Annotated in this window: 50 protein-coding genes and 1 tRNA gene (2 of these 51 cut by a window edge); 13 read left to right on the top strand and 38 right to left on the bottom strand. The window is 70.2% G+C overall.

From position 1 onward, the window contains the following. From EOE66_RS15400 to rpsB, 6 genes are all read right to left on the bottom strand, one after another. Nucleotides 1–149 carry the 5' portion of a phosphatidate cytidylyltransferase gene (locus EOE66_RS15400; protein WP_128229587.1) on the bottom strand. Its footprint begins 700 nt before the window's first position, so the window shows 149 of its 849 coding nt (coding positions 1–149); its start codon is at nucleotides 147–149; the stop codon falls past the left edge of the window. Between the two features lie 7 nt (nucleotides 150–156). Continuing rightward, nucleotides 157–927: a polyprenyl diphosphate synthase gene (gene uppS / locus EOE66_RS15395; protein ID WP_128229586.1), complete on the bottom strand. Its 771-nt coding sequence runs from the start codon at nucleotides 925–927 to the stop codon at nucleotides 157–159. A gap of 34 nt (nucleotides 928–961) precedes the next feature. Further along, nucleotides 962–1,522, bottom strand: coding sequence for a ribosome recycling factor (frr, locus tag EOE66_RS15390; protein ID WP_128229585.1), 561 nt, complete (start codon nucleotides 1,520–1,522; stop codon nucleotides 962–964). Between the two features lie 13 nt (nucleotides 1,523–1,535). Beyond that, a complete protein-coding gene (gene pyrH, locus EOE66_RS15385) occupies nucleotides 1,536–2,246 on the bottom strand; it encodes a UMP kinase (protein WP_128229584.1) in 711 nt (236 codons plus the stop codon). 118 nt (nucleotides 2,247–2,364) lie between these two features. Further along, nucleotides 2,365–3,261, bottom strand: coding sequence for a translation elongation factor Ts (gene tsf, locus EOE66_RS15380; RefSeq protein ID WP_128229583.1), 897 nt, complete (start codon nucleotides 3,259–3,261; stop codon nucleotides 2,365–2,367). A 100-nt stretch (nucleotides 3,262–3,361) separates the two neighbouring features. Beyond that, nucleotides 3,362–4,108 (bottom strand): 30S ribosomal protein S2, encoded by a 747-nt coding sequence (rpsB, locus tag EOE66_RS15375; RefSeq protein ID WP_128229582.1) that lies wholly within the window; start codon nucleotides 4,106–4,108, stop codon nucleotides 3,362–3,364. 354 nt (nucleotides 4,109–4,462) lie between these two features. On the opposite strand from rpsB, the gene EOE66_RS15370 reads away from it, so the two are divergent. Beyond that, nucleotides 4,463–5,689, top strand: coding sequence for an FAD-dependent oxidoreductase (locus EOE66_RS15370; RefSeq protein WP_128229581.1), 1,227 nt, complete (start codon nucleotides 4,463–4,465; stop codon nucleotides 5,687–5,689). A gap of 55 nt (nucleotides 5,690–5,744) precedes the next feature. Beyond that, on the top strand, nucleotides 5,745–7,304 hold the full coding sequence (locus EOE66_RS15365; RefSeq protein ID WP_128229580.1) for an NAD(P)H-hydrate dehydratase: 1,560 nt from the start codon (nucleotides 5,745–5,747) through the stop codon (nucleotides 7,302–7,304). Here the strand turns inward: EOE66_RS15365 and EOE66_RS15360 are convergent, their stop codons facing one another. After that, entirely contained in the window at nucleotides 7,305–7,793 is a 489-nt protein-coding gene (locus tag EOE66_RS15360; protein WP_128229579.1) for a MarR family winged helix-turn-helix transcriptional regulator, read from the bottom strand. Nucleotides 7,794–7,947: 154 nt separating this feature from the next. Here EOE66_RS15360 and EOE66_RS15355 point away from each other — a divergent pair, with 154 nt between their 5' ends. Further along, a complete protein-coding gene (locus EOE66_RS15355; RefSeq protein WP_128229578.1) occupies nucleotides 7,948–9,834 on the top strand; it encodes a feruloyl-CoA synthase in 1,887 nt (628 codons plus the stop codon). Between the two features lie 43 nt (nucleotides 9,835–9,877). Further along, nucleotides 9,878–10,645, top strand: coding sequence for an SDR family NAD(P)-dependent oxidoreductase (locus EOE66_RS15350; RefSeq protein ID WP_128229577.1), 768 nt, complete (start codon nucleotides 9,878–9,880; stop codon nucleotides 10,643–10,645). 22 nt (nucleotides 10,646–10,667) lie between these two features. Here EOE66_RS15350 and EOE66_RS15345 read toward each other — a convergent pair whose 3' ends face one another. Beyond that, the gene (locus tag EOE66_RS15345; protein ID WP_128229576.1) at nucleotides 10,668–12,473 is read right to left on the bottom strand and encodes a sigma-54-dependent Fis family transcriptional regulator; all 1,806 of its coding nucleotides are present in this window, start codon (nucleotides 12,471–12,473) and stop codon (nucleotides 10,668–10,670) included. Between the two features lie 219 nt (nucleotides 12,474–12,692). On the opposite strand from EOE66_RS15345, the gene EOE66_RS15340 reads away from it, so the two are divergent. Together EOE66_RS15340 and EOE66_RS15335 are read left to right on the top strand one after the other, a co-directional pair. Then, the gene (locus EOE66_RS15340) at nucleotides 12,693–13,490 is read left to right on the top strand and encodes a crotonase/enoyl-CoA hydratase family protein (protein ID WP_205702708.1); all 798 of its coding nucleotides are present in this window, start codon (nucleotides 12,693–12,695) and stop codon (nucleotides 13,488–13,490) included. Continuing rightward, on the top strand, nucleotides 13,480–15,384 hold the full coding sequence (locus EOE66_RS15335; RefSeq protein WP_128229575.1) for a feruloyl-CoA synthase: 1,905 nt from the start codon (nucleotides 13,480–13,482) through the stop codon (nucleotides 15,382–15,384). Before EOE66_RS15340 ends, EOE66_RS15335 begins: the two co-directional genes overlap by 11 nt. A gap of 37 nt (nucleotides 15,385–15,421) precedes the next feature. Here EOE66_RS15335 and EOE66_RS15330 read toward each other — a convergent pair whose 3' ends face one another. Beyond that, entirely contained in the window at nucleotides 15,422–16,393 is a 972-nt protein-coding gene (locus EOE66_RS15330; protein ID WP_128229574.1) for a PDR/VanB family oxidoreductase, read from the bottom strand. Continuing rightward, the gene (locus tag EOE66_RS15325) at nucleotides 16,390–17,463 is read right to left on the bottom strand and encodes a Rieske 2Fe-2S domain-containing protein (protein ID WP_128229573.1); all 1,074 of its coding nucleotides are present in this window, start codon (nucleotides 17,461–17,463) and stop codon (nucleotides 16,390–16,392) included. The genes EOE66_RS15330 and EOE66_RS15325 overlap by 4 nt, the downstream gene beginning before the upstream one ends. Before the next feature lie 106 nt (nucleotides 17,464–17,569). On the opposite strand from EOE66_RS15325, the gene EOE66_RS15320 reads away from it, so the two are divergent. Beyond that, nucleotides 17,570–18,298, top strand: a complete 729-nt coding sequence (locus tag EOE66_RS15320) for a GntR family transcriptional regulator (RefSeq protein WP_128229572.1) — start codon at nucleotides 17,570–17,572, stop codon at nucleotides 18,296–18,298. Between the two features lie 54 nt (nucleotides 18,299–18,352). Here EOE66_RS15320 and EOE66_RS15315 read toward each other — a convergent pair whose 3' ends face one another. The 6 genes from EOE66_RS15315 to EOE66_RS15290 form a co-directional block, all read right to left on the bottom strand. Further along, entirely contained in the window at nucleotides 18,353–20,764 is a 2,412-nt protein-coding gene (locus EOE66_RS15315; protein ID WP_245479055.1) for an efflux RND transporter permease subunit, read from the bottom strand. Between the two features lie 35 nt (nucleotides 20,765–20,799). Then, a complete protein-coding gene (locus EOE66_RS15310; protein WP_128229571.1) occupies nucleotides 20,800–21,846 on the bottom strand; it encodes a WD40/YVTN/BNR-like repeat-containing protein in 1,047 nt (348 codons plus the stop codon). After that, nucleotides 21,843–23,228 (bottom strand): DUF1329 domain-containing protein, encoded by a 1,386-nt coding sequence (locus EOE66_RS15305; RefSeq protein WP_164885122.1) that lies wholly within the window; start codon nucleotides 23,226–23,228, stop codon nucleotides 21,843–21,845. The genes EOE66_RS15310 and EOE66_RS15305 overlap by 4 nt, the downstream gene beginning before the upstream one ends. Before the next feature lie 17 nt (nucleotides 23,229–23,245). Then, nucleotides 23,246–24,991, bottom strand: a complete 1,746-nt coding sequence (locus EOE66_RS15300) for a DUF1302 domain-containing protein (RefSeq protein WP_245479054.1) — start codon at nucleotides 24,989–24,991, stop codon at nucleotides 23,246–23,248. 83 nt (nucleotides 24,992–25,074) lie between these two features. Next, nucleotides 25,075–25,842, bottom strand: a complete 768-nt coding sequence (locus EOE66_RS15295; RefSeq protein WP_128229569.1) for a coniferyl-alcohol dehydrogenase — start codon at nucleotides 25,840–25,842, stop codon at nucleotides 25,075–25,077. 40 nt (nucleotides 25,843–25,882) lie between these two features. Continuing rightward, entirely contained in the window at nucleotides 25,883–27,346 is a 1,464-nt protein-coding gene (locus tag EOE66_RS15290; RefSeq protein ID WP_128229744.1) for a benzaldehyde dehydrogenase, read from the bottom strand. 414 nt (nucleotides 27,347–27,760) lie between these two features. Here EOE66_RS15290 and EOE66_RS15285 point away from each other — a divergent pair, with 414 nt between their 5' ends. Genes EOE66_RS15285 through EOE66_RS15275 form a run of 3 tightly spaced genes read left to right on the top strand, consistent with a single transcriptional unit; the run spans nucleotide 27,761 to nucleotide 29,469 of the window. Beyond that, on the top strand, nucleotides 27,761–28,489 hold the full coding sequence (locus tag EOE66_RS15285; RefSeq protein WP_128229568.1) for an alpha/beta fold hydrolase: 729 nt from the start codon (nucleotides 27,761–27,763) through the stop codon (nucleotides 28,487–28,489). Then, nucleotides 28,486–28,983 (top strand): nuclear transport factor 2 family protein, encoded by a 498-nt coding sequence (locus tag EOE66_RS15280; protein WP_128229567.1) that lies wholly within the window; start codon nucleotides 28,486–28,488, stop codon nucleotides 28,981–28,983. The genes EOE66_RS15285 and EOE66_RS15280 overlap by 4 nt, the downstream gene beginning before the upstream one ends. Continuing rightward, the gene (locus EOE66_RS15275) at nucleotides 28,984–29,469 is read left to right on the top strand and encodes a MarR family winged helix-turn-helix transcriptional regulator (RefSeq protein WP_128229566.1); all 486 of its coding nucleotides are present in this window, start codon (nucleotides 28,984–28,986) and stop codon (nucleotides 29,467–29,469) included. Between the two features lie 27 nt (nucleotides 29,470–29,496). Here the strand turns inward: EOE66_RS15275 and rnr are convergent, their stop codons facing one another. Further along, the gene (rnr, locus tag EOE66_RS15270) at nucleotides 29,497–31,815 is read right to left on the bottom strand and encodes a ribonuclease R (protein ID WP_128229565.1); all 2,319 of its coding nucleotides are present in this window, start codon (nucleotides 31,813–31,815) and stop codon (nucleotides 29,497–29,499) included. A gap of 62 nt (nucleotides 31,816–31,877) precedes the next feature. Between rnr and EOE66_RS15265 the strand changes: the two genes are divergently transcribed. Beyond that, a tRNA-Leu gene (locus EOE66_RS15265) sits at nucleotides 31,878–31,962 on the top strand. Nucleotides 31,963–32,138: 176 nt separating this feature from the next. On the opposite strand, the gene EOE66_RS15260 is transcribed toward EOE66_RS15265, so the two are convergent. The 19 genes from EOE66_RS15260 to EOE66_RS15170 form a co-directional block, all read right to left on the bottom strand. After that, nucleotides 32,139–32,660, bottom strand: a complete 522-nt coding sequence (locus EOE66_RS15260; protein ID WP_128229564.1) for a phosphoribosyltransferase — start codon at nucleotides 32,658–32,660, stop codon at nucleotides 32,139–32,141. 44 nt (nucleotides 32,661–32,704) lie between these two features. Continuing rightward, nucleotides 32,705–34,036 (bottom strand): adenylosuccinate synthase, encoded by a 1,332-nt coding sequence (locus EOE66_RS15255; protein WP_128229563.1) that lies wholly within the window; start codon nucleotides 34,034–34,036, stop codon nucleotides 32,705–32,707. 35 nt (nucleotides 34,037–34,071) lie between these two features. Then, nucleotides 34,072–35,241, bottom strand: coding sequence for an ATP phosphoribosyltransferase regulatory subunit (locus EOE66_RS15250; RefSeq protein WP_128229562.1), 1,170 nt, complete (start codon nucleotides 35,239–35,241; stop codon nucleotides 34,072–34,074). A gap of 60 nt (nucleotides 35,242–35,301) precedes the next feature. Continuing rightward, nucleotides 35,302–36,189: a protease modulator HflC gene (gene hflC / locus EOE66_RS15245; protein ID WP_128229561.1), complete on the bottom strand. Its 888-nt coding sequence runs from the start codon at nucleotides 36,187–36,189 to the stop codon at nucleotides 35,302–35,304. 14 nt (nucleotides 36,190–36,203) lie between these two features. Beyond that, nucleotides 36,204–37,532, bottom strand: coding sequence for an FtsH protease activity modulator HflK (hflK, locus tag EOE66_RS15240; protein ID WP_128229560.1), 1,329 nt, complete (start codon nucleotides 37,530–37,532; stop codon nucleotides 36,204–36,206). Between the two features lie 22 nt (nucleotides 37,533–37,554). Next, a complete protein-coding gene (hflX, locus tag EOE66_RS15235; protein WP_245479053.1) occupies nucleotides 37,555–38,790 on the bottom strand; it encodes a GTPase HflX in 1,236 nt (411 codons plus the stop codon). A 26-nt stretch (nucleotides 38,791–38,816) separates the two neighbouring features. Beyond that, nucleotides 38,817–39,059, bottom strand: coding sequence for an RNA chaperone Hfq (hfq, locus tag EOE66_RS15230; RefSeq protein WP_054138840.1), 243 nt, complete (start codon nucleotides 39,057–39,059; stop codon nucleotides 38,817–38,819). A 104-nt stretch (nucleotides 39,060–39,163) separates the two neighbouring features. Further along, on the bottom strand, nucleotides 39,164–40,507 hold the full coding sequence (der, locus tag EOE66_RS15225) for a ribosome biogenesis GTPase Der (protein WP_128229559.1): 1,344 nt from the start codon (nucleotides 40,505–40,507) through the stop codon (nucleotides 39,164–39,166). Nucleotides 40,508–40,517: 10 nt separating this feature from the next. Beyond that, nucleotides 40,518–41,633 carry an outer membrane protein assembly factor BamB gene (gene bamB, locus EOE66_RS15220; RefSeq protein WP_128229558.1) on the bottom strand — a complete coding sequence of 372 codons (1,116 nt, stop codon included), beginning with the start codon at nucleotides 41,631–41,633 and terminating at the stop codon, nucleotides 40,518–40,520. Between the two features lie 8 nt (nucleotides 41,634–41,641). Next, the gene (locus tag EOE66_RS15215; protein WP_128229557.1) at nucleotides 41,642–42,331 is read right to left on the bottom strand and encodes a YfgM family protein; all 690 of its coding nucleotides are present in this window, start codon (nucleotides 42,329–42,331) and stop codon (nucleotides 41,642–41,644) included. Nucleotides 42,332–42,374: 43 nt separating this feature from the next. Further along, nucleotides 42,375–43,658: a histidine--tRNA ligase gene (gene hisS / locus EOE66_RS15210; RefSeq protein WP_128229556.1), complete on the bottom strand. Its 1,284-nt coding sequence runs from the start codon at nucleotides 43,656–43,658 to the stop codon at nucleotides 42,375–42,377. Nucleotides 43,659–43,724: 66 nt separating this feature from the next. Continuing rightward, complete coding sequence (gene ispG / locus EOE66_RS15205) at nucleotides 43,725–45,002, bottom strand: flavodoxin-dependent (E)-4-hydroxy-3-methylbut-2-enyl-diphosphate synthase (protein ID WP_128229555.1); 1,278 nt, start codon at nucleotides 45,000–45,002, stop codon at nucleotides 43,725–43,727. Between the two features lie 48 nt (nucleotides 45,003–45,050). Further along, nucleotides 45,051–45,995, bottom strand: coding sequence for a helix-turn-helix domain-containing protein (locus tag EOE66_RS15200; protein ID WP_128229554.1), 945 nt, complete (start codon nucleotides 45,993–45,995; stop codon nucleotides 45,051–45,053). After that, complete coding sequence (gene pilW, locus EOE66_RS15195) at nucleotides 45,988–46,803, bottom strand: type IV pilus biogenesis/stability protein PilW (RefSeq protein WP_164885121.1); 816 nt, start codon at nucleotides 46,801–46,803, stop codon at nucleotides 45,988–45,990. Before pilW ends, EOE66_RS15200 begins: the two co-directional genes overlap by 8 nt. Further along, nucleotides 46,800–47,924, bottom strand: a complete 1,125-nt coding sequence (gene rlmN / locus EOE66_RS15190) for a dual-specificity RNA methyltransferase RlmN (RefSeq protein WP_128229553.1) — start codon at nucleotides 47,922–47,924, stop codon at nucleotides 46,800–46,802. The genes pilW and rlmN overlap by 4 nt, the downstream gene beginning before the upstream one ends. A 7-nt stretch (nucleotides 47,925–47,931) precedes the next feature. Beyond that, on the bottom strand, nucleotides 47,932–48,357 hold the full coding sequence (gene ndk / locus EOE66_RS15185) for a nucleoside-diphosphate kinase (protein ID WP_128229552.1): 426 nt from the start codon (nucleotides 48,355–48,357) through the stop codon (nucleotides 47,932–47,934). A 108-nt stretch (nucleotides 48,358–48,465) separates the two neighbouring features. Next, the gene (locus EOE66_RS15180; protein ID WP_128229551.1) at nucleotides 48,466–50,703 is read right to left on the bottom strand and encodes a pseudouridine synthase; all 2,238 of its coding nucleotides are present in this window, start codon (nucleotides 50,701–50,703) and stop codon (nucleotides 48,466–48,468) included. After that, complete coding sequence (gene scpB / locus EOE66_RS15175) at nucleotides 50,700–51,467, bottom strand: SMC-Scp complex subunit ScpB (protein ID WP_128229550.1); 768 nt, start codon at nucleotides 51,465–51,467, stop codon at nucleotides 50,700–50,702. The genes EOE66_RS15180 and scpB overlap by 4 nt, the downstream gene beginning before the upstream one ends. Nucleotides 51,468–51,690: 223 nt before the next feature. Next, nucleotides 51,691–52,713, bottom strand: coding sequence for an RluA family pseudouridine synthase (locus tag EOE66_RS15170; RefSeq protein WP_128229549.1), 1,023 nt, complete (start codon nucleotides 52,711–52,713; stop codon nucleotides 51,691–51,693). Between the two features lie 50 nt (nucleotides 52,714–52,763). Between EOE66_RS15170 and EOE66_RS15165 the strand changes: the two genes are divergently transcribed. After that, complete coding sequence (locus EOE66_RS15165) at nucleotides 52,764–53,582, top strand: outer membrane protein assembly factor BamD (RefSeq protein ID WP_375137481.1); 819 nt, start codon at nucleotides 52,764–52,766, stop codon at nucleotides 53,580–53,582. A 42-nt stretch (nucleotides 53,583–53,624) separates the two neighbouring features. Here the strand turns inward: EOE66_RS15165 and yoaA are convergent, their stop codons facing one another. Then, a complete protein-coding gene (yoaA, locus tag EOE66_RS15160) occupies nucleotides 53,625–55,598 on the bottom strand; it encodes a DNA repair helicase YoaA (RefSeq protein ID WP_245479052.1) in 1,974 nt (657 codons plus the stop codon). After that, entirely contained in the window at nucleotides 55,595–55,798 is a 204-nt protein-coding gene (locus EOE66_RS15155) for a YdcH family protein (RefSeq protein WP_128229548.1), read from the bottom strand. The genes yoaA and EOE66_RS15155 overlap by 4 nt, the downstream gene beginning before the upstream one ends. Nucleotides 55,799–55,839: 41 nt before the next feature. Between EOE66_RS15155 and EOE66_RS15150 the strand changes: the two genes are divergently transcribed. Further along, nucleotides 55,840–56,302, top strand: partial view of a PP2C family protein-serine/threonine phosphatase gene (locus EOE66_RS15150; protein WP_128229547.1) — the 5' portion only. It continues 305 nt past the right edge of the window; the window shows 463 of its 768 coding nt (coding positions 1–463); its start codon is at nucleotides 55,840–55,842; its stop codon lies off the right edge, out of view.

Here is a 56,302-nt window from a genome sequence, read left to right as displayed (position 1 = left end):
CCGGCTTGGTTCAGGCGGCCCCATTCCCAGCCGCCAGCGGCCATCAACAGCAGCGTGAGGGCCGCGAAAGGCCAGGCGCTGTCCACCGACAGCGCGCCAAGCAGCAAGGCCACGAGCACGAGCGCGGTGATGACACGCTGCCTGAGCATGGGCGCGTCAGGAACCTTCGGCCGACGACGAGCTGGAGCGCAGGGTGCCGAAGCGCCGGTCTCGCCGCGCGTAGGCAGCGAAGGCCGCGTCCATTTCGGCCAAGCCGAAATCGGGCCAGAGGCACTCGGTGAAGAAGAGTTCGGAGTAGGCGGTCTGCCACAGCAGAAAGTTGCTGATGCGCATCTCGCCGCCCGTGCGGATGAAGAGGTCGGGGTCGGGCGCGAAGGCCATGGCCATGCGGCTGGACAGCCAGGCTTCGTCGAGCTGCTCGGGCGCCAGGCCCTCGGCCAGCGCCTGGCGGCAGGCCTGCATCACGTCCCAGCGGCCGCCGTAGTTGAAGGCCACGCTGAGGTTGATGCGGGTGTTGTGCTTGGTGATCTCTTCGGCGTGATCCCAGGCCTTGCGCAGCTTCTCGGACACCGCCTCGCGATCGCCGACGATGCGGATGCGCACGCCGTCGCCGGCCAGCTTGGTGAGGTACTTCGACACCGACACCAGCACCAGGCCCATCAGGCCCGAGACCTCGTCGGCCGGGCGCTTCCAGTTCTCGGACGAGAAGGCGAAGACGGTGAGGTACTCGACGCCACGGTCGGCGAAGGTGTTGATGACACGCACCAGCGCGTCGACTCCGGCCTTGTGGCCGAAGTAGCGCGGCATGTAGCGGCTCTTGGCCCAGCGGCCGTTGCCGTCCATCACCACGGCCACATGGCGGGGCACGGCGGCGGCGGCGTCGTTGGGCGGCTGCACGGCCGCAGGGGCGAGAGACAGGTCTGACATGGCGCAGGCGGCGGGGCGGGCGACAGCGCTGGCCTCAGACGGCCAGCACCTCGGCTTCCTTGCCTTGCACCAGCTTGTCGATCTCGGCGATGACGCGGTCGGTCAGGCGCTGCACCTCGTCTTGCGCGCGGCGCTCGTCGTCCTCGGAGACTTCCTTGTCCTTGAGCAGCTTCTTCAGGTGCTCGTTGGCCTCGCGGCGCACGGCGCGCACGGCGATCTTGGCGTCTTCACCCGCATGGCGCACCACCTTGGTCAGCTCCTTGCGGCGCTCTTCGGTCAGGGCCGGCATCGGCACGCGCAGCAGATCACCCTGCGACGACGGGTTCAGGCCCAGGTCGCTTTCGCGGATGGCCTTCTCGATCTTCGCGCCCATGCCCTTTTCCCAGGGCTGCACGCTGATCGTGCGCGCATCGAGCAGCGTCACGTTGGCCACCTGGCTGATGGGCACGGCCGAGCCGTAGTAGTCGACATGCACCTGGTCGAGCAGGCCCGGGTGGGCGCGGCCGGTGCGGATCTTGTGCAACTCGTTCTTGAAGGCCTCGATGGACTTGCCCATCTTGGTCTCGGCCGTCTTCTTGATGTCCTGGATGGTCATGACGGAGCAACCCTCAAACGTGAACCAGCGTACCTTCGTCCTCGCCCTGCACCACGCGCTTGAGCGCGCCGGGCTTGAAGATGCTGAAAACCTTGATCGGCAGCTTCTGGTCGCGGCACAGCGCGAAAGCGGTGGCGTCCATCACCTGCAGGTTCTGCGCGATGGCGTCGTCGAAGCTGATGGTGGTGTAGCGCGTGGCGCTCGGGTCCTTCTTGGGGTCGGCGCTGTACACGCCGTCCACCTTGGTGGCCTTGAGCACGATCTCCACGCCCATCTCGGCACCGCGCAGCGCGGCGGCGGTGTCGGTGGTGAAGAAGGGGTTGCCGGTGCCGGCCGCGAAGATCACGACCTTGCCTTCTTCGAGGTACTGCAGCGCCTTCGGGCGCACGTAGGGCTCGACCACCTGCTCGATGCTGATGGCCGACATCACGCGGGCCGTCATGCCTTCCTGCCGCATGGTGTCGGCCAGGGCCAGCGAGTTCATCACCGTGGCCAGCATGCCCATGTAGTCGGCCGTGGCGCGGTCCATGCCCACGCTGCCACCGGCCACGCCGCGGAAGATGTTGCCGCCGCCGATGACGACCGCCACCTCCACACCCAGCTTCGTGACCTCTTGCACCTCTTGCACCATGCGCACGATGGTGGCGCGGTTGATGCCGAAGGCGTCGTCACCCATCAGGGCTTCGCCCGACAGCTTCAGCAGGATGCGCTTGTAGGCCGGCATCAGATGCACTCCAGAGGAAAAGGCTTGCAGTGTAAGTCGGCCCTGCCGGGCGCCGACCGCACGAACGTATGCAAAGAAAAGCCCGCGCGGCGCCCGCAGGCACCGCACGGGCGCGGCCTCACTGGCCCTTGGCGGCGGCGACCTGGGCGGCCACTTCGGCGGCGAAGTCGTCGACCTTCTTCTCGATGCCCTCGCCCACCACGTAGAGCGTGAAGCCCTTGGCCGTGGTGTTGGTGCTCTTGAGGTACTGGCCCACGGTCTGCTTGCCGTCGGCGGCCTTCACGAAGACCTGGTCGAGCAGCGAGACTTCCTTCAGGAACTTCTGCACCGAGCCTTCGACCATCTTGGCGACGATCTCGGCGGGCTTGCCGCTCTCGGCAGCCTTCTCGGCGGCGATCTTGCGCTCCTTCTCCACCAGCTCGGCCGGCACTTCGGCCGACGAGAGGGCGGCCGGCTTCATCGCGGCGATGTGCATGGCGGCGTCCTTGGCGGCGACGTCGCTGCCTTCGAACTCCACCACCACGCCGATGCGCGTGCCGTGCAGGTAGTGGGCCAACTGGCCACCACCGGCGTAGCGCTTGAAGCGGCGGATGGACATGTTCTCGCCGATCTTGCCGATCAGGCCCTTGCGCACGTCTTCCACGGTCGGGCCGAAGCCGTCTTGCGACAGCGCCAGCGTGCCCACGGCGGCCACGTCGGCCGGGCCGTGTTCGGCGATCAGCTGCGCCACGGCCTTCGCGAAGGCCAGGAAGGAGTCGTTCTTCGTGACGAAGTCGGTTTCGCAGTTGACTTCCACCACGGCACCCACGTTGCCGTTCATGGCGGCGGCGATCACGCCTTCGGCGGTGACACGGGCGGCGGCCTTGCCGGCCTTGTTGCCCAGCTTGACGCGCAGGATTTCCTCAGCGCGAACGGCGTCGCCGTCGGCTTCGGTCAGCGCCTTCTTGCATTCCATCATCGGCGCGTCGGTCTTGGCGCGCAGCTCGGCCACCATGCTTGCAGTGATTGCGGGCATCGTCATCTCCAATGAATTCGGGGGGCTGCGGCGCGAAGAAGCGCCCGGCAGCACGAAAAACACCGCGCCGCCAGGGCGCGGTGTGTCAGGTCAGGCCCGATCAGGCCTCTTCGTTGACTTCGACGAACTCGTCGCCGGCGGCCGAGACGGCCTGCACCACTTCGTTCGTGGCGTTGGCGCGGCCTTCCAGCACGGCGTCAGCCACCGCCTTGGCGTACAGCGCCACGGCCTTGGCCGAGTCGTCGTTGCCGGGGATGACGTAGTCGATGCCGATGGGCGAGTGGTTCGTGTCGACGATGCCGATCACGGGAATGCCCAGCTTCTTGGCTTCGGCCACGGCGATCTTGTGGTAGCCGACGTCGATGACGAACATCGCGTCAGGCAGCGCGCCCATGTCCTGGATGCCGCCGATGTCCTTCTCGAGCTTGACCAGCTCGCGATCGAACAGCAGGGCTTCCTTCTTGATCATGGCGTCGGTGCCGGCCTCTTTGGTGGCCTGCATGTCCTTCAGCTTCTTCAGGCTGCCCTTGACCGTCTTGAAGTTGGTCAGCATGCCGCCGAGCCAGCGCTGGTCGACGTAGGGCATGCCGGCGCGCTGGGCTTCCATCGCGATCACTTCGCGGGCCTGGCGCTTGGTGCCGATCATCAGGATGGTGCCGCGCTTGGCCGAGAGCTGGCGCACGAACTTCATCGCTTCCTCGAAGAGCGGCTGCGTCTTCTCGAGGTTGATGATGTGGATCTTGTTGCGATGGCCGTAGATGTACGGGGCCATCTTGGGGTTCCAGAAGCGGGTTTGGTGTCCGAAATGGACGCCGGCTTCCAGCATTTCGCGCATGGAGACAGTCATGAGAACTCCGAAGGTTGTGTCTAGAATCCCGGCCGCTTGATCACCTGCGGAAACGGCTGTTTCACAGCCGTCACGACGGACAGGCGACACCTTGGTGGAACCGGGTTCGCGATTGAATCGCCCGACTTGCCGACACCGCGTGGCCCGTCACTTCAAGCCGCTGCGAAAAGCCGGCTGGCCGTGAGGGTCTGCATGTTGAACCGCAGTCTTGCGGAGCGGCGTGGCCACCCCCCAAAAAGAACCTGCATCGAGGCAAAACCCAATGATTCTAGCACGCGCCCAAGCCGTGCCCGCCCGCCTTGCCGCCCCCTGCCGCGGCGGCGCCCGCCCCGGCGCAGCCACGGGGGCCTGAACTTGCGCATCGCCATCGTCGGCGCCGGCATCGTCGGCGTCACCACCGCCTTTGAACTGGCCACCGCCGGCCACGAAGTCACCGTCTTCGAGCGCCGCGGCAGCGTGGCCTCGGAAGGCAGCTTTGCCAGCGGCGGGCTGATCTCGCCGGCCACCCTGTCGCCCTGGGGCCTGCCCGGCGCGCCTTGGCAGCGGCCGCGGCTGCGCGGCGCCGCGGCCCTGACGCAGCTGCCCTGGTTGTGGCGGGCCTGGCGCGCGCGCCGCCCGGCGGCCGCCGTTGCGCAGGGGCAGGCGCTGCAGGCGCTGGGGCAGTTCAGCCGCCAGCGTCTGCTGACGCTGACACAAGGCCTGCGCCTGGAGTTCGAGCAGACCCCGGGCTGCCTGGTGCTGCTGCGCGGCGAGCGGGACCTGAAGGCCCTGCAGCCGCTGCTGGCGCGCCTGCGCGACGGCGGCGTGGCGCACGAACTCGCCGACCCCGAGCGCTGCCGCGTCCTGGAGCCCGGCCTGGCCGAAGGCACGCCCTTGCATGCCGGGCTGCACATCGCGCAAGACGGTGCCGGCAACTGCCGCCAGTTTGCGCACCTGATGAAAGCCGAGGCCCAGCGCCTGGGCGCACGTTTCCGCTTCGACACCCCCGTGCAGGCCTTGCGGCCCGGCACCCCCGCTGTCGTGGTGCCCGAAGGCGGCGAGCCCGAAAGCTTCGATGCGGTGATCGCCTGCACTGGCGCCGACGCTGCGCCGTTGCTCGCGCGGGCCGGCGTGAAGCTGCCGCTCGTGGCCCTGCACGGCTACTCGGTGACGGCGCCGCTGCGCCATCTCGATGGCCTGCCGCCGCCGGGGCCGCGCGCCGCGCTCATCGACGCCCGCGAACAGGTCACCCTCACACGCCTGGGGCAGCGCGTGCGCGTGAGCGGCATGGGTGAGCTGGGGGGCGATCTGGCCGACGTGTCGCTGCCGCCCCTGCGGCGGCTGTACCGCGTGCTCGACACCTGGTTCCCGGGCGCCGTGCTCGAACGCGGCGCGCAGCACTGGAAGGGCGCCCGCCCCATGCTGCCCGACGGCTGCCCGGTGCTGGGCGCCAGCGGCCAGCCCGGGCTCTGGCTGAATCTCGGTCACGGCCAGCACGGCTGGGCGCTGGCCTGCGGTTCGGCGCGTGTGCTGGCCGATCTGGTGACCGGGCGCGAGGCGGCGCTGGACACCGCACCGCTGGCCCTGCAGCGGCTGCGCTGAGCGCACGGCCGCTGGCGCCACAAGCCCTGCCAGCGGCCCGGCGCAGAATGGCCGGATGACGATCTCCAACGCGCCCTTGCACGTCCATGCCGGCAACGGCCCCTGGCCGCTGCACAGCGCTGCGGCCTCACAGGCGCTGGAACGCCGCGCGCTGGCGCAAGTGGCGCCGATGACGCTGATGGAGGCCGCAGGCCTGGCCGTGGCGCGGCTCGCGCTGGCCATCGCACCGCAAGCCGGCCGCGTGGTGGTGTGGGTCGGGCCCGGCAACAACGGCGGTGACGGCCTGGTGGCCGCCCGGCTGCTGCACGGCCGGGGGTGGCGGGTGCAGGTGTGGACCACTGGCGACCCGGCGGCCTTGCCGGCAGATGCCCACCAGGCCTGGCAGCGCGCCCAGGCGGCCGGCGTGCCGATGGCGCCCGTGCCGCTTGGGCCCGAAGCGCAGGGCCCCGTCGGGTTCGACTGCAGCCGAACCCTGCACATCGACGCCCTGCTCGGCCTGGGCCTGCGCCGCGCGCCCGCCGGTGCCTTGGCCCAGGCCATCGCGCAGCTCCAGGCGGCAGCGGCCGGAGGGGCCCCGGTGCTGGCCATCGACCTGCCCTCGGGCCTGCACCCCGACACCGGCTGTGCACTGGGCGCGGCCGATGCACCCTGGGGCGGCGCCGTGCGCGCCACCGACACGCTCTCGCTGCTGACCCTCAAGCCCGGGCTGTTCACGGCACAAGGCCGCGACCACGCCGGCAGGGTCTGGCTGCACCGCCTGGGCGTGCCCGCCGGCCCGGCCGACGCCGTGCTCAGCGGCCCGCCGGCCTGGGCCGCGCGCCCGCACGGCCACCACAAGGGCAGCCATGGCGACGTGGCCGTGGTGGGTGGCGCCCCCGGCATGGTGGGCGCCGCCTGGCTGGCCGCGAGCGCCGCGCTGGCGGCGGGCGCCGGCCGCGTGTACTGCAGCCCGCTCGACCCCGAAGCCGCCCTGCTGGACCCGGCCCACCCCGGTCTGATGGGTCGCAGCGCCTGGTGGCGCGAACCGGCCAGCACGCTGGAAACGGCCACCGTGGTCTGCGGCTGCGGCGGTGGTGAGGCCGTGCAGGCAGCGCTGCCGCCGCTGCTGGCCGCCACGCCGCGGCTGGTGCTGGACGCCGATGCGCTCAACGCCATCGCCACCGCGCCGGCGCTGCAAGCCCTGCTGCAGGCTCGCACCAGCAGCGAAGCCCAGACCCTGCTGACGCCCCACCCGCTGGAAGCTGCGCGCCTCCTCGGCTGCAGCACGGCCGAAGTGCAGGCCGACCGGGTGGCCGCCGCGCAGGCGCTCGTGGCGCGCTACGGCGCCGCCGTGGTGCTGAAGGGTTCGGGCAGCGTGATCGCCGCGCCCGGTGCCCTGCCCCACATCAACCCCACCGGCAACGCCGCGCTGGCCAGCGCTGGCACTGGCGACGTGCTGGCCGGCTGGGTGGCCGGGCTCTGGGCCCAGGCGCCCGGCGCTTCTGCCGGCGAAGTGGCGCGCCAGGCCGTCTGGCAGCACGGCCGGGCGGCCGATCTGCACGAGCCGGCCGCGCGGGGTGCGCCGCTGCGCGCCGAAGCCCTGATCGAGGTCCTGGCGCTACGCGCGCTGGGCTAGCTAGCTGCGCGCGGCACCGCGCGCCAGCTTGTGCAGCAGTTCGGCCAGCATCACGCGTTCACCGGGGCTCAGGTGCGCCAGCGCTGCCGCCTCGCCGGCCACCAGGCTCTGCGTGGCCCGGGCCACCAGGGCCGCGCCGGCGGCCGTGGCGCGCAGCTCGTGCGAGCGTTTGTCGCTAGCGCTGGGCGTGCGCTGCACCAGGCCGCGCGCCACCAGGCGCTCCACCCACATCGTGATGTTGGGCTTGGTGACCGAGAGCGCCTTGGCCAGCCGCACCGACGAACAGGCCGGGTTCTCCGCAATCAGGTGCAGCACCGTGTACTCCACCGGGCGCAGGTCGTGCGCATCGCCCACCTCGCGCATGAAGACACGCGTGCACACCACCCCCGCCTGCGCCAGCTGGTAGCCCAACACATGGCGCAGGCCGGCTGCAGCCAGGTGTCCAGCCGGGGTTTCGTCAGCGGTGGCGTTCAGGCGGCTTTTGGGCATGGGCCAGCCCACCGGGCACAGGGTTCAGGGCGCGCGCAACGGCGAGGCTTCAACATGCCGGCAATGCTAGCGAGATGTGCGCCAAGGCCCGGCGACACGGGCGCGGGAAAACCCGATAATGGTTCAGTTCCTGAACTATCTAGCATGCACACCCATGACCACGCCCAGTCTCTTTGGCGGCTGCCTGCGCGCCGAGATCGAACACCGCGCCGACGGCAGCGTGCTGCTGCGCTCCACCGAACCGCTGCAAGCCCACGCCACGCGCCTGAGTGACCGCCTGCGCGAGCACGCCGAACGCACGCCCGAGCGTGTGTTCGCCGCGCGCCGGGCCGGCGGGCACGGCCCGTGGATCACCCTCACCTACGCGCAGATGCTGCAGCGCGCGCAGGCCGTGGGGCAGTGGCTGCTGGACCAGGGGCTCTCGGCCGAGCGGCCCCTGGCCATCCTCTCCGACAACGACCTGGAGCACCTGACGCTGAGCCTGGGCGCGATGTGGGTGGGCGTGCCTTTCGTGCCGGTGTCGCCGGCCTACTCGCTGGTGTCGCAGGATTTCGCCAAGCTGCGGCACATCCTGGGCGTCACCACGCCAGGGCTGGTGTTCGCGGCCACGCCGGCCTACCGCCGCGCCATCGAGGCCGTGGCGCCGGCCGATGCCTGTGTGGTGATGCCCGACGACGCCGTGGCCGACATCGGCACCGCAACGCTCGGCAGCCGGCCCGTGCATGCCTTCTCGGCCCTGCTGGCCACGGCACCCGGCGCGGCCGCCGCCACAGCGCATGCGGCCACCGGGCCCAACACCATCGTCAAGTTCCTCTTCACCTCAGGCAGCACCAAGGCGCCCAAGGGCGTGATCAACACGCATCGCATGATCTGCGCCAACCAGCAGATGCTGCGCCAGACCCTGGCCTTCATCGCCGACGAGCCGCCGGTGCTGGTGGACTGGCTGCCCTGGAACCACACCTTCGGCGGCAACCACAACGTGGGCCTGGTGCTGAACAACGGCGGCACGCTCTACATCGACGAAGGCAAACCCACGCCCAAGGGCATGGCGCAGACGCTGGCCAACCTGCGCGAGATCGCGCCGACGATGTACTTCAACGTGCCCAAGGGCTTCGAAGAACTGGCCACCGCGATGGAGGCCGACAGCGCGCTGCGCGACACCTTCTTCAGCCGCGTGCGCTGCTTCATGTACGCCGGCGCGGGGCTCTCGCAGGCGGTGTGGAACCGCATCGACGCGCTGGCCGTGGCTGCGCGCGGCGAGCGCGTGCCGATGATCACCGGCCTGGGCATGACGGAGACCGCGCCCTCCTGCATGTTCGCGGTGGGCCACGAGGTGCGCTCGGGCCACATCGGCCTGCCCTGCCCCGGCGTGACGGTGAAGCTCGTGCCCAATGCCGAGGACAGCGGCAAGACCGAGGTGCGCTTCCAAGGCCCCAACGTGATGCCGGGCTACTGGCGCGCACCGCAGCAGACGGCCGAAGCCTTCGACGACGAGGGCTACTACCGCACCGGCGACGCCGTGGTGTGGATAGACCCCAGCCAGCCGCAAGGCGGCCTGGCTTTCGATGGCCGCATCGCCGAAGACTTCAAGCTCAGCAGCGGCACCTTCGTGAGCGTGGGGCCGCTGCGCGCGGCCGTCATCGCCGCCGGCGACCCGCTGGTGCAGGACGCCGTGGTGGCCGGCATCGACCGCGACGACCTCGGCTTGATGATCTTCCCGCGCGTCGAAGAAGCGCGGCGGCTCTTCGGCCTGGGGGCCGACCTGGATGCCCATGACGTGCTGCAGGCGCCGCCCGTGGTGGCCTTCTTCCAGGACCTGCTCAACCGCCTGTGGGCCGCCGGCACCGGCAGCGCCAACCGCCCTGCGCGGCTGCTGGTGCTGCACGAACCGCCCCACATCGACCGCGGCGAAGTCACTGACAAAGGCAGCATCAACCAGCGCGCCGTGCTGGCGCACCGCGCCGAACTCGTGGCGCACCTGTGGGGCGAAGCGCCCGCCGGCGCCGCCCTGCCGCCCGTGCTGCGCCCGCGCAAGCCCTGAACGCCGCCGGCCCGCGCAACGCCCTTCCCGAAAGCCCCCTGACATGAACATCGCCCCCCACGCCGCCCTCGTCACAGGCGGCGGCTCCGGCCTCGGCGAGGCCGTGGCCCGCGAACTGGCCCGCCGCGGCGCGCGTGTGGCCGTGCTCGACGTGCAGTTCGAAGCCGCGCAGCGCGTGGCCGCCGACATCGGTGGCCTGGCCCTGCGCTGCGACATCACGCAGGAAGACCAGGCCGAGGCCGCGCTGGAGGCCGCCGCCGCGGCGCACGGCCCGGCGCGCATGCTGATGAACATCGCCGGTGTCGGCGGCGCCAAGCGCGTCATCGGCAAGGACGGGCGGCCCGCTCCGCTGGCCGACTTCCGCCGCGTGGTGGAGATCAACCTCGTGGGCACCTACAACATGCTGCGCCTGTTCGCGGCGCGCGCCGCGGTGCTGGAGCCGCTGGACGCGCACGGCGAGCGTGGCGTCATCGTCAACACCGCCTCGGTGGCCGCCTTCGACGGCCAGGTGGGCCAGGAGGCCTATGCCGCCAGCAAAGGGGGCCTGGTCTCGATGACGCTGCCGCTGGCGCGCGACCTGGCGCAATGGGGTCTGCGCGTGGTGACGCTGGCGCCGGGCATCTTCCGCACGCCGCTGCTGGCCGAGTTGCCCGAGGAGGTGCAGAAGTCGCTGGCCTCGGCCATCCCCTTCCCCAAGCGCCTGGGCGACCCGGCCGAGTTCGCCGCGCTGGCCGCGCACGCCGTGGAGAACGGGCACCTCAATGGCGAGGTGATCCGCCTCGACGGCGCGCTGCGCATGGCGCCGCGCTGAGCGCGCGCCCCAGCGCCGTTCTTCAGCCGGCCGCGCTGTCGCCGGCCGCGCGCAGGCGGTAGGCCAGCTGCGCCCGCGTGAGCCCGAGCCTGCGCGCTGCGGCCGAGAGGTTCTGGCCCGCACTGGCCACGGCTTCGGACATCAGGCGGCGCTCCAGCGCAGCCAGATCGAGCGTGCCTGTCTGGGGGTCGGCCAGCCGTTCCAGCAGGTCTTCCTCGGCGGTGTCTTGCATCGCTGGCGCGTGGTCCATCGCCGCCAGACCGCCGGCACTGCTGATGCCGAACTGCTCGCCGTCGACCATGTGCTCGCGGCGCAGCATGTGCGGCAGGTCGATCACGCCGCCTTCCTCGGCACTGATGACGCCGCGCTCCACCATGTTCTGCAGTTCGCGGATGTTGCCCGGGAAGGCATAACCCAGCAGGGCCTTCACGGCCCGCGGCGTGTAGCCCAGCAGGCGGCGGCCGTGCAGGCGCGCATACAGGTCCAGGAAGTGGCTCATGAGCAGCGGGATGTCCTCGCGGCGCTCACGCAGCCGCGGCAGGTGGATGGGGTACACATCCAGCCGGTAGAACAGGTCTTCACGGAAGCGCCCGGCCTGCACCTCGGCGCGCAGGTCCACGTTGGTGGCGGCGATCACGCGCACGTCCACCGCCACGGTGCGCGAGCCGCCCACGCGCTCGATCTCGCCCTGCTGCAGCGCCCGCAGCAGCTTGCCCTGGCTCACCAGGCTGAGCGTGCCGATCTCGTCCAGGAACAGCGTGCCGCCATGCGCGCGTTCGAAGCGCCCGGGCCGCGAGACGGTGGCCCCGGTGAAAGCCCCGCGCTCGACGCCGAACAGTTCGGACTCCACCAGGTTCTCGGGGATAGCCGCGCAGTTCACCGCCACGAAAGGCTGCTCGCGTCGCGGGCTGATGCGGTGCAGCGTGGCCGCAAACATCTCCTTGCCCACGCCCGATTCACCGGTGAACAGCACGGTGGCCTTGGTCGGCGCCACGCGGCTGAGCATGTGGCAGGCAGCCTTGAAGGCCGAAGACACGCCCACCATGTCGCCGCCGCCCTCGGCACGCGCCAGCGCCGGCGTGCCCAGCACCGCACGCGGTGCGTTGCCGTGCGTGCGCGTGGCCAGGAAATCCTGTGCGTTGAGATAGCGCAGGTCTTCGCTCACGTCGCCCCAGGCTTCGGCGGTCTTGCCCACCACGCGGCAGCGCTGCGCGCCCATCGAGCGGCATTCCACCTCGCGGAAGACCACCAGCCGGCCCATCATGCCGGTGACATAACCCATGGCGTAACCCAGCTGCATCCAGCAGGCGGGCTCGGTGCCCACGCCGTAGGCCTGGATGTGCTCGTCGTCCTCGCTGGCGTGGTGCCAGAGGAACTCACCGTGGTAGTGGCCGCTGTCGGGGTCGATCTCGTAGGCCACGGGCTCGACCTTCACCACCCCCTCCAGCGCGTGCAGCTTCGTGCCGGCCATGAAGACCTCGAAGAGCCCGCCGTCGGGCCAGCGCTCGCGCACCAGCTGCGCGTCGCGCGCGCCGGATTCGTAGCCGGTGCGGGTGAGCAGGCCGCGCGCGCGTTCCAGGCCCAGGGTCTCGATGAGTTCGCGCCGCAGGGTGCCCATCGAGGCGCTGTGCATCAGCACCATGCGCTGGTCGTTCAGCCAGATGCGGCCATCACCGGGCGAGAAGAACAGGCACTCGGTGATGTCGGCCAGGCGCGGTGAGGGCTGCGCGCCTTCGCCACCGGGCACCGGCTCGCCACGGCCCATCAGGGCGCCAGTGCGGCGCGAGACTTCGGCCAGGGAAACACGGGACAAGAGCGGTTTGGACATGGGCATGCGCAGCAGCAGCAAAGCAGCGGAACCCCACCACCGGGGCCCCGATGCAGAGTGTGGGGGGCGGTCGCGCTGTGTTCAAGGCCTTGCCAGGGTAAGCACCGGGTGCAGCCCCTCGATCGCTGGCATTCTGGGCTTGAGTCGCCCGCTTCATAAAGCTACACTTATCGTTAGCTTCGTTAATTACATGCACCCCTGCTGCGGTGCCCCCCTCCGATGTTGCAAGCCCTGAACCCGAACACAGCGCCGTTGGTCACGGTGCAATTGCACGGCCGCGTGGCCGAGCTGACGCTGAACCGCCCCGACAAGCGCAACGCCATCAGCCTGGCGATGGTGGCCGAGCTGGAGCGCTGCATCGCCACGCTGCCAGCCACCGTGGGCGTGGTGGTGCTGGCGGCGCGCGGCGAGCACTTCAGCGCCGGGCTCGACCTCTCCGAGGTGCCCGAGATGTCGGCCGCCGAAGGCGTGCAGCATTCGCACGCCTGGTACCGCGTCTTCGAGCAGCTGCAGTTCGGGCGTGTGCCCGTGGTGGCGGTGCTGCAGGGCGCCGTGGTGGGCGGTGGGCTCGAACTGGCGGCCTGTGCCCACGTGCGCGTGGCCGAAGACAACGCCTACTTCGGTTTGCCCGAGGGCCGGCGCGGCATCTTCCTGGGCGGTGGCGGCTCGGTGCGTGTGAGCAAGCTCATCGGCTTCTCGCGCGTCACCGAGATGATGCTCACCGGCCGCACCTACAGCGCTGCTGAGGCCTTCGCCATCGGCCTGACGCACTACACCGTGGCCACCGGCACCGGCCTGGCCAAGGCGCATGAGCTGGCGCTGCGCATCGCCGACAACGCGCCGATGTCGAACTACGCCATCCTGCGCGCCTTGCCCCTGATCGCCGAGCAACCGATGAGCCACGGCCTGATGACGGAATCGCTGATGGCCGCGGTGACGCAATCGGAACCCGAGGCCAAGCAGCGGGTGCAGGCCTTCCTGGCCAAACGTGCAGCCAAGGTGCAGCGTGGCGACTGAGCGGCCAGCCCACGGCGCGCCCTACCGCGAGGTGGCCTTCGGCCCCTACGAGGCCGAGTGCCGGCCGCTGCCCGGTGGTGGCTGGCACCTGCGCGCGCCGCAAGCGCTGGCGCCCTACCCCAAAGCCTTCACCATGCACCTGGTGCGCTGGGCGGCCGAGCGGCCCGCGCACACCTTCCTGGCGCAGCGCAGCGCCGAAGCCGGCCGCCCCTGGCTGCGGCTGGACTACGCGCAGACGCTGGCGCGTGTACAGGCGCTCTCGCAGGCCCTGCTGGACCTGGGGCTCTCGGCCGAGCGGCCCTTGGTGATCCTCTCGGGCAACAGCCTGGAACACGCGCTGCTCACGCTGGCCGCGCTGCACGTGGGCGTGCCGGTGGCGCCGGTCTCGCCCGCATATGCGCTGCTGGACCCCAGCGCCGCGCGCGTGGTGCACGCGGCCACGCGGCTCACGCCGGGGCTGGTGTATGCGGGTGACGCCGGTCGCTTCGCCGCGGCCATCAGCCTGGCCGTGCCGGCCGATGTGCCCGTGCTGCTGGGCCGCACCGGGCAGGCCCTGCCCAGCCCGCTGCCGGCGGCGCTGCAGGGCCGGCCCACGCTGGCCTTCGACACGCTGCAGGCCACCGTGCCCACGCCGGCCGTGGCGGCAGCGCATGCGGCGGTGGACGGCGACACCGTGGCCAAGTTCCTCTTCACCTCCGGTTCCACGCAGGCGCCCAAGGCCGTGGTCAACACCCACCGCATGCTCTGCAGCAACCAGCAGATGTATGCGCAGTGCTACCCCTTCCTGGAGCAGGTGCCGCCGGTGCTGGTGGACTGGCTGCCCTGGCACCACACCGCCGGCGGCAACAGCAACCTGGGCCTGGTGCTGCGCAACGGCGGCACGCTCTACATCGACGAAGGCAAGCCCACGCCCGAGGGCATGGCCGAGACGGTGGCCAACCTGCGCGAGATCTCGCCCACGGCCATCTACACCGTGCCCAAGGGCCTGGAGATGCTGACGCAGCAGCTCGCGCAAGACGCTGCGCTGCGCGAGACCGTGTTCCGCGAACTGCGCCTGGTGTTCGCCGCCGGCGCGGCCATGCCGCAGGCGGTGATCGAGGCCTTCGACACCCTGGCCGTGCAGACCCTGGGCTGCCGCGTGCCCATGACCATGGGCCTGGGCATGACGGAGACGGCGCCCTTTGCCGTCTCGCACCACCGGCCGGGTTGGCAGGCGGGCGTCATCGGGCTGCCGGCGCCGGGGCTGGACCTCAAGCTCGTGCCCGTGGGCGACAAGCTCGAGGTGCGCTACCGCGGTCCGAGCATCACGCCCGGCTACTGGCGCCAGCCCGAGTTGCAGGCCGAGACCTTCGACGAAGAAGGCTACCTGTGCAGCGGCGACGCCGCGGTTTTCATCAGCGCGGCCGAGCCTGGTCAGGGCCTGCGCTTCGATGGCCGGATCGCCGAAGACTTCAAGCTCATCAGCGGCACCTGGGTCAGCGTGAGCGCGGTGCGTGCCCACGCGATGGTGGCGGCCCTGCCGGTGGTGCACGACGTGGTGCTCACCGGCGATGGGCGCGACAGCCTCGGCCTGCTCGTCTTCCTGGCGCCGGGGGCGGCGCAGCTCGCGCCCGAACTCGGCCCGGGCGCAGCGCTGGCCGCGCTGGCGGGCCACCCCGCGGTGCGCGCTTGGGCGCAGCGCTGGCTGGACCAGCTGGCCGCAGCAGGCACCGGCAGCAGCAACCGCGTCACACGCCTGCTGCTGCTGGACGACGCGCCCTTGGCTGCAGCGGGCGAAGTCACCGACAAGGGCTCGCTGAACCAGCGCGCGGTGCTCAAGCGCCGCGCGGCGGCGGTGGAGGCGCTCTACGCCGAGAGCCCGCCCGACCCGCGCGTGCTGCGGGCCGCCCGCTGAAGCAACACCGGCCGCGCAGCCAGCAGCGCGGCCGGCTTCAGAGGTCCAGCACCAGGGCGGCGCTGCGGGCGCGTGAGCAGCAAGGCAGGAACTGGTCGTTCGCGGCCTGTTCTTCGGGCTCCAGGTACTGGTCGCGGTGCTCGCACTCGCCTTCCAGCACGCGCGTGAGGCAGGTGCCGCAGATGCCCTGCTCGCAGGACGTGGGCACGAAGATGCCCGCGGCGTTGAGCGCCTGCGCGGCGGTCTGCTGCGCCGACACCATTACCACGCGCTGGCTGCGCGCCAGGCGCAGCTCGAAGGGGCGCTCGGCCGCTGCACCGGGCGCAGCAGGCGCGGCGCCGAAGTGTTCGCAATGCAGTTGCGCCTCGGGCCAGCCCTGGACGCGCGCCGTGTCCAGCACCGCGGCGATGAAGCCCGCCGGCCCGCACACGTAGAGGTGTTGCCCCGCAGCGGGCGTGGCCAGCAGGGCCGGCAGGTCCAGGCGTTGCGCAGGCGGGCCGTCGTCCAGGTGCAGCTGCGTGTGAGGCGCCAGCGGGCCCTGCTGCAGGCGCTCGCGGAAGGCCACCCGGCCGGCGTGGCGCGCCGCCACGTGCAGCGCAAAGGGCTCGCCACGCGCGGCCAGCGTCTCGGCCATGGCCAGCAACGGCGTGAGGCCGATGCCGCCGGCCAGCAACAGGTGGCTGCTGGCGCCTTCGGCCAAGGGAAAGAGGTTGCGCGGCGCGCTGATCAGCAGTTCATCGCCTTCGTTCAAGTGCGCGTGCACCGCCACCGAACCCCCGCGCGAAGCCGGCTCGCGCAGCACGCCCAGCACGTAGCGGCCGGCCTCGGCCGGGTTGTTGCACAGCGAGTACTGGCGCACCAGGCCGCCGGGCAGGTGCACATCGATGTGCGCGCCAGCGCTGAAGGGCGGCAGCGGCGCACCGCCGGCGGAGACCAGCTCCAGCCGACAGATGTCTTCGGCCTCGGGCGCCTTGCGCGCCACGCGCACCGGCAGCAGCGCGGCGCTCATGCCGCGGCGCCTGCGCCGGCCACAGGCGTGGGCGCCGCAGCCAGCGCACGCTCGGCCGCGACGATGCGCTCCACGATGCGGCGCGCCTGCACGCCCCCGGCGTCGGTGTTCAGGCCCAGCAGCGCGCGCGTGGGGTGGCGCAGGTGGTTGGCCTGCTGCTGCTCCAGCATCTGCTGGTCTTCGGCAAAGATGCGGCCCTGGCCTTCGCGGATGGCGGCGGTGAGCGCGGCGTCTTCCGGCCGGAAGTTGCGCGTCATGCCCCAGAAGTACCAGATGCTGGTGTCGTTCTCGGGGGTGATGAAGTCCACCACGATGCTGGAGACCTTGTGCTCGGCCGGCGCGTGGTAGCCGCCGTGGCCGGCGTGGGCCACGCCCACCTCGATCATCACGTGGCTGGGCGGCGTGAAGTGGCACACCTGCCAGCGGTCCACCGGCACGTCGTCGGCCAGGCCGTTGTGGCGCAGCGCCATGCGCCAGAACGGCGGCGCGCTGATGTTCTGCATGTGGCGCTCGGTGATGACGTGTTCGCCCTCCACACGCGTCACGGGCGCCACCTCGTCGATCTCGGGCTGGCCGATGCTGTCGGCGTGCACGTAGGTCTCGTGCGTGAGGTCCATCAGGTTGTCGACCATCAGCTGGTGGCCGCAGCCGATGCGGTACAGCCCGCCGCCATAGGCCCAGGCCGGGTTGTTGGCCCAGAAGAGGTCGGGGATCAGCGCCGCATCGGCGCGCGCCGCATCACCCGGCCAGACCCAGATGAAGCCGTGGCGCTCCACCACCGGGTAGGTTCGCACCGGCGGAAAGCCGCGCACGCGCTGGCCGGGCATGGCCACGGTCTTGCCCTCACAGCCCATCTGCAGGCCGTGGTAGCCGCACACCAGCTTGCCTTCGCAGACCTTGCCCAGCGACAGCGGCGCACCGCGGTGCGGGCACCAGTCGTCCAGCGCGGCCACCTGGCCCTCCGGGCCGCGGAACAGCACCATGCGGTGGCCGCAGATCTGGCGGCCCAGCGGCTTGCCTTCGATCTCGTCGGGCGTGCAGGCCACATACCATGTGTTCATCGGGATCATCGGTGTCTCCAGCGTCATCGGCGGGGGCGCAGTTCGGGGTCTGCGCCGATTGATTGGATCCAATTTTTGCTCATCATCGCCATTTCTTCAAGGCAGAATGCCATCAATGGATCCAATTGAGGGTTACTCCGGGGACGCCTCCAGCGTCGTGGCCACCTTGCGGCAGCACATCGTCAGCGGCCGCCTGGCCGCCGGCGAGCGCGTGGCCGAGATCCCGGTGGCCGAGCGACTGGGGGTCTCACGCACGCCGGTGCGGCTGGCCTTCCGCTCGCTGGAGCAAGAGGGCCTGCTGGAGAAGGCCGGCAAGCGCGGCTACGTGGTGCGGCGCTTTTCAGAGACCGACGTGCGCACCGCCATCGAGGTGCGCGGCGTGCTCGAAGGCCTGGCCGCGCGCCACCTCGCGGAACGCGGCCTGCAGCCGGCCGAGGCCGCCGTGCTGCAGCAGGCGCTGGACGAAGGCGAGGCCCTGCTCGCCAAGGGCCACCTCGCGCCGGAAGACGTGGCGCTGTGGAGCGCGCTGAACCAGCGCTTCCACCACACCATCGTGGCGGGCCACGCCAGCCACGTCATCGCCGACGCCATCGCGCGCAACAACCACCTGCCCTTCGCCAGCGCCGACGCCATCGCGCTGAACCACGAGGCGCCGCAGGCCGAGTACCAGAAGCTGCGCGTGGCGCAGTTGCAGCACCGGCTGGTGTTCGATGCGCTGCAGCAGCGCGAATCGGCACGCGTGGAGATGCTGATGCGCGAGCACGCCTGGGTGGGCTTCCGCTACGGCGCGCTGCTGGGCGCTGGCGACACGCGGCCCGCAGGCCCGGTGACCGGAGGCGCGTGAGAACCGGGGCAGCCCCTCGGTTCATCACCCATCGCCCCGCGCGAACGCTGTCGCTCAGGCCGGGCCGGCCGCCGGCTGCGCCAGCGGGGCCGTTTCGCGGCGCTGCGGCGCCAGCAGCCAGCGCGCCAGCGCCGGCAGCAGCACCAGCGCGCCGACCATGTTCCACAAGAACATGAAGGCCAGCAGGATGCCCATGTCGGCCTGGAACTTGATGGGGCTGAAGAACCAGGTGCCCACGGCCAGCGCCAGGGTCAGCCCGGTGAGCATCACCACGCGGCCCGTGAACTGCAGCGCGCGCTGGTAGGCCTGGTCGACGGTGTCACCCAGCTTCAGGCGCTGCAGCATCACCGCCAGCACGTACAGCGCGTAGTCCACCCCGATGCCCACGCCCAGCGCGATGACGGGCAGCGTGGCCACCTTCACGCCCATGCCCAGCAGCACCATCAGCGCCTCGCAGAGCATGGACGTCAACACCAGCGGCAGCACCGCCACCACCGTGGCGCGCCACGAGCGGAAGGTCAGCCAGCACAGCACGATGACGGCGCCGTACACCCACAGCAGCATCTCGCGCATGGCCTTGCGCACCACCTGGTTGGTGGCGGCTTCAACGCCCGCCGAGCCTGCGGCCAGCATGTAGCGAACCTCGGTCTTGGGTTGCTCGGCGATGAAGCGCTCGACCTCGCCCACCACGCCGTCCAGCGTCTGCGCCTTGTGGTCCTTCAGGAAGACATGCAGGCTCAGGAAGGAGCAGGCCTTGTTGAGAAGCTCGCGCGGCGCAATGGCCTGCACGCCGCCCAGGGCCTTGTCGTTGGCGATCAGCTCATACCACTTGAAGTTGCCTTCGTTGAAACCCACCATGGCCAGCTTGGCCAGGCCCGCCATCGACTGCGTGCCTTCCACGCCGGGCAGTTGCTGCAGGCGCCAGGCCAATTCATCCACCTTGCTGAGCGTGGCGTAACGCGTGCACTGGTCGTCGGGCGAGGTGATCATCACCGTCAGGATGTCGGTGCTGGCGGCGTAGTTCTGCACCACGAAGGCGTTGTCGCGGTTGTAGCGGGACTCGGCACGCAACTCGGGCGCGCCGGCGTCCAGGTCGCCCACCTGGATGCGCAGGGACAGCATCACAGACACCACCAGCAGCACCGCCGAAGCAGCCACGGCGATGAGCGCAGGCTTGCGTTGCGTGAACTGCGCCAGAAAGGCCCAGGTGCCCTTCAGCTCACCGGCCTGTTCCTGCTTCAGGCTGCGCTCGGCGGCCTTGGGGCTGACGCCCACGTACGACAGCAGCACCGGCAGCAACACCAGGTTGGTGAACACCAGCACGGCCACACCGATGCTCGCGTTGGCCGCCAGTTCCTGGATGACGCGGATGTCGATCAAGGCCAGCACGGCAAACCCCACGGCGTCGCACAGCAGCGCCGTCAGCCCGGCCACGAACAGGCGCCTGAAGGTGTAGCGCGCGGCCACCAGCTGGTGCGTGCCGCGGCCCACGTCCTGCAGGATGCCGTTCATCTTCTGCGCGCCATGGCTCATGCCGATGGCGAACACCAGGAAGGGCACCAGCACCGAGTAGGGGTCGAGGGCAAAACCCAGCAGTTGCAGCAGGCCCAGCTGCCACACCACCGCCACCAGCGAACAGGCCACCACGATGAAGGTGGAGCGCACGCAGCGCGTGTAGGCGTACAGCACGCCGGCGCAGATCACCAGCGCCAGCGCGAAGAACAGGCCCACCTGGCGCACGCCTTCGATGAGGTCGCCCATCACCTTGGCGAAGCCGATGGTGTGGATGCTGATGCGCTCGTTCTGGTACTTGGCCCGCAGCTCTTCCAGCTTGCGGCCGAGCTCGCCGTAGTCCAGCGACTGGCCGGTGCGCGGGTCTTTGTCCAGCAGCGGCACGTAGATGATGCTGCTCTTGAAGTCGGCCGCCACCAGCTGCCCGATCTCGCCCGAACGTTCCACGTTGGCGCGCACCTCGGCCATGCTCTCGGGGCTGCCGTCGTACTTGTCGCTCATCACCGTGTCGCCGTCCAGGCCTTCTTCGGTGACGGCCACCCAGCGTGTGTTGCTGGTCCACAGCGACTTCAGGAAAGGCCGGTCCACGCCCGGCATCAGGAAAAGCTCGTCGTTGATCTGGCGCAGCGTCTCCAGGTACTGCTTGTCGAAGATGGTGCCTTCCCTGGCCGCCACCGCCATGCGGATGGCGTTGCCACCGGCGCCCAGCTTTTCGCGGTTCTCCAGGAAGTTGACGATGTAGGGGTGGTGGGCCGGTATGGTCTTTTCGAAGCTGGCGGCCAGCTGGATGCCCAGCGCCTGCCAACCCAGCACCAGGGTGGCCAGCAGGCACAGCGCCAGCACCCAGAGGCGGTGGTTGAAGAACAAGCGCTCGGCGGCCGAGCCGCTGCGGCTGTCGAAGTCCTTCAGGTCCTGGATCACCGGCTGCGCGGTGTCGTCGTTGGGCAAGCTCACAGGCGGGTTCTCGTGGTTTTGGGCAAAGGCTGCCGTCAGCCCAGGGCCAGGCGCTTCAAGCCACGCAGGCCGGTCAGCAGCAGGTGGCCTTCGTCGGCCACGGCCAGGTTGGCGGCAGGAAACGGCGGCGCGGCGGGGCGGCGTTGGAAGGTCTGGCCCTGGTCGCGGCTGAACAGCAGGTCGCCGTTCTGGGCCACCAGCACCGCCGTGCCGTCGGACAGCAGCACGCCCGCGCTGAGGCTCACCGGCACCGGGTTGGCCACCTGGGCCCAGGTGTTGCCGTTGTCGGCCGAGCGCCAGATGTTGCCGCGCAGGCCGTAGGCCAGCACCGTGCTCTCGCCCAGCAGCATCACGCCGAAGAAGCTGCCCTTGTAGGGCGAGGGCAGCGCCGCAAAAGTGGCGCCCGCGTCGGTGGAACGCAGCAGCAGGCCTTGTTCACCCACGGCAAAGAGCCGCGAACCCGCGGCGCGCAGGCCATAGAGATGGAACTGGCGCGGGTTGGGCAGCCGGGCCGCCAGCGGCTGGAAGCTGCGGCCGTCGGCCGTCTCCACCGCCAGGCCGTAAGCGCCCACGGCGAACAGCTTGCCGTCCACGAGCGCCAGGTCGAAGAAGGGCTTGTCAGCGCCTTCGTCAAGCTTGCGCTGCGCCGACTGCCGCTGCGCGTCGTCAGTGGCGCCGGCCAGCAGCACCTGGGCCGCCCGCACGCCGTCCAGCGCCAGCGCCCAGCTCTGGCCGCCGTCGGCCGTGCGCAGCAGCGCACCGAAGTGCCCCGCCGCCCAGCCTTCACGCTCGTTGGCGAACACCAGCGAGGTGATGCTCAGCTGCGCCGGCACGCGGGCCTGCGTCCACTTCTGGCCGCCGTCGTCGCTGAAGAGGATGGTGCCGCGCTCGCCGCCCACCACCAGCCGCTGGCCGGCGCGCGCCGCGGCCAGCAAGGCCCCTTGCGTGGCCAGCGGAGAGGCCGTGGCGGGCCGGCTCAGCACCGCAGGCAGCGCGGGCGCTGCCGCGGCGGCCCAGCCCGCCACGAAGGGACTCAGCGGCCCGAGGCTGGCAGCGCCCAGCAGCAGGCGCCTGCGCTTCATCGCGTGCTCTCGTTGGCCAGTTCTTCAGGGCTGAAGAAGCTGCGCGGCAGCGTCGGCAGCACCTTCACCTGCACCGGCAGTTCGTTGGTGGCCATGTTCAGGTAGTAGGCGCCGGTCTGCAGGTCGTAGCCGCCCCAGAACAGGTTGCCGATGACGGCCGGGATGTCGGGCGCGGTCAGCGTCAAGGTGAAGTTGGTGCGCCAGAGTTCGCCCTTGGCGTCCCAACCGTCGAAGAGGATGATCTGCCAGCTGTCCTCGTCGATGTAGTACTTGCGCTTGGCCGCCACGTGGCGCTTGCCGGCGGCCAGCGTGGCTTCCACCTCCCACACGCGGTGCAGTTCCCAGCGCACCAGGCCCGGGTTCAGCGTCTTGGGCGTCACCAGGTCGGCCACCTTGGCGCTGGCCGCGCGGTTGTTGTTGTAGGGGATGTACATCTCCTTCTTGCCCACCAGCTTCAACTCGTGCTTGTCGATGGGGCCGAAGAGGTTGAAGGCTTCGTCGAACAGGCCGATGCCGCTGGTGACGGCGTCGGGCGTGTCGTAGCCCACCGAAGGTGCCTTGCGCACGCGGCGCTGGCCCACCAGGTACTGCCACAGCCCGCGCGGCGCGCTGGCGTTCAGGCCGTCGTGGGCCAGGATGGCCTCCCCGGCCTTCGAGCCCGGCTCGCTCACGGCGAACTTGCCCAGCGTGTAGTAGCCGTCGAAGCTCTCGGGCTTCACGTCGGGGTCGTAGTACACGTTGCGGAAGGTCTGGGTGCCGCCCGAGGCCATGCTGCGCTTGCCGTCGGCCGTCATCACCCACACGCGCAGCGGCGTGGTCCAGTTCACGCCCTTCCAGGCCAGGCGGTGGTTCAGGATGGCCTCGTAGCCGTCCTTCGGAATCGGGAACGGAATGCCACCGAAGGCCCCTTCGATGCCCTGCCCGTTGTCGACCAGCTTGGCCCGGGTGGCATTCCTGAAGGTGTTGTCGTACACGTACTGCGGTGCGGCCGCCGTGCGGCGCGTCGGGTAGACCTCGATGCGGAAATCGGGGTACTTCTTCATCAGCGCCTTCACGCCGTCGCTCAGCTTGGCGGCGTGCTGGTCCATGTTCTTGGCGTTGATGGTCAGCACCGGCTTGTCGTTCGGGAACGGGTCCGGGCGCGGGTCGCCGTTCTTGTAGCCGGCCGGGGCCTTGGTCAGGCCGCCTTCCCAGGGGGGGATGGTGCCTTCCTTGTTGCCGGCCTTCTCGGCGCCCATGGGCGTGAGCGTGGTCTTGAGCTTGGCGGCCTCTTCGGCAGACACAGCGGCCTGCGCGGCCAGCGGAAGGGCCGCAAGGGCCGCAATGGCGGACAGGGCGCTGGCCGTGGCCAGCCCCGCCTGGAGCAGATGGCGCTTTTGCATGATGGTGGTCATCCGGTTCAGAAGGTGTTGGAAAGGCTGAAGGTGACGTTCGTGCGGTCCTTCAGCGTCTGCCCGTAGGTCAGGCGGCGCGGGCTGGCGGTACCCGCCACCAGCGGTTCGGTGAAGGTCTTGGCCTTGCCGAAGTAGTCGTTGTAGGCCAGGGCTGCCGTCCAGCCGCTGGCCCACTTCAGGCGCATGCCGATGCTGTAGTCGCCGCCGTCCGACACACCGCCGGCGAAGTTGCCCACGGCCGATGACTTGCCGCCAAAGTTGTAGCCCACGCTCACGGGCACGAAGAGGTCGACGCCCTGCATCACCTGGAAGTAGCTGGGCTCGAAGATCACGCGCAGCGCCCAGGCGTCCTTCGTCGTGTCCTTGGCCAGGCCGCCGACGCCCTGGTTGCTGCCGTTGGGGGCCGCGAAGATGTCGCGCTTGACCTTCAGGCGCTGGTTGTAGGCCAGCTCGAAGAGGGCCGCGCCGCCGCCCCACAACGCGCTGGGTTGCAGCACGTAGATGCCCGAGAGCTGCAAGTGCGCGGTGTCGCCCACCGCGTAGCAGGGCGTGGCCTTGGAGGTGTCGCAGAAGGTCGGCGCGAAGGGCGCCGCGCCGACAGCTGCGGGGTCGCTGTTCAGCGGCGTGTTCTGGCGCACCGAGCCCTCCAGCGCCAGGTTCAACTGCCCCACCGAGGTGGTGACGCTGGCGCCGAAGACGCGGATGTCGCTGGCATAGGCCACGCGCACATGGCCACGCACGAAGTCGAACACCAGGCCGCTGGGCGTCTTGTCGTGGTAGTTGGCGAAGTACACGCCGTACTCGAAATCGCCCCCGGTGGGGCTGATGCGCAGTTGCACGCCGTACTGGCCCGAATCCCTGGGCTTGTTGTCGCGGTCGGTCAGCACCGGCAGGTCGCCGACGACAGGGCCGAAGTTCACGCGGCCGGCGCCGATGTAGTCCTGGTTGCTGAAGTAGCTGCCAACGCCCGGCAGCTTGCTCTTGCGCCACTTGAACTGGTAGTAGGCACCGAGCTGCACGCCTTCGGCCACGCGCAGGCTGCCCGAGACCTGCTCCACCGGCAGCAGCACTTCCTTGAACTGCCAGTTGGGCACCGAGACGATCTTCGCGATGTCCACCGGCCCCTGCGCATTGGCGATGCCGTTCTGGCCGAAGAACAGGCTTTCGCCCCATTGCAGCGTGTGCTTGCCCAGGCGCACGTTGGCGCGCATGCCGCCGATGTCGCCCTTCATCGTGACGAAGGCGTCGAGCAGCTCGCTGCCCCGGCCGTGCTGCCTGCGCGTGGCCGGCAGGAACTCGTCACGCGCCTGCCCCGGCAGGTTGTTCGCGGTGTTGATGACACCCGGCGTGAGGTTGCCCGCCACGTAGACCGGGGTGCCCGCGTAATCGTTGCGGCGCAGGTAGGCCCGGTCGTACCAGGCCGTGCCGGAAACACGCAGGCCCCAGTTCGACGCCGACACGTCCAGCTCGGCCAGCAGGTCCGCGCGCTGCGACACCAGGCCCCTGCCGAAGTTGTTGGCGCCGTCGTCTTCGTTCACGCGCCCGGGGTCGACCGTGGGGTCGAAGCGCACGAGCGCCGGGTTGCGCTCTTTCAGCCGCTGCATCAGGCTGAGCTTGGGCGTGAGGTCCAGCCGGGCCTTGACGTCCGAGTCGGTGTCGATGGTGAAAGCCCCGGCCGTGCCGGCGCCCAGGCCCGCCGTGCTGGCGGCCAGGGCCGCCGCACGCGCCAGGCGGTGCAGTCTGTTCTTCAAGAGAGGTCTCCTCCAGCCGTCGCAGGCCGTGTTGATGCGTGTTGCAGGCCCGGCGCCCGGTGCGCCGGGCCCGGGGGTTCAGATCAGAGGTAGGTGGCCGCGAAGCCGCCATCCACCGGCAGGTTGATGCCCACCACCCAGCGCGCGGCGTCGCTGCACAGGAAGGCGATGGCAGGCGCCACCTCGTCGGCATAGGCCGGGCGCTTCATGCGGGCGGCATCGGCCTGCACACGCTCGAGGCCGAGCTGGGTGACGAACTCGCCCAGGATGGGCGTGAACACCGGGCCCGGCGCCACGCAGTTCATGCGCACGTCGCGCTCGCGGAAGAGGCTGCCCGCGCGCATCGAGGTCCAGACGATCAGCGCTTCCTTGAAGTGCTCGTAGCAGATCTTCTGCGCCACCGGGTTCGCCGCCAGCCAGGCCTGGCCTTCGGCGAAGCTGGTGGTGGTGGCCAGCGACTTGTGCACGTCGAGCCGGTCGCGGTGGAAGTAGCCGAGGATGGAGCTGACGTTGACCACGCTGCCGCCAGCCGGCATACGCTGCACCACGGCCTCGGTGAGGTGGCGCACGCCGAGGAAGTTCACGCGGGCCACCAAATCGGCCGGCGATGTGCCCGGCACGCCGGCCACGTTGCACAGCGCGTCGATGCGCGCCGGCAGCTGCGCCACCGCGGCATCGATGGCTTCAGGGGTGGACAGGTCGGCCTTGACGAAGCCGTCCAGCGTCAGCATCGGCTCGTTGCGGTCGACACCGATGACCTGCGCGCCCTGCAGGCGCAGCAGGCGCGCGGTCTCGGCACCGATGCCGGACGACGCGCCGGTGATCACGATGGTCTTGGAATGCAGGCTCATGAGAGAGGTCTCCGGGGCAAGAGGAAGGGGTGTCGGGGCGTCAGAAGGGGTAGGCCGGCGGGGTGTCTTTCACCGTCAGCCATTGCCAGGTGGTGAAGGCTTCCCAGTCGGCCGGGCCGCCGTGGCTGTTGCCGTTGCCGGCCACGCCCGGCCCGCCGAAGGGGTTGGTGGCGTCGTCGTTCACCGTCTGGTCGTTCACGTGCACCATGCCGGCCTTCAGGCGCTGCGCCAGCGCGGTGGCGCGGCCCACGTTGCGCGAGATCACGGCCGCGGCCAGGCCGCCGGCGTGGTGGTTGGCCAGGGCCACGGCCTCGTCGTCGCTGCGGAAGGTCATGAGGTTCAGCACCGGGCCGAACACCTCTTCGTCGTGGCAGGGCATGCCCGGCTTCACGTCGGCCAGCACCGTGGGCTGGTAGAAGAGGCCGACGTAGCTGCCACCGGCCAGCAGGCGCGCGCCGGCCTTCACGCTGGCCTGCACCGCGGCGTGCACGCGGTCGCGCTGGCGGGTGTCGATCAAGGGCCCCAGCGCCACCTGCCCGGTGGCGCCGTTGCCCACCGGCAGGTGCTGCGCCTTGCCCACCAGGCGGGCCGTCAGCGCCCCGGCGATGGACTCGTGCACGATGACGCGGTTGGTGGCCATGCAGATCTGGCCCGAGTGCAGCCACGCGCCCCAGGCGGCGTTGCTGGCGGCCAGGTCGAGATCGGCGTCGTCCAGGATCACCAGCGCGTTGGTGCCGCCGAGTTCCAGCGACACCTTCTTGAGCTGGCGCGCCGCCAGCTCACCCACGCGGCGGCCGGCCGCGGCCGAGCCGGTGAAAGAGATCATCGGCACCGCGGCGTCCGTGACCAGCGCCTCGCCGACATCGGCGCCGCCCGGCAGCACGTGCAGCAGACCGGCCGGCAGGCCGGCGGCCTCGAACAACTGCGCGAGCAGGTAGCCGCCCGAGACCGGCGTGCGCGCATCGGGCTTGACGATCACCGCGTTGCCTGCGGCCAGCGCCGGGCCCACCACGCGCAGCGTGAGGATCAGCGGGAAGTTGAAGGGCGAAATCACGCCCACCACGCCGTGCGGCACGCGCCGCGCCATGCTCAGCCGCCCGGGCACGCTGGGCAGCACCTGGCCCTGCGGCTGCATCGGCATGGCGGCGGCCACATGGCAGAAGGTGATGGCCTCGCGGATCTCGTGCTGGCCCTTGGGCAGGATGGCGCCGGTTTCCCGCGTCACCCACAGCGCCAGTTCATCGAAGTGCTGCTGCAGCAGCGCGGCCACACGCAGGAAGACGCCGGCCTTCTCGCGCGGCGGCGCGGCCGCCCAGGCGGGCTGTGCGGCGGCGGCCAGGGCCGCGGCGGCGCGCACATCGGCCGGGCGCGCGTGGCCGGCGTGGGCCAGGGGCTCGCCCGTGGCGGGTTCCACGATGGGCAGGCTCGTGCTGGCGGCACGCCAGCCGCCACTGTAGAGCTGCTCACGCCAGAGTTCGGGTCGGAGGAAGGGGTTCGCTGCCATCGGGGTCTCCTGCTGCTGGGGTGCGATGTTCATGCGTTAGCCTGGCTATCGATAATATGAGCTGCAGACTCGCCGCGCCAGACCTGCAGTCCCTCGGGGAAACCAGCAGGCCGGCCCTTTCCTTGCGCAACGCACGTGCCAGGCGATGGTCTGATGGCACACCGAAGGCCTGCGTCGAGTACGCGCCACCGAGGGAGAAAACACTGATGAATCAGGGCTTTCCCGGTGATCTCGCAGGCACCACACGCCTAGGGAAAGCCCCGGGCAGGCCTTGCTGAATTGAACAAGCGGGCCACCCGCGCCACGCCCGCAGTTCATCAAATGGAACAAGCCGCCTGCGGCCCGAACGCGGCGGTGGCGCCCCTATCGTTACCCTGGTAATCTGAATGCCCCGAAAGACACGAAGGAGACGGCTTGAGCGCGAACCCACCCTGGCTGGTGTTGCTGCCCGGCCTGGCCTGCGACGCCACCGTGTGGCAGCCCGTGATGCCGGCCTTGGCCGGCATGGCCCGTTGCTGGGTGCCGCCGCCAGAGACGCACACCGACATCGGTGCCATGGCCCGGGCCGTGCTGCAGCAGGCCCCGGCGGAACGCTTCGCACTGGCCGGCCACTCGCTGGGCGGCCGCATCGCGCTGGAGCTTTGGCGCCAGGCCCCCGAGCGCGTGCAGGCGATGGCACTGCTGGACACCGGCTGGCAGCCGCGCCTGGCCGACGCCGCTGGCCAGGCCGAGGCCGCGCAGCGCCAGGCGCTTGTGGCCTTGGCCCGGCGCGAGGGCATGCGCACCATGGCCGACAGCTGGGCACCGCCGATGCTGCACCCCGCGCAGCTGGGCGGGCCGGTGCATGCCGCGGTGCTGGCCATGGTGGCGGCGCAGGACGTCGAGCGCTTCGCAGCGCAGCAGCAGGCGCTGCTGGCGCGCCCCGATGCCGCGCCGCTGCTGCCCACCCTCGGCGTGCCCACGCTGGTGCTCTGCGGGGAGGAAGACCGCTGGAGCCCGCCCGAGCGCCACCGCGAGATGGCCGGGCGCATCCCCGGCGCGCACCTGGTGCTGGTGCCGCAATGCGGCCACATGAGCCCGATGGAGCAGCCGCAGGCCGTGGCCGCCGCCATGGCCCAGTGGCTGCAGAGGGGCTGCGCATGAGCGCACCGGACGCCGGCGCCGCCCAGCCGCTGCTGCAGGCCGCCGAACGCTGGCCCATCGATACCGCCTGCCGCGACACCATCGTGCGCGCCGCGCGCCTGGCAGACCAGGGCGACGCCGACGGGCTGGCCGCGCACTTCACCGAAGACGCCGAACTGCAGCGCCCCAACGGGGCCTGGCTGCAGGGCCGCGCCGCCATTGCCGCCGCCTACGCCGCCCGCCCGGCCCACCGCATCAGCCGCCACCTGCTGGCCACGCCCCTGGTGGATGTCGAGGCCCCCAACGAGGCCCGCGCGCACACCCTGGTGCTGCTGGCCTCGGGCGATGCGCGGGACGCGAGCGGCCCGCAAGGCCGGCCCTGGCAGGGCGCGCTGTTGGTCGGCTGCTTCGAAGACCGGCTGCGCCTGGGCCCCGACGGGCGGTGGCGTCTGTGGCGCCGCCAGGCCCGCTTCGAACTGCACGGTGCCGCGCAAGCGCTGCCTACAATGCCCTGAATGGCCAGCTCCAAGAAGACCGCCCCGGCCAGCGCGCGCAGCAGCGCGAACGCCGCGGGCGTGCCACCGTCCTTCGACCTGCGTGAAGACTCCCTGGGCTACCTGCTGCGCCGAGCACAGGTGCGGGCCTACGAGCTCTTCTTCGAGAACCTCGGCGCGCTGGAGCTTTCGCCGGCCCGGTTGACGGCGCTGTCCATCATCGCCACCGAGCCCGAGATCAACCAGGCCACGCTGGCCAAGCGCCTGGACGTGGCTGGCCCGAGCGTGATGAAGCTGATCGACGCCCTGGAGGCCTCGGGCTTCATCCGCCGCATGGCGGTGCCGGCCGACCGCCGACGCTATTCGCTCGTGCTCACGGCCAGCGGCCGCGCCATGCTCGACACGCTGCGCGAGCGGCACGCGGCCTACGAGGCTGAACTGTCGCGCCGCTTGAGCGCGGCAGAGCGCCAGCAGCTCATCGCGCTGCTGGAGAAGCTCATCGCCTGAGGGCGCCGCCGCCTGAGCGGCACTTGGTCAACGCCGCGAGCGCGGCTTGGGCGCCGGCCGTTGAGGGCCGGGCTTGCGCGAGCGGCGCGGCGCTTCGGCACTGCCCGCAAGCGCCACGGGCAAGGTCCGTTCCAGCTTGCCCGGCCGGGCGCCCGGCCCGGCCGATGCCGCCAAGGGCGTTGACTTGCCCGGCCGCGACGACTTCGCCACCTTGGCGGCCCGCTTGTGTTGGCGGTCGGCCTCACGCACCGCGGCCAGGGCTTCCTCTGCACTGGCACCGGCCGGCAAGCCCGCGGGCCGCGCGCGTTCGCCGCGCGCCAGCAGGCGCTCGGCCTCGCCCTCGCGCACCATGCGGAAGTCGATCTTGCGGCCGTCGAGATCAACCCGGCTGACCTGCACGCGCACACGCGCGCCCACGGCGTAGCGGATGCCGGTGCGCTCGCCGCGCAGTTCACCGCGGGCCTCGTCGTAGCGGTAGTACTCGCCACCGAGTTCGGTGATGTGCACCAGGCCTTCGACGTACAAGCCGTCCAGCGTGATGAAGAGCCCGAAGCTCGCCACCGAGCTGACGGTGCCCGAGTACTCCTCGCCCAGGTGCTCGCGCATGTAGCGGCACTTCAGCCAGGCCTCGACATCCTTGCTGGCCTCGTCGGCGCGGCGTTCGTTGGCGCTGCAATGGCCGCCGGCGGCTTCCCACAGCTCCATCTCCTGCGTCATGGGCTTGGCCGGCCTGCCCAGCTTGCCACCCTTGCGCAGCTCGGGCTTGCGCGTCTTGGCGCTGGCCGCGAGGTGGTAACGCTTGCCCGCCAGCGTGGCTTTGATGACGCGGTGCACCAGCAGGTCGGGGTAGCGGCGGATGGGGCTGGTGAAGTGCGTGTAGGCCGGGTAGGCCAGCCCGAAGTGGCCGCTGTTGTGCACGGTGTAGATGGCCTGCTGCATCGAGCGCAGCAGCAGCGTGTGGATTTGCGTCGCATCGGGTCGGCCCTGCACCGCCTGCGCGATGGCCTGGATCTCGCCCGGCGTGGGGTCGTCGCTCAACGAGGCGCTCACGCCCAGCGAACGCAGCATGGCCTGCAGCGCCACGCGCTTCTCGGGCGTGGGGCCTTCGTGCACGCGGTAGAGGCTGGGGTGCTCGGCCTGCGCGATGAACTCGGCCGCGCAGACGTTGGCCGCGAGCATGGCTTCTTCGATGAGGCGGTGCGCCTCGTTGCGCGTGCGCGGCACGATCTTCTCGATGCGGCCGGCTTCGTCGCAGACGATCTGCGTCTCGGTGGTCTCGAAATCCACCGCGCCCCGCAGCGCGCGCTGCTTGAGCAAAGCGCGGTAGACCTCGTGCAGGTGCAGCAGGTGCGGCACCAGATCGGCCCGCGCATGCGCCTCCGGGCCGCGTGTGTTGGCCAGCACGGCCGTCACTTCGGTGTAGGTCAGCCGCGCGTGCGAGCAGATCACCGCGGGGTAGAACTGGTAGGCCTCGATGCGGCCCTGCGTGTCCACCAGCATGTCGCACACCATCGACAGGCGCTCGACCTGCGGGTTCAGCGAGCACAGGCCGTTGCTGAGCTTTTCCGGCAGCATGGGGATCACGCGGCGAGGGAAGTAGACCGAGGTGGCGCGCTCGTAGGCGTCTTCATCCAGCGGCTCGCCAGGCTTCACGTAGTGGCTGACGTCGGCGATGGCCACCAGCAGGCGCCAGCCCTCGAAAGCCGTCTTGCCGCGGCCGCGCTTGTAGGGCTCGGCATAGACGGCATCGTCGAAGTCGCGCGCGTCTTCGCCGTCGATGGTGACCAGTGCCACGTCGGTGAGATCCACACGCTGCTTGCGGTCGACCGCGCGCAGCTTTTCGGGCAGCGCTGCGGCCTGCGCCAGCGTCTCGGGGCTGAAGAGGTGCGGCACCTCGTACTTGCGCACCGCGATCTCGATCTCCATGCCCGAGTCGTCGATCTCGCCCAGCACCTCGGCCACGCGGCCCACGGGCTGCGAGTGCAGCGAAGGCGGCTCGGTCAGTTCGACCGACACCACCTGCCCCACCGCGGCCTGCGCGGTGGCGTTCTTGGGGATGAGGATGTCCTGGCCGTAGCGGCTGTCTTCCGGCGCCACCAGCCACTGCCCGCCTTCGTGCAGCAGGCGGCCGATGATCGGCGTCTTGCGGCGCTCGATGATGTCGAGCACGCGTCCCTCGGGCCGGCCCTTGCGGTCGTAGCGCAGCACGCGCACGCGCACGCGGTCCTTGTGCAGCACGCTGCGCATCTCTTGCGGCGCCAGATAGATGGCGGCATCACCGTTGTCGGGCACGACAAAACCGTGACCGTCGCGATGACCTTCGACGCGGCCTTCGTATTCGCCCATGAGGGCCAGGCCGCTTGCGTTGTTCTCTTTTTTGATGGTATAGTCCTTTTCTTTCCTGAAGCGCCCAGATGGCGGAATTGGTAGACGCACTAGTTTCAGGTACTAGCGCTTAACGGCGTGGAGGTTCGAGTCCTCTTCTGGGCACCAAATCTGAGAAGCCACCGTGTTGAAAGACACGGTGGCTTTTTCAATTCTGCGCGCGATTCTTCGCAAAGCCTGCACGGCGGGGCCCCTGGCCTGCCGTTCGGCCCGAGCAGAAACAACAAAGCCCCCGGCAGCCTGCCGGGGCAGGGTCTGCAGCGGGGGCTTGGCAAGGGCGGTGTTCAGACCGTGAACTTCTTCGCCAGCGCGTCGGGCCGCATGCCGTCGTACTCTTCGAAGGGCTGGTGGATCCAGGGGCTGGTGGGCAGCATGTCCACGTAGTAGTCCGGCACGTAGGTCGACACGCCCTTCACCCAGATCACTGCGGCGCGCAGTTCGCTGATCGCCGGCATGCCGCGCAGCCGTTCCACCACCGCCTTCAGCGTCACACCGGTGTCGGCCAGGTCGTCCACCAGCAGCACACGCCCGGCGAGTTCGCCCTTGGGCATGGTGATGTACTTGGCCAGGTCGAGCCGGCCCTGGATGGTGCCGGCCTCGGCGCGGTAGCTGCTGGTGCTCATGATGGCCAGCGGCTTGTCGAACACGCGCGAGAGCACGTCGCCCGGGCGCATGCCGCCGCGGGCCAGGCACAGGATCTGGTCGAACTGCCAGCCCGAGTCGTGCACCTTCAGCGCCAGCTTCTCGGTCAACAGGTTGTACTCGTCCCAAGACACGTACAGGTGCTTGCCGTCGTCAGTGAGCATGCTGGTTTTCTCCTCGCAGGGGGTTCGTGTAGGGGTGTGGCGCCTCAGGCGCGGAAGGGGTGGCGCAGCAGGATGGTGTGCACGCGGTCGGGGCCGGTGGAGACCATGTCGATGGGCGCGCCGATGAGGGCTTGCATGCGTTCCAGGTAGCGCTTGGCGTTCACCGGCAGTTGCTCCCAGTTCGTGAGGCCGGCGGTCGTGTCGCTCCAGCCCGGCAGCGTCTCGTACACCGGCTCGCAGGCGCTGATCTCGTCGGCGTCCATGGGCAGCACATCGAGCATCTGGCCGCCGAGCTTGTAGCCGGTGCAGATCTTGATCTCGGGCAGGCCGTCCAGCACGTCGAGCTTCGTGATGCACAGGCCCGAGACGCCGTTGATGATGATGCTGCGCTTGAGCGCCGCAGCGTCCAGCCAGCCGCAGCGGCGCGCGCGGCCGGTGACGGTGCCCCGCTCCTGACCCACGGTGCTGAGGTGGTGGCCCACGCCCTCTTCCAGGCTCAGTTCGGTGGGGAAAGGCCCGCCGCCCACGCGCGTGGTGTAGGCCTTGGTGATGCCCAGCACGTAATGCAGCATGCCCGGGCCCACGCCAGAGCCGGCGGCGGCGTTGCCGGCCACGCAGTTGCTGCTGGTGACGTAGGGGTAGGTGCCGTGATCGATGTCGAGCAGCGTGCCTTGCGCACCCTCGAACAGCAGGTTCTGGCCAGCGGCATGGGCGTTGTAGAGGCGGTAGCCCACGTCGGCCATCAGCGGGCGCAACTGCTCCGCGGCTTGCAGGGCACCGTCCAGCATCGGCTGCCAGTCCAGGGGCGCGCCGCCCAGGTAGGCCAGCTCGGTGTTGTGCAGTTCCACCAACTCGCGCAGCTTGTTCTCGAAGCGCTGCGGGTGCTTCAGGTCCTGCACGCGCAACGCGCGGCGCGCGACCTTGTCTTCATAGGCCGGGCCGATGCCCTTGCCCGTGGTGCCGATCTTGCCGCTGCCGCTGCTTTCGCGGCGGCCTTCGCGCGCACTGTCCAGCGCCACGTGGAAAGGCAGGATCAGCGGGCAGGCTTCCGACAGGAAGAGGCGCGAACGCACGTCGATGCCCAGGGCCTCGATGCGCGCGATCTCGCCCAGCATGTGCGCCGGGTCGACCACCACGCCGTTGCCGATGTAGCAGGCCACGCCTTCGCGCATCACGCCGCTGGGAATGAGCTGCAGCGCCGTCTTGCGGCCGGCGATCACCAGCGTGTGGCCGGCGTTGTGGCCGCCCTGGAAACGCACCACGCCCTGGGCGTGATCGGTCATCCAGTCGACGATCTTGCCCTTGCCTTCGTCACCCCACTGGGTGCCGACCACCACCACGTTGCGGCCGGCGGTGGGCCGGATGGCTGATTGCATGTTCAAAGCGGTCCTTCAGAGAGTTCGTGTCTGTGTCAGTTCGGCAGCGCGCGCAGCACCCACTGGCCGGCCACCTGCACCAGCTCGCGGTCGCAGTCGAAGGCCTGCGTTTCGAGCTCGTGGCCTGGCAGCAGGGCGAGCACGGTTTCGCCTTGCTCGCGCAGCTGGCGCACGGCGGCGCGCAGGGCCGGGTCGTCGCCCCAGGGCGCGCGGATGGCCGCCGGCAGCGGCGGTGGGCTGCCCACCTCGGCCAGGGCCTTGAGGTCGAGGCTGAAACCCACGGCCGGGCGGTTGCGGCCGAAGACGGCCCCCACCTCGTCATAGCGACCACCACGGGCCAGCGCATCGCTGCTGCCCGCGCCGTACACCGCGAAACGTGCACCGCTGTAGTAGGCGTAGCCGCTCATGTCCGAGAGATCGAAGCCGATGCGCAGGCCCGGATAGGCTGCGCGCAGGTGGCGGGCCAGCCACTGCAGCTGGTCGAGCGCCTGCGTGATCAAGGGCCGCTGAGGGAGCTCGCGCCGCGCGGCTTCGATGACTTCGTCTCCGCCGAAGAGGCGCAGCAAGGCGCGCAGGGCGTCGCGGGCTTCGGCCGGGGCTTTCTGCGTCAACTCGGCCAGCGCAGCGGCGTCCTTCTCCGACAGGGCCTGCACCACGTCCTGCAGCTGCGCCGCGTCCAACGGCACGCCTGCGAGCACGCCGCGCAGCACGCGGGCGTCGGCCAGGTCGATGACGAGCGGCTCGGCGCGCGCAGCCTGCAGGCAATCCAAGGCCAGCTCGGCGGCTTCGAGATCGGCTTCCAGGCCGGCGTGGCCGAAGATCTCGGCACCGAATTGCAGCGGTTCGCGCGTGGCCGACAGGCCAGCCGGCCGCGTGTGCAGCACCGGGCCGCAGTAGCACAGGCGCGTGACGCCGTCGCGGTTGAGCAGGTGGGCATCGATGCGCGCAGCCTGAGGCGTGGTGTCGGCGCGAACGCCGAGCATGCGCCCGCTGGCCTGGTCCACCAGCTTGAAGGTCTTGAGGTCGAGTTCGCGGCCCGTGCCGGTGAGCAGCGATTCCAGGTGCTCAAGCAGGGGCGGGATGACCAGCTCGAAACCGTAGCCGCGCGCCCGGTCGAGCATCGCCCTGCGCAGGTCTTCCACACGCCGAGCCTGCGCTGGCAGGACATCGGCGATGTGCTCTGGCAGCAGCCAAGCAGAGAGCATGAAAAGCACCGGTGTTGAAACCGGCATTGTACCGGCCGGGACGCTCCGGCCGGGGCAGGTTCAGCGTGCGTTGCCGGCCGGCGGCGAGCCGTTGCGCATGGCGCGGAAGAAGTCGCCGCTGGGGTCGAGCACCATCATGTCGCTCTTGCTGCGGAAGGTGGCCCGGTAGGCCTCCAGGCTGCGGTAGAACTGGGCGAACTGCGGGTCGCGGCCGAAGGCCTCGGCATACAGCGCCGACGCCTTCGCATCGCCCTCACCCTTGATCTTCTGCGCGTCTCGGTAGGCCTCGGCGATGATCACTTCGCGCTGGCGGTCGGCATCGGCGCGGATCTTCTCGCCATCGGCGCCACCTTGCGAACGCAGCTCGTTGGCCACCTGCTTGCGCTCGGACTCCATCCGCCGGTAGACCGAATCGGTGATGTCGGCAACGAAGTCCACGCGCTTGATGCGCACGTCCAGGATCTCGATGCCGAAGGACTTGGCCTCGTCGGCCAGGCGCTTCTGCACGTCGCCCATCACCTTCTCGCGCTCGGTGGCCAGCACACCGCGCACGTCGCGCTTGGTGATCTCTTCGTTGAACGCGGCCTGCACGACGGGTGCCAGGCGGCTGTCGAGGTTGCGGAAGTCGGCACCGTTGTTGCGGATGAACTGGCGCGGGTCAGAGATGCGCCACTTCACGAGCCAGTCGATGACCAGGCTCTTCTTCTCGGCGGTGAAGATGGGCCGGGTCTCGGGGCTGTCAAGCGTCTGCACGCGCTTGTCGAGGAACACCACGTTCTGCAACGGTGGCGGCAGCTTGAACTTCAGGCCCGGCTCGGTGATGACCTCGCGGATCTCACCCAGCGCGTAGACCACGCCCACCTGGCGCTGGTCGACGACGAAGAGCGTGCTGCTGGCAATGAAGAGGGCCGCGAGGGCGCCGGCGACGATGAGTGCGATGCGGTTCATGTTCTGGGCTCCTCTCACCGGCCTTCGCGGTCACGCGAACGCGTGCCGTCGCGGGAGCGGATGTCGACACTCTGGGTGCCTGTGGGATCGACGAGCGACGGCGTCGGCGCCACCGCGGTGGCAGGGCCGGCGGCGGGCGTGGTGGCACCGCTTTGCTGCAGCAGCTTGTCCAGGGGCAGGTAGAGCAGGTTCGAGCCTGCCTTGCTGTCGACCATCACCTTCGTGACGTTGCTGTAGACCTGCTGCATGGTCTCCAGGTACAGGCGGTCGCGTGTGACGGCGGGCGCCTTCTGGTACTCGGTGAGCACCGAACGGAAACGCTGCGCATCACCTTCGGCCTGCGCCACCACGCGGGCGCGGTAGCCCTCGGCTTCTTCCAGAAGGCGGCTGGCCGTACCGCGCGCCTTCGGAATGACGTCGCTGGCGTAGGCCTGGCCTTCGTTCTTGAAGCGGTCGCGGTCGGCACCGGCCTTGAAGGCGTCGTTGAAGGCGGCCTGCACCTGCTCGGGCACCTGCACGTTCTGCATGTTGACGTTGGCCACCACGATGCCGGCCTTCAGGCGGTCGAGCTGCGCCTGGATCGACTTCACCAGATCGGCCGCGATGGCGTCGCGCTGCTCGTAAAGCACCTGGTCGACGCGGCTCTTGCCGACAATCTCGCGCACGGCGGATTCGGCGGCCATCACCACGGCTTCGTCAGGGCGGTTGTTCTCGAACAGGTAGGCGCGCGCATCGGCACGGCGGTACTGCACGGTGAACCGGATGTCGACGATGTTCTCGTCCTGCGTGAGCATCGACGAATCCTTCAGGCCCGTGGCCTGCACCACGCTGTTGCGGCCCACGTCCACCGACTGCAGCTGAGACACGGCCACGATCTCGTGTGCCTGCACCGGGAAGGGCAGCCGCCACTGGAAACCGGCGTCCAGCGTGCTGCTGTACTTGCCGAAGGTGGTGACGACGGCGCGGTTGCCTTCCTGCACGATGAAGAAACCGCTGCCCAGCCAGATCAGCGCCGCCACCACGGCGATCAGCCCGACGCCGATGCCGGCGCTCTTCATGTCGGGTTGGAAGGGGCTGCCACCGCCGGGCCCCTCATTGCCGCCACGCCCGGGCGGCGGGGCACCGGGCTTGCCGCCGAACAGGCCGCTGAGCTTGCGATTGAAGTCGCGCCAGAGTTCGTCGAGGTCGGGCGGTCCGTCGTTGCGGTTGTTGTAGCTGAGGCCGTCCTGGGCGCCAGCGGCGCTTGCACGGCGGCCCGGCAGCAAGCCTGCCAGCAGCGCACGCGAGGCGGCGGCGAGGTCGCTCAGACGCTCGGCGAAGGGGGGTTGGTGGGCTTGACGCATGCGGGTGCGGTCCAGGCTGTCTTCAGTGGGCGGCTGCCGGCGCGGAGCCGGCGAGCGGGGCGATGACGGGGGAGCCATCGGGCAAGGTCGGAATTGGGGTGCGCGCCGAAGCGTTCAAGTGCTCCAGCGCGATCTCTGCGATGGCCTGGCGCAAGGCTTCCAGGCCCTGCCCGGTGCGGGCGCTGACGAAGACACGCCGGCGGCGTACACCGGGGTGGGCCTCGATCCAGTCGGCCACCTCGCGCGACTGCTGCGAATCTTCGAGCAGGTCGCACTTGTTGTAGACCAGCAATTGAGGCACGCCATCGGCGCTGATCTCTTCCAGCACACGCTCCACCTCGGCCTGCTGCTCGGCCAGCAGCGGGCTGGCTGCGTCGATGACATGCAGCAGCAGGTCGGCCTCGGCGGCCTCTTGCAGCGTGGCGCGGAAGGCTTCCACCAGCTTGTGGGGCAGGTCGCGGATGAAGCCCACGGTGTCGGACAGCGACACCGAAGCCTGCGCCTCTCCCAGCCAGAGTGAACGCGTGGTGGTGTCCAGCGTGGCGAAAAGCTGGTCGGCGGCGTAGGCCTTGGCCTTGGTCAGGGTGTTGAACAGCGTGCTCTTGCCGGCATTGGTGTAGCCGACCAAGGAGATACGGAACGTGCCGCGGCGCTCGCGGGCCTTGCGCTGGGTGCCGCGCTGGCGCTTGACCTTCTCCAGGCGCTCTTTCACGCTCTTGATGCGGTCGCCGATCATGCGGCGGTCGAGTTCGATCTGCGCTTCACCCGGGCCGCCGCGCGTGCCGATGCCGCCGCGCTGGCGCTCCAGGTGGCTCCAGCGGCCGACCAGGCGCGTGGCCATGTACTGCAGGCGCGCCAGTTCCACCTGCAGCTTGCCCTCATGGCTTTGCGCGCGGTCGGCAAAGATGTCGAGGATGAGCGCCGTGCGGTCGGCCACCGGCACGCCGATGTGGCGTTCGAGGTTGCGCTGCTGCGCCGGGCTCAAGGCCTGGTCGAAGATCACGCCGTGGGCTGCTGTGGCGGCCACCAATGCCTTGATCTCGTCGGCCTTGCCGCTGCCGACGAAAAGTGCCGGGTCGGGCGCTCGGCGCCTGGCCGTCACGCGGGCCACCGCCATGTCACCGGCCGATTCGGCCAGCAAAGCCAATTCGTCGAGGGTGGGGTCGAAATGCGCTGACCCGCCGACGTCCACGCCGACGAGCACCGCCCGCGTAGGCTCGTCGCCGCGGCGGCCGGCGGTGGGTTCGGCGGAACTCAAGGTGGCGGCTGCGTCGTGCCGGCCGCTCAGGCCTGCTCGCCCGGTTCGTTGGCGTGGAAATTCACGGCCCGGCTGGGCACCACGGTGGAGATCGCGTGCTTGTAGACCATCTGCGTCACGGTGTTGCGAAGCAGCACCACGTACTGGTCGAACGACTCGATGTGGCCTTGGAGCTTGATGCCGTTGACCAGGTAGATGGACACGGGCACATGCTCTTTGCGCAGCAGGTTCAGAAAGGGGTCCTGCAGAAGTTGGCCTTTGTTGCTCACGATATTCTCCGTGTTGAAGTCGACGAGGGGTTCACGTTATCACAGGGCCTGCGGCCTGTAGCGAGCTACGGCCATTGGGTTCCCCTGGCCGCCCGAGGTTCCGCTCAGGAGGCCTTTTCGTCGAAAGGATTGGCCGCAGAACGCATTTCAATGCGGATGGGTGTCCCCACGAGCTTGAAGTGTTCGCGCAGGCGACTTTCCAGGTAGCGCTTGTAGCTGTCGGGCACGCGGTCGAGCGAAGTGCCGTGGATCACGACCACCGGCGGGTTCATGCCGCCCTGGTGCGCGTAGCGCATCTTGGGGCGGAAGCGCCCGTCGCGGCGCGGCGCCTGGTGCTCGGCCGCCTCGTGCACCAGACGCGTGAGCGCCGGGGTGCTCATCTTCAGCGTGGCCGAGGCATGCGCTGACAGCAGCGCCTTCCACACCGCCGAGAGCCCTGCGCGCTTCAGCGCCGAGATGTGCAGCACCGGCGCATACTTCATGAAGGTCAGCCGGCTCTCGATGCTGCGCTGCAGCGTCTGGCGCTGGTAGTCGTCGGTGGCGTCCCACTTGTTGATGGCGATCACCACCGCGCGGCCGCTTTCCAGGATGTAGCCGGCGATGTGCGCGTCCTGCTCGCTCACGCCCTGGGTGGCGTCGATGAGCAGCAGCACGACGTTGGCGTCTGCAATGGCCTGCAACGTCTTGACGACCGAGAACTTCTCGATCGCCTCGAAGACCTTGCCCTTGCGGCGCAGGCCGGCGGTGTCGATCAGCGTGAAGCGCCGCCCTTCCCGCTCGAAAGGCACCTGGATGGCGTCGCGCGTGGTGCCGGGCTGGTCGTAGGCGACCAGCCGCTCTTCGCCCAGCCAGGCGTTGATCAGCGTGCTCTTGCCGACGTTGGGGCGGCCACAGACGGCCAGGCGGATGGGGCGCTGTTCGTCGTCGGGGCCCGAGCCGAACTCGTCTTCTTCAGGCGTGAAGCCTTCCAGCGCCGCTTCCAGCAGGCTGCGGATGCCTTGCCCGTGCGCCGACGAGATGGGGTGCAGTTCGCCCAGCCCGAGCTCGTGGAATTCGGCCAGCAGCGGCGATTCCTGCATGCCCTCGGCCTTGTTCACGGCCAGCAGCACGCGCTTGTGCTGCGTGCGCAGGAACTTGGCGATGTCGTGGTCTTGCGCCGAAAGGCCCGCGCGCACGTCGACCACGAAGATCACCACGTCGGCCTCGGCCACGGCCTGGCGTGTCTGCTTGGCCATCTCGGCCACCACGCCGGTGGGCTTGTCGGGCTCGAAGCCGCCGGTGTCGACGACGATGAACTCCTGCGCACCCAGGCGCGCGTCGCCGTAGTGGCGGTCGCGCGTGAGGCCGGCGTAGTCGGCGACGATGGCGTCGCGGCTCTTTGTGATGCGGTTGAACAACGTCGACTTGCCGACGTTGGCCCGCCCGACGAGCGCGATGACGGGTTTCAAGGGGCGGCCTTCAGTTCGGGCGGAAGGCGTAGAGCCCGCCGTCGCGCGCGATGACGAGCATGGTCGTGCCGGAGAGAACGGGCGCGCCCAGCACCCCCTTGCTACCCGGCTGCAGGCGCAGTTGCGGTTCGCCAGTAGCGGCGTCCATGAAGTGGAGATAGCCCTGCTCGTCGCCGAACACAACGCTCGGGCCCACGGCCAGAGCGCCACCCAGGCCGCGGTAGAGCAATCTCTCGCTCTGCCAGGCCACGTCGCCCGTGCTGGCACGCCAGGCGGTGATGCGGTCGCTGGCGTCGGCGCCGATCACCAGCTCGGCGTTGCTCGCCACGGCCTGCGCACCCGCGTTGTTGCGCGACCAGAGCAAGGCGCCACGCGCGGCGTCGGCACAGCCCACGGCCGACTGGAAGGCACGGCCGCAGACGCGATCGCCCACGCGCACCATCGGTCCGATGAGATCGGCCAGGCGCTCCACCTCGTTGGTGCCGCGCGGCGAGGCCAGCGGCACCTCCCAGAGCACCGTGCCGCGCAGCGGGTCGAGCGCAGTGAGGCGCTGCCCCTGGGCCACGAGCAGGCTGTTGCGGAAGGCCGTCACCACGCTGGCCTGGGCCAGCGTCAGCGCGTCGCCCGGCTTGCTGTAGACCCACAGGCGGCGACCGTCCAGCGCGTCGAAGGCGTGAACGGCACGGTCGACACCCATCACGAACACACGCTCACCGCCCACGAAAGGCGGCGTCACCACGGCCGAGGGCACACGCTTGCGCCAGACCTCGCGGCCGTTGTCGAAGGTGACGACCTCGTTGCCGCGCGTCACCACGCTGGTGTAGCGGCCGTCGCTGCCCACGCCGGCGGCGATGGCGCCGCCTGCGCTGGCGCGCCAGAGTTCGCCACCGTCTTCGGCCTTCAGCGCACGCACCTCACCGCCACTGGCGACGAAGAACACGCCGCCCTGCACCGTGGGCACCATCGGAAAGTTGATGCTGCCGATGCTGGCCGACCAGACCTGGCGCGCCGAGATCTTGGCCGCCACCGGCTCCAGGGGCGTGGGCTTGGGCTTGTCAGCGGCGCAGCCGGCCAACATCAGCACCACGCCCGCGGCGCCCAGCCAACGCTGCCACGATGAACGCATCAGCGCCATCACTTCGAAGCCCCGGAAGCCGCAGACGCCGCCGCGGCGGGTGCGGCGCCAGGGGCCGCACCGATCGAACCGAGCTTGGCCTCGACCAAGCGGCGGTAGTCGAGCTTGGGGTCCATCGCGGCGTAGGCAGCCTGCCAGGCGGTGCGTGCCTCCGCCTTCTTGCCCTGGGCCATGAAGAGGTCGCCGCGCCGGTCGGCCACCAGCGCCGTGAACTCGGGTGCGGTGGCGGCGTCCAGCACCTTCAGGCCTTCGTCGAACTGCTTGGCATCGGCCAGCACGGCGGCCAGACGCAGACGCGCGATGGTGCGCATCTCGTCTTCGACGCCGTTCTCGGCGACCCAGGTCAGGCTGGCCTTGGCGGCATCGGACTGGCCCTTGTCGACCTGCACCTTGGCGGCCGTGAGGCCGCCCTGCTGGGTGATAGGCGCTTTCGGGAAGCGTTGGCGCATGTCGGCGAAGACGCGCGCCGTCTTCTCGGCATCACCGGCGGCCGCTGCGCGGTCGAGTTCCTCGAACATCGCGCCGGCCTTCACGCCCTGGTCGCGCTGCCAGAAGTTCCAGCCGTTCCAGGCGGCGAAACCGCCCAGCACCAGCACGAGGGTCCAGGTGATCAGGTTGCCCTGCTTCTTCCAGAACGACTTGAGCGCGTCGAGTTGCTCCTGCTCTTGCAGGTCGAGTTGTGTGGCCATGGGTGCGGGGCGCCCGTTTCTGAAGGGAAAAAAGAGTGCGGGATTATGCGTTGCGCAGTTCGCCGGCCCAGGCGGCAGCCTCGGCCAGAGAACGGCTGCTCTGCGCAGCCGCGGCATCGCGCAGCGGCTTGAGAGCGACTTCACCGCGCGCGAGCTCGTCGGCACCGAAGACCAGCGCCCAGCGCGCACCGCTGGCATCGGCCTTCTTGAACTGGCTCTTCATGCTGCCCCCGCCGCCGTTGAGCACCACGGCCAGGCCCTGCGCGCGCAGGGTCTCCAGCAGCGGCATCACCTGCGGCAGGGCGGCGAGATCGGGCACCACGGCGTAGGCGTCGGGCGCGGCCGGCGGCGGCTGCAGCTCCAGCGCTTCCAGCAGCAGCAGCAGGCGTTCGATCCCCAGGCCGAAGCCCACGCCGGGCGCGGGCTTGCCACCCAGCTGCTCGATCAGCTGGTCGTAGCGGCCGCCACCGCACACCGTGGCCTGCGAGCCCAGGTGCGGCGTGACCCACTCGAAGACGGTGAGGTTGTAGTAATCCATGCCGCGCACCAGCCGCGGGTTCACGCGGTAGGCCAGGCCGGCAGCGTCCAGCACCGCGCGCAGCGCGTTGAAGTGAGCCAGCGAGGCCTCGCCCAGGAAATCCATCAAGCGCGGCGCGGCGTCCACCAGCGCCTGCATCGCGGGGTTCTTGGTGTCCAGGATGCGCAGCGGGTTGCTGTGCAGGCGGCGCTTGGCTTCTTCGTCCAGCTGCCCGGCGTTCGCTTCGAGGTAGGCGATGAGCGCGGCACGGTGCGCCTTGCGCTCCTCCGGCTGGCCCAGGCTGTTGATCTCCAGCGTGACGTCGCTGCCTTCCTTCAGGCCCAGCTCGCGCCACAGCGCGCGCACCATCAGGATGAGCTCGGCATCGACATCCGGCCCGGCGTGGCCGAAGGCTTCAACGTCCAGCTGGTGGAACTGCCGGTAGCGGCCCTTCTGCGGGCGCTCGTGGCGGAACATCGGGCCCATCTGCCAGACGCGCAGCGGGCCGTTGTAGAGCGCGTTGTGCTCGTTGATCGCGCGCACCATGCCGGCCGTGGCCTCGGGGCGCAGCGTGAGGCGGTCGCCATTCATGCTGTCTTCGAAGGAATACATCTCCTTCTCGACGATGTCGGTCACCTCGCCCAGCCCGCGCACGAACAGTGCGGTGGGCTCGACGATGGGCGTGCGCAGCCCGCGGTAGCCGTAACGCGCCATCACGCGTCGCACGGTGTCTTCGAACCACTCCCAGCGCGCCGAGTCGGCGGGCAGGATGTCGTTCATGCCTTTGACGGCGGTGAGTTTTTCAGCCATGAGAAGGGACGGCGCTGTGTTGCGCCGGAGTGGTTCGAGGGGCGGGCGGGCGCAGGGGCGGCAGCGTCAATGCGCAGCCGTCGCGGTTCCGAATCGCTTCGCGATGTAGTCCTCGACGATCTGGTGGAACTCGTGGACGATGCCCTCGCCGCGCAGCGTCATGGCCTTCTCGCCATCGATGTACACCGGCGCGGCCGGGGCCTCGCCCGTGCCCGGCAGGCTGATGCCGATGTCGGCGTGCTTGCTCTCGCCCGGGCCGTTGACGATGCAGCCCATCACGGCCACCTTCATCGTCTCCACGCCCGGGTACTTGGTCTTCCACACCGGCATCTGCGCGCGCAGGAAGTCGTCGATCTGCTTGGCCAGCTCCTGGAAGGTGGTGCTGGTCGTGCGGCCGCAGCCCGGGCAGGCGGTGACGCTGGGGTTGAAGCTGCGCAGGCCCAGGCTCTGCAGGATCTCGGCAGCCACCACCACCTCCTGCGTGCGCGCCTCGCCGGGCTGCGGCGTCAGGCTCACGCGGATGGTGTCGCCGATGCCTTCCTGCAGCAGGATGGACAAGGCCGTGGCGCTGGCCACCGTGCCCTTGGTGCCCATGCCGGCTTCGGTGAGGCCGAGGTGCAGCGCGTAGTCGCAGCGCTTGGCCAGCGCACGGTAGACGCTGATCAGGTCCTGCACGCCGCTGACCTTGCAGCTGATGATGATGTTGTCGGGGTTCAGGCCGATTTCCCGTGCGTAGTCGGCCGAGCTCAGCGCGCTCTGCACCAGGGCCTGGTACATCACCTGCTTCGCATCCAGCGGCACGGCGCGCTTGGCGTTCTGGTCCATCAGCTCGGCCAGCAGTTCCTGGTCGAGGCTGCCCCAGTTCACGCCGATGCGCACCACCTTGTCGTACTTGGCGGCGGCCTCCACCATCATCGCGAACTGGCGGTCGCGCTTGTCGCCCTTGCCCACGTTGCCGGGGTTGATGCGGTACTTGCTGAGCGCCTGCGCCATCGCCGGAAACTCGGTCAGCAGGCGGTGGCCGTTGAAGTGGAAATCACCCACCAGCGGCACCGGGATGCCCATGCGGTCGAGCTGCTCGCGGATGTGCGGCACGGCCTCGGCGGCCTCGGGCGTGTTCACGGTGATGCGCACCAGCTCGCTGCCGGCCTGCGCCAGTTCCTTGCACTGGATGGCGGTGCCGATGGCGTCCACCGTGTCGGTGTTCGTCATGCTCTGGATGCGCACCGGCGCGTCGCCGCCGATGGTGACGACGTGGTCGCCCCAGGCCACGCGCGCCTGGCGCGAACGCCGGGGAGCAGGCCAGGCGGCCTCGATGATGTCGACAGCGTCGGGTGCGTTCATGGCAGGGTCTCGTTCACTCGGGGGGCGCGTTCGCGGGCGCCGGCTGGACTAGCGCAATTCCACGCGCGCAACATTCTCGCGCGTGCTCGGCCCCAGGTCGTAGGGGCGGCCGCGGAAAGCCAGCTGCGTGCCGGCGGCATTGCCGATCACCAGGCGCATCGGCAGGCTGCCGTCCACGCCCACGGTCTCGCCAGGCTGCACGGTGCGCGAGAGCAGCAGCTGCCCGTTGCCATCGCGCACTTCCACCCAGCTGGCTTCGGTGCTGCGCAGTTGCAGCAGGCTGGCCACGGCCGGTGTGTTGGCAGGCACGGGCGGGGGGCTTGCAGCGTTGGGCGCAGCCAGCCCCGTGACAGCCGGGGCGACAGGCGCCGTGGCGGGCTCGCTGGCCGCGGCCTCGGGACCTTGGGCCGCGAAGACCGTTTCGATGAGGGGCTGCGAAGCCGCCAGCATGGCGCCACTGGCCGCCAGCACAGGCGCCGAAGCCGCGAGATCCGGGGCCAGGGGCGCCGAGGCCGGCGCAGCGACCGGCGCCACGACGGGCGCGCCCTGCAGGCCCATCCACCAATGGCCGGGCACGAAGATCACCGCCAAGGCGGCCAAAATGAACAGCAGGGTCGCCCACAGCATGGGCTTGCGGGCCGCCCCGGCGACCAGGCCCGGATCCTCGCGCCCCGGCCGGTCGCGGAAAGGGGCGTTGAGCCCGCCACGGGCCGGTTCGAGGGCCACGGTCAGCGGGGCTGGCGGCATCAGGTCGAGCACGGCGCGGGCATCGATCTTCAGCGATCGGCACACCGTCTGGGCCAAGGCACGCGTGAAGGTCGCGTCGGGCAGTTCGTCGTAGCGGTCGCCTTCCAGGGCTTCCAGCTTGCGCGGCGAAACCTTGATCGACGCTGCCAGCGCGGCGATGTGCAGCCCCTGCCGTTCGCGCGCGGCGCGCAGCAGCGCACCGGCCGAGCCGGCGCCTCCCGTGGGGCCCGCCTGGGGCTCAGTCATCGAAACGCCCTCTCTCGAACAGCAGCACTTCCGGCGAATTCGGGAATCGCTCCTGCAGCTTGCGGCCGAAGTCCTGCACGCCCTGCAGGTTGCCCAGACGCCGCTCGATGCGCGCCGCCAGCCACAGGCTCTGCGCGCTGCTCAGCTCCGGTTGCGCATTGATGCGCGAGATGTAGAAGCGCGCGCGCTCCAGCTCGCCGCGGCGCAGCAGCACGTCGCTGAGGTTGTAGGCCGTCACCGGGTTGGCCGGGTCGAGTTCGTAGGAACGCGACAGCGTGCGCTCGGCCTCGGCCCAGCGGCCGGCACGCGCCTGGCAAACGCCCTGGGCCAGCAGCGTGCGCGTGGCGTCGCGGTACTGCGGCTGGGCCAGTGCGTTGGTGAACTGCGCCTCGGCCTCGGGCCAGCGCTGCTGCTGGCACAGGAACCAGCCGTAGTTGTGCATGGTGCCGCCCTCGCGCGGGGCGAGTTGCAGCGCGCGCTGGAACGCTTGGTCCGCCAGCTGGCTGTCGCCCTTGCTGGCCAGCGCCAGGGCACGCAGGTTGTAGGCGTCGGGCAGGTCGGGCTTGGCGGCCAGGGCCTTCTGCACCTCTTCAAGCGCGGTGTCAGCCTGGCCCCGGCCCAGGTACAGCGCGGCCAATTCCAGGCGCACGCGGGCGCGCTTGTCGGGGTCGGCCGGGTCGCTGGGGGTGCGTGCGGGCTCGGCGCCCGAGGTGGTGGTGGTGGTGCTGACGCATCCACCCATCAAGCCAGCCAGGCCCAGCCAGAGCGCCAGGAGGTACCCCGGGGTGCGCGTGCAGATCGTGTTCATGCCGGGCCTCCAGCCACGATGGGGATCACGGCGCGCTGGCGCGCCAGGCGGTCGCGTGCATTCGTGCGGTCCTGCACCTCGCCGGCCAGCTGGCCGCAGGCGGCGTCGATGTCGTCACCGCGTGTCTTGCGCACGGTGGTGACGATGCCGGCGGCCTGCAGCACCTGTGCGAAGGCCTGCACGCGCTCGCGCGGCGAACGCAGCAGACCCGATGCCGGGAAGGGGTTGAAGGGAATCAGGTTCAGCTTGCAGGGCAGCCGCGTCTTGAGCAGCTTCACCAGCGCCTGCGCATGCTCGGGCGTGTCGTTGACGCCATCGAGCATGCAGTACTCGAAGGTGATGAAGTCGCGCGGCGCGGCGCTGAGGTAACGCACGCAAGCGTCGAGCAGCTCTTCGATCGGGTACTTGCGGTTCAGCGGCACGAGGTGATCGCGCAGCGTGTCGTCGGGGGCGTGCAACGACACGGCCAGCGCCACCGGGCAATCGTCGCGCAGGCGGTCGATCATCGGCACCACGCCCGAGGTGGACACCGTCACGCGGCGGCGGCTCAGGCCGTAGGCGTGGTCGTCGAGCATGGTGCGCAGCGCCGGCACGAGCGCGCTGTAGTTCTGCAGCGGCTCGCCCATGCCCATCATCACGACGTTGTCGATGGCGCGCTCGCCCTCTTTCAGGCCCAGCGTCTGGCGCAGGCGGTGCTCGGCGAACCACAGCTGCGCAATGATTTCACCGGTGCTGAGGTTGCGGCTGAAACCCTGGTGCCCCGTGCTGCAGAAGCGGCAGCCCACGGCGCAACCGGCCTGCGAGCTGACGCACAGCGTGCCACGGTCGGTTTCAGGGATGAAGACAGTCTCGACCGCGTTGCCATCGGCCACATCGAACAGCCACTTGGTGGTGCCGTCTGCGGAGACGTGTTCGCTGATCAGCGGCAGGCCGCGCACTTCGGCGGCACCGGCGAGCTTGCCTCGCAGGCTCTTGGCCAGGTCGGACATCTGCTCGAAGTCGGCCTGGCCCTTCTGGTGGACCCAGCGGTAGAGCTGGACGGCGCGGAAGCGCTTTTCGCCCAGTCCTTCGCAGAAGGCCGCCAGCCCCTCGAGATCGAAGTCGAGCAGGTTGACGGCCATCGCGGTTTTACCGGCTGTAGACGTTCATGCCGGGGAAGAAGAACGCGATCTCGACCGCAGCGGTCTCGGGCGCGTCGCTGCCGTGCACGGCGTTGGCGTCGATGCTGTCGGCGAAGTCGGCGCGGATGGTGCCCTTCTCGGCCTTCTTCGGGTCGGTGGCGCCCATCAGCTCGCGGTTCTTGGCGATGGCGCCTTCACCTTCCAGCGCCTGGATCATCACCGGGCCGCTGATCATGAAGCTGACCAGGTCGTTGAAGAAGGGGCGTGCCTTGTGCACGGCGTAGAAGGCCTCGGCCTCGCCACGCGAGAGGTGCACCATCTTCGCGGCGACGACCTTCAGGCCGGCACCTTCGAAACGGGCGTAGATCTGGCCGATGACGTTCTTGGCCACGGCGTCGGGCTTGATGATGGAAAGGGTGCGTTCAATGGCCATGATGAAAAGTTCTCCTGAATCAACGACTTGGCAAAGCTTTTGATTGTAGCGCGGCGCCCGGGGTGTTCAGCTCCCTGAGCGCGGCACGCCATCCAATGTGGGACGGGTTCAGCGCCCGCCCTTGCGTCCACCCCTGGCGCCGCCCTTCGGGCCGCCGGGCTTGCCCCCACCACCGCCGCCGCCACCGCCGGTGTTCGGGCGGCGCGGGCCGCCGCGGCCGCCACCGCCGCCGCCCTTGCCCTTGCGCAGGAAGGCATCGGCGCCGATGTAGCCCACGGCCGTCTGCAGCGGATCGGGCACGCGGTTCGGATCACCGCCGCCCTTCTTGGGGCCGCCGGCACGGCCGTTGCGCCCACCGCGCTTGCCCTGGCCCCCGGCCGCACTGCCACCGGGGCCGAAACCACCGCCTCCACCCCCGCCGGCGAAACGCCGGTCGTAGGTCTGCTGCAAGGGGTTCGGGATCGGGCCGTCTTCCGGGATGTCGCGTTGCGGCTGGCGGTCGCGCATCAGCGCACGCTTGTCGTAGGTCTGCTGCAGCGGGTTCGGGATCGGGCCGTCTTCCGGGATCTCGCGCTTCTTCGCGCGCTCTTGCTGGATGGCGCGCTTGTCGAAGGTCTGCTGCAAGGGGTTGGGAATGAAACCGATGTCGCCTTCGCCGCGCGGCGGGCGCGGTTCACGCGGCTCGCGCGGCGGCCGGGCCTCGCGCGGCGGACGCGGCGGCTGCTCGGGGCGCGGGCCCCGGTCGCCCATCGGCGGGCGGGCCTCACGCGGCTCGGCACGGCCCTTGCCGCCGCGGCGGTTGCGGTCGCGGCGGCCGCCCTCGCCGTCAGCAGCATCGCGGGGCGGCCGCGTGTCGTCGCCCTCGGGGCGGTCGGTACGTTCAGGTCGCGCCACGCCGGCCAGGCGGCGCAGGTTGCGCAGGTCGCCTTCGTCGAGTTCGACCCAGACCCCGCGCTTCAGACCGCGCGGCAGCACCACGCTGCCGTAGCGGATGCGGATCAGCCGGCTGACGGCATGGCCCACGGCCTCGAACAGGCGGCGCACCTCGCGGTTGCGGCCTTCGGTGATGACGCAGCGGTACCAGTGGTTCACGCCTTCGCCGCCACCGTCGTCGATGCTCTTGAAGGCACAGCGCTGGCCGTCGATGTCCACACCTTCCAGCAGCTTGGCCTTGGCTTCTGCGCCCAGCACGCCCAGCGAGCGCACGGCGTACTCGCGCTCCACGCCGAAACGCGGGTGCATCAGCTGGTTGGCCAGTTCACCGGAGGTGGTGAACAGCAGCAGGCCTTCGGTGTTGATGTCGAGCCGGCCCACGCTCTGCCACTTGCCTTGCGGCAGGCGCGGCAGGCGGCGGAAGACGGTGGGGCGCTGCTGCGGGTCGTCGTGCGTGACCACCTCGCCGGCCGGCTTGTGATACGCCAGCACGCGCGCCGGCGGCGGCGCGATGCGGTAACGCACAGGCTTGCCATCGAGAGCGATGCGGTCGCCGAAGCTCACGCGCTGACCGATGTGCGCGCGTTCGCCGTTCACGGTGAAGCGGCCGTCGGCAATCATCTGCTCCAGGTCGCGGCGCGAACCGACGCCGGCCTGCGCCAGCACCTTGTGCAGCTTGGGCGCGTCGGCTTCGGGCGCCAGCACGCGGCGCGGCTGGCCGTCTTCGCCACCGCCCGCCGCATCGGCGGCTTCGGGCGGCTGTTCGCCGTCGCCCTGGGGCTCGACAGGCGCCGTGCCCTCGTCGGCCGCCGCTTCGGCCACAGGCGCAGCGGCAGTTTCGGGTGCAGCGGCGGCATCGCCATCGGCTGCGGGTTCGGTGTCGAACTCGCCCGAAAGCACCTGCGCGAACAAGGCCTCGGTCACGGGCTGCAGGGCCTGCACCAACGGGGCAGCGCCCTCGCCGGCCTCGGCACCGTCGCGGGCACCGCCCCGGCGGCCCCTGCGGCGGTTGCGGCCGCGGCGGCCACCGGGGCGGCCATCGTCCGCGCCAGCTTCGGCAGGCGGGCCACCGGCCCCACCCTCGTCCGGGCCCGCCGCTGTGGCTTCGGCTGCCGGCGCCGCAGCCGCGCTCACCATCTCGGCAGGCACAGGCGGCGCGCTCTGCACCGCGTCCACGGCCCCTTCCGCCGGGCCTGCGGCGGCCACGCTGCGCTTGCGCCGCGGCTTTGCTGGCAGCGCGCCGGCAGCAGCTTCGAGCGGCGGTGCGGCCTCGCCTGCAGCCTCGGGCGCGACGGCATCGGCGGCCTCGGCCACCTTGCGCGGTGTGCGCTTGCGCTTGGGCTTGTCGGCCGGGGCCTCGGGCCCGGCGCCAGCGCCAGTGTCCGGGGGCAGCTCGTTGTCGGAAGGGTTCATGCGGGCTTGTCGTTGACGGTGGAAGGTGCGGCTTCAACGGCCGCGGGGTCGGTGCCGACGGTCGGCAACGGGTCTTGTGGGGGTGGTGCGGGTGGCACTTCGGCGGAAAGCGCGCCTTCAGGGGCCTCAGACGTGCCCGCCGGGGCTGCAGCCTCCTGCAGGGCCTCCAGTGGCAGGCTCGCCTGGGCGCCTTCCAGCAGGTCGGGCAACTCGGGCGCCTGGGCCAGGGCCTCGAAGGAACGTGCGGCCGATTCGGCGCCATCGATCGGCGGCAGCTGGTCCAGGCTGGCCAGGCCGAGATCGTCCAGGAACTGGCGCGTGGTGGCGTACAGGGCCGGCCGGCCTGGGGCCTCGCGATAGCCGATGGCGTCGATCCAGCCGCGGTCCTCGAGCTGCTTGACGATCTGGCTGCTGACGGTGACACCGCGGATGTCCTCGATGTCGCCGCGCGTCACGGGCTGGCGGTAGGCCACGATGGCCAGTGTCTCCATCGCGGCGCGCGAGTACTTCGGCGGCTTCTCGGGGTGCAGGCGGTCGAGGTACACCCGCAGTTCGGGCCGGCTCTGGAAACGCCAGCCGCTGGCCAACGCCACGAGTTCGACGCCGCGGTCCTGCCAGTCGTTGACGAGTTCGTCGAGCAGGCGGCGCAAGGTGTCGGCGCCGATCTCGTGGTTGAACAAGGCCTTCATCTCGGCCAGCGGCAAAGGTGCGCTGGCGCAGATCAACGCCGTTTCGAGGACACGTTTGGCCTCAGCTGTGTTCATGGCCTGCGCTGGGTGCGGCCACGGCCCGGGCCGTGGTCTTGAGTTCATCCGAAGGGTCGGGGGCCGCGAGGCCGGCAGCGGCCGGGGCGCGGATTGGGCCCGGTGCGGCGAGGTGCCGGCAGCGGGCGGGTGCAGCGAGTCGAACAGGCGCGGAACGCGTTTGGCGTGCGGCGGCGCTGCGAAAGCCGCTTGATTGTAGCCCCGATCTCGCGACGGGCCGCCTTCAGCCGCACACCCTCTGCCAGGCCTGCGCGAAATCGGCCGGCGGCGGGCAATCGAAAGCCAGCGGCGCGCGCGAGACCGGGTGCGCCAGTTCGAGATGCGTGGCGTGCAGCGCCTGGCGGGCCATGCCGAGCGCCGGCTTGCCGCCGTACAGGGCATCGGCCACCAGCGGGTGACCGCGGTGCGCCAGGTGCACGCGGATCTGGTGCGTGCGCCCAGTGTGCAAAGTGCAGCGCAGCGCGCACACGCCCTCGCCGTTGGCCAGCACGGCCACGTCGGTGCGTGCCGGCTTGCCACCGCCCACCACGGCCATGCGCACCCGCACGGACGGATCGCGTCCGATGGGCGCCTCCACCGTGAAGGCCTCGGCCGTGGGCAGGCCGTGCGCCAGCGCCAGGTAGCTGCGGTGCACATGGCGGGCTGCGATGTCGCGCACGAGCGCCGTCACGGCCGGCAACGTCTTGCCCACCATCATCACGCCCGAGGTGTCCTTGTCGAGCCGGTGCACGATGCCTGCGCGCGGCAAGGCCGCAGCCCCCGGGTGGCGCGCCAGCAGGCCGTTGAGCAGGGTACCCGACCAGTTGCCCGGTGCCGGGTGCACCACCAGCCCCGCGGGCTTGTCGATGACCAGCAAGTCGTCGTCTTCGTACAGCACAACCAACGGCAAGGCCTGAGGTCGGTAGGCTCGGCTTTCGTCGGTGGGCACCAGTTCGATCTGCACCGCCTGGCCGGCGCGCATGCGGCGCGAGGCGGCACCGCCCGCAGCGGCGTCGACCTGCACATGGCCGAGTTCCAGCAGGTGCTGCAAGTGGCTGCGCGAGAACTCGGGAGCCAGTGCAACCAGGACCTTGTCGAGCCGTTCGCCATGCTGAGCGGTGGACACGGTGCCGGTGCGGACCTCGGCGGGACTGTCGACGCCCGCTCCGGCGTCTTCGGAGGCGTCTTCGGGGAACTGCTCGGCAGTGCTGGCGGGAGCCAGCTTCGTGAGGCTTGCCGGTGCAGCGGAGCCGGCTCGAGGCGGCATGGGCGGCTCCCTATAATCAGCGCCTTCTTGCACGACCGGCACCTTTCTCGATGAGCCTTTCTGTGATGTGGCCCAAGTTCTCGCGCCTTGCGCTGCTGGGCTTGGTGGCGGTGGCCGTGCAACTGGCCGGATGCGGCTCAACGCCTGTTGAGGAATCGCCCGACACCACCGCGGAACGATTGTACAAAGAGGCCCGCGAAGACATGGCTGCGGGCAGCTACGAGCGCGCCATCAAGACACTCGAGCGCGTGGAGAGCCTGGCCGCCGGCTCCCTGCTGGGCCAGCAGGCGCAGCTCGACACCGCCTACATGCACTGGCGCAACGGCGAACGCACCGAAGGCCTGGCTGCGGTGAACCGCTTCATCAAGCTCAACCCCTCGAGCCCCGCCCTCGATTACGCGCTGTACCTTCGCGGCGTGATCAACTTCAACGAGAACCTCGGCCTGCTGGGCAAGATCGCGAACCAGGACCTGTCGGAACGCGACCAGAGCGCAGCCCGCGAGTCCTTCCAGTCGTTCAAGCAACTGGTCGACCAGTTTCCGCAGTCGCGCTACGCCGGTGACGCCAAAGCGCGCATGAACTTCATCATCAACGCGCTGGCCAGCTACGAAGTGCATGTGGCGCGCTACTACTTCCGTCGCGGTGCCTATGTGGCTGCAGCGGCGCGTGCGCAGCAGGCGGTGTCGGAGTTCCAGCGTTCACCGGCGGCCGAAGAAGCGCTGTTCCTGATGATGCAGAGCTACGACAAGCTGGAACTCACGGGCCTGCGCGACGACGCCGAGCGCGTTCTGCGCAAGAACTTCCCCGACAGCGCCTTCCTCAACCAGGGCAAGGCGCTCAGCGCTCGCCCCTGGTGGCGCTTCTGGTGATGGCGCGGCACTGAAGCCGCCGGGCTCCAACGCCCGCGGCGCTCAGTGCGCCCAGGCCAATTCCTGAAGCCAGGCCAGCGCCTGGCTTTCTTCTGTCAGCAGCCCCATGGGCGGCAAGGCTGCAATCAGCCGGCGGCCGTAGCCCATCTGGCGCATGCGCGGGTCGCACAGCACGAGCAGGCCGCGGTCGCTTTCGGTGCGGATGAGGCGGCCGGCCCCCTGCTTCAACGAGACCGCAGCCTCGGCCACGAAGTAGGCCTCGAAGGGGTTCTTGCCGGCCTCGCGCAACTGCTTGACGCGCGCCTCCACCAGCGGGTCGCCCGGCGGCGGGAAAGGCAGCTTGTCGATCAGCACGCACTGCAAGGCATCGCCGGGCATGTCGATGCCTTCCCAGAAGCTCGCCGACCCCACCAGCACGCAGCCGCGGCCGTCACCGTAGCGCTGCAAGAGCGCGCGGCGCGGCTCGCTGCCCTGCACCAGCACCGTGAGCTCTTGCCCCAGCGCGGCGGCCTCGGCCTGCAGCGCCTGCGCCACCTGCGGCAACACCCGCAAGGTGGTGGTGAGCACGAAGGTGCGGCCGCCCAGGGCCGCTGCGCAGCGCGCCGCCAGCGCGCCCACGGCCGCCGGGTGGCCCGGGGCGTTGGGCAGGGGCATCTTCGAGGGCACCCACAAACGCGCATGGGCGGCGTAGTCGAAAGGGCTGCCCACGCGCAGCCGCACGGCGTCTTCCAGGCCCGTGGTGGCAGTGAACCAGCTGAGGTCGTCGTCGTCGCCCAGCGTGGCCGAGGTGAAGACCCAGGCCTTGGGCGACGCGGCGCGCTGCTGCGTCAGCATGTCGCGGATGTCCAGCGGCGACTCCACCAGCCGGGCCTGCTGCGGTGTCAGGTCGATCCAGCGCACCTGCCCGGGCTCGGCTTCCTGCGCGAAGCGGCCCGCCAGCAGCGCCAGCGTGCGCGCGCGCTGCTCGAGCTTCGGGAACTCGGGGCTGGTCTCGGCCACGGCGGCCGCGGCATCCCCCGCGGCGCGGGCCGCCTCGGCCAGGGCCTGCAGCGGCGCCAGCAGTTCGTCGGCCCTCTCTTCCCAGCGCAGCTTCAGCGTGCCGCGCACCTCGCGCAGCGTGCCGCTGGCCACCAGGCGCAGCTCACGCGTGCAGCGCTCCAGCCCGGCCTGCAGTTCGGCCCAGGCTTGCAGCCCGCGTGCGTGCTGCAAGCCTGCAGCCAGCAGGTCGCGCGCGAGTTCGAGCGCCACGCCGGTGCTCAGCGTGGTGCCGAGGAACTGCACGCCGGCTTCCACCAGCTGGTGGGCCTCGTCGAACACCGCGGCATCCACCGTGGGCAGCAGTTCGGCCACACCGCTGTCGCGCAGCGCGAGATCGGCAAAGAAGAGATGGTGGTTCACCACCACCAGATCGGCCGCCATGGCCTCGCGGCGCGCCTGCATCACGTGGCAGGCGCGGTGCTCGGGGCACTCGGTGCCGAGGCAGTTGTCGCGCGTGCTCGTCACCAGCGGAATGACGGGCGAGCGCTCATCCAGGCCTTCGATCTCGGCCAGGTCGCCACTGCGCGTGGCCTGCGCCCAGCTGGCCACGCGGTTCAGGGCTCGCAGCGCGAAGCGGTCGGGCAACTGGCCGCTGGTCTGTGCCTGCTGCAGCCGCCAGCGGCACAGGTAGCTGGCACGGCCCTTCAACAAGGCCAGGCGCAGCGGCGTCTTCAGGGCGTCGGCCAGGCGCGGCAGGTCGCGCAGGAAGAGCTGGTCCTGCAGGCTCTTGGTGGCGGTGCTCACCAGCGCGCGCCGGCCCGACAGCAGCAACGGCACCAGGTAGGCGAAGGTCTTGCCGACGCCCGTGCCGGCCTCGGCCACCAAAGTGCCGCGGTGCTGCAAGGCCAGCGCGATGTGCGCGGCCAGTTCGTCTTGCTGGGGGCGGGGGATGAATCCTGGATCGGCCTGGGCCAGCGGCCCGTCGGCCGAGAAGGCCCGCGCCACGGCCTCGGCCAGGCCGTCTTGGGGCTCGTTCACGCGGGCTCGGGCGGACTGAGCTGAAGTTCCAGCCGCGCGATCTGGTCTCGCAGCAGCAGGCGTCGCTTCTTCAGGCGGCGCAGCGCCAGGTCGTCGCCGGGTTTGTCGAGCACGTTGCGGTCGATGAGGTCGTCCAGGTCGGCGTGTTCCATGCGCAGCTCGATGAGGCGGCGCTGCGGGGAGTGCAGGTTCTCGTCCATGGCTGCAGGGCGCGGGGCTGAGCCGAGTTTATATTCGTGACATGGCCCTCCCCACCGCAGCGTTCAGATTCAGTGCCGCCACCGGCTTGCACCGCGGTGACCGCGCCTACCAGCAGGACCAGGTGGAAATCATCGCCCACCCCAAGGTGACCGGCGCCGTGCTGGCCCTGGTGGCCGATGGCATGGGCGGCAAGAGCGGCGGGCGCAAGGCCGCCGACCAGGTGCTGATGACGGGCCGGCAGATCTTCGAACGCTTCTCGCCCACGCAAGACGACGCTGCCGAGATGCTGCGCCAGGTGGTCCTGGAGTCGCACCTGATGATCAAGCTGACGGCCATCACCTCCGAAGAAGAGCCGCACAGCACGGTGGCCGCCTTCTGCATCTCGCCCACGCTGGAGTGCGACGTGGTGCATGCAGGCGATTCCCGCGTGTATCACTTCCGCGGCGCAGAGATGATGCGCCGCACGGTCGACCATTCCTTCGTGCAACGCCTCGTCGACGAGG

The organism is Rubrivivax rivuli, assembly GCF_004016505.1.
GTDB classification, from domain to species: Bacteria; Pseudomonadota; Gammaproteobacteria; order Burkholderiales; family Burkholderiaceae_C; genus Rubrivivax; species Rubrivivax rivuli.
The sequence above is the reverse complement of the archived record's forward strand: the minus strand, read 5'-3'. Positions and strand labels throughout refer to the sequence as shown.

Coding starts and splice junctions, on each gene's coding strand:
- uppS (WP_128229586.1), bottom strand. CDS start 927: ATGTCAGACCTGTCTCTCGCCCCTGCGGCCGTGCAGCCGCCCAACGAC.
- frr (WP_128229585.1), bottom strand. CDS start 1,522: ATGACCATCCAGGACATCAAGAAGACGGCCGAGACCAAGATGGGCAAG.
- pyrH (WP_128229584.1), bottom strand. CDS start 2,246: ATGCCGGCCTACAAGCGCATCCTGCTGAAGCTGTCGGGCGAAGCCCTG.
- tsf (WP_128229583.1), bottom strand. CDS start 3,261: ATGCCCGCAATCACTGCAAGCATGGTGGCCGAGCTGCGCGCCAAGACC.
- rpsB (WP_128229582.1), bottom strand. CDS start 4,108: ATGACTGTCTCCATGCGCGAAATGCTGGAAGCCGGCGTCCATTTCGGA.
- EOE66_RS15365 (WP_128229580.1), top strand. CDS start 5,745: ATGACGATCTCCAACGCGCCCTTGCACGTCCATGCCGGCAACGGCCCC.
- EOE66_RS15360 (WP_128229579.1), bottom strand. CDS start 7,793: ATGCCCAAAAGCCGCCTGAACGCCACCGCTGACGAAACCCCGGCTGGA.
- EOE66_RS15355 (WP_128229578.1), top strand. CDS start 7,948: ATGACCACGCCCAGTCTCTTTGGCGGCTGCCTGCGCGCCGAGATCGAA.
- EOE66_RS15350 (WP_128229577.1), top strand. CDS start 9,878: ATGAACATCGCCCCCCACGCCGCCCTCGTCACAGGCGGCGGCTCCGGC.
- EOE66_RS15345 (WP_128229576.1), bottom strand. CDS start 12,473: ATGTCCAAACCGCTCTTGTCCCGTGTTTCCCTGGCCGAAGTCTCGCGC.
- EOE66_RS15340 (WP_205702708.1), top strand. CDS start 12,693: ATGTTGCAAGCCCTGAACCCGAACACAGCGCCGTTGGTCACGGTGCAA.
- EOE66_RS15330 (WP_128229574.1), bottom strand. CDS start 16,393: ATGAGCGCCGCGCTGCTGCCGGTGCGCGTGGCGCGCAAGGCGCCCGAG.
- EOE66_RS15325 (WP_128229573.1), bottom strand. CDS start 17,463: ATGATCCCGATGAACACATGGTATGTGGCCTGCACGCCCGACGAGATC.
- EOE66_RS15320 (WP_128229572.1), top strand. CDS start 17,570: ATGGATCCAATTGAGGGTTACTCCGGGGACGCCTCCAGCGTCGTGGCC.
- EOE66_RS15310 (WP_128229571.1), bottom strand. CDS start 21,846: ATGAAGCGCAGGCGCCTGCTGCTGGGCGCTGCCAGCCTCGGGCCGCTG.
- EOE66_RS15305 (WP_164885122.1), bottom strand. CDS start 23,228: ATGCAAAAGCGCCATCTGCTCCAGGCGGGGCTGGCCACGGCCAGCGCC.
- EOE66_RS15295 (WP_128229569.1), bottom strand. CDS start 25,842: ATGAGCCTGCATTCCAAGACCATCGTGATCACCGGCGCGTCGTCCGGC.
- EOE66_RS15290 (WP_128229744.1), bottom strand. CDS start 27,346: ATGGCAGCGAACCCCTTCCTCCGACCCGAACTCTGGCGTGAGCAGCTC.
- EOE66_RS15280 (WP_128229567.1), top strand. CDS start 28,486: ATGAGCGCACCGGACGCCGGCGCCGCCCAGCCGCTGCTGCAGGCCGCC.
- EOE66_RS15275 (WP_128229566.1), top strand. CDS start 28,984: ATGGCCAGCTCCAAGAAGACCGCCCCGGCCAGCGCGCGCAGCAGCGCG.
- rnr (WP_128229565.1), bottom strand. CDS start 31,815: ATGGGCGAATACGAAGGCCGCGTCGAAGGTCATCGCGACGGTCACGGT.
- EOE66_RS15260 (WP_128229564.1), bottom strand. CDS start 32,660: ATGCTCACTGACGACGGCAAGCACCTGTACGTGTCTTGGGACGAGTAC.
- EOE66_RS15255 (WP_128229563.1), bottom strand. CDS start 34,036: ATGCAATCAGCCATCCGGCCCACCGCCGGCCGCAACGTGGTGGTGGTC.
- EOE66_RS15250 (WP_128229562.1), bottom strand. CDS start 35,241: ATGCTCTCTGCTTGGCTGCTGCCAGAGCACATCGCCGATGTCCTGCCA.
- hflC (WP_128229561.1), bottom strand. CDS start 36,189: ATGAACCGCATCGCACTCATCGTCGCCGGCGCCCTCGCGGCCCTCTTC.
- hflK (WP_128229560.1), bottom strand. CDS start 37,532: ATGCGTCAAGCCCACCAACCCCCCTTCGCCGAGCGTCTGAGCGACCTC.
- bamB (WP_128229558.1), bottom strand. CDS start 41,633: ATGCGTTCATCGTGGCAGCGTTGGCTGGGCGCCGCGGGCGTGGTGCTG.
- EOE66_RS15215 (WP_128229557.1), bottom strand. CDS start 42,331: ATGGCCACACAACTCGACCTGCAAGAGCAGGAGCAACTCGACGCGCTC.
- hisS (WP_128229556.1), bottom strand. CDS start 43,658: ATGGCTGAAAAACTCACCGCCGTCAAAGGCATGAACGACATCCTGCCC.
- ispG (WP_128229555.1), bottom strand. CDS start 45,002: ATGAACGCACCCGACGCTGTCGACATCATCGAGGCCGCCTGGCCTGCT.
- EOE66_RS15200 (WP_128229554.1), bottom strand. CDS start 45,995: ATGACTGAGCCCCAGGCGGGCCCCACGGGAGGCGCCGGCTCGGCCGGT.
- pilW (WP_164885121.1), bottom strand. CDS start 46,803: ATGAACACGATCTGCACGCGCACCCCGGGGTACCTCCTGGCGCTCTGG.
- rlmN (WP_128229553.1), bottom strand. CDS start 47,924: ATGGCCGTCAACCTGCTCGACTTCGATCTCGAGGGGCTGGCGGCCTTC.
- ndk (WP_128229552.1), bottom strand. CDS start 48,357: ATGGCCATTGAACGCACCCTTTCCATCATCAAGCCCGACGCCGTGGCC.
- EOE66_RS15180 (WP_128229551.1), bottom strand. CDS start 50,703: ATGAACCCTTCCGACAACGAGCTGCCCCCGGACACTGGCGCTGGCGCC.
- scpB (WP_128229550.1), bottom strand. CDS start 51,467: ATGAACACAGCTGAGGCCAAACGTGTCCTCGAAACGGCGTTGATCTGC.
- EOE66_RS15170 (WP_128229549.1), bottom strand. CDS start 52,713: ATGCCGCCTCGAGCCGGCTCCGCTGCACCGGCAAGCCTCACGAAGCTG.
- EOE66_RS15165 (WP_375137481.1), top strand. CDS start 52,764: ATGAGCCTTTCTGTGATGTGGCCCAAGTTCTCGCGCCTTGCGCTGCTG.
- EOE66_RS15155 (WP_128229548.1), bottom strand. CDS start 55,798: ATGGACGAGAACCTGCACTCCCCGCAGCGCCGCCTCATCGAGCTGCGC.